This window comes from Micromonospora sp. CNZ295 (assembly GCF_004217535.1).
Map to the genome: position 1 here is coordinate 2571028 of NZ_SHKZ01000001.1, position 57671 is coordinate 2628698.

The window sequence follows — 57671 nt, forward strand, 5'->3', positions numbered from 1 at the left end:
GGCGCACCCGAACGACTGACCGGACGGCAGATCCCGGTGGCCGGCGGCCTGGACGTGACGTTCCACGAGCCGCTCGGCGTCGTCGGGGTGATCGTGCCGTGGAACTTCCCGATGCCGATCGCGGCCTGGGGTTTCGCCCCGGCCCTCGCCGCCGGCAACACGGTGGTGCTCAAGCCCGCCGAGCTGACCCCGCTCACCGCGCTGCGCCTCGCCGAGCTGGGCCGCGCGGCGGGCCTGCCCGACGGCGTGTTCGCCGTGCTGCCGGGGTCGGGCTCGGTGGTGGGGGAGCGGTTCGTCACCCACCCGGCGGTACGCAAGATCTGCTTCACCGGCTCCACGGCGGTCGGCACGCGGATCATGGCCGGCTGCGCCGCCCAGGTGAAGCGGCTTACCCTGGAGCTGGGCGGCAAGTCCGCCAACCTGGTCTTCGCCGACGCCGACCTGGAGCAGGCCGCCGCCAGCGCGCCGTACGCCGTCTTCGACAACGCCGGGCAGGACTGCTGCGCCCGGTCGCGGATCCTGGTCCAGCGGCCGGTCTACGACCGGTTCCTGGAGCTGCTGGAACCGGCCGTGCGCGCCCTGCGGGTGGAGGATCCGGCCGCCGAGAGCGCCGAGATGGGCCCGCTCATCTCGGCGCGGCAGCGCGACCGGGTGGCCGGGTACGTGGCCGGCGCCCGGGTCGCCTTCACCGGCTCCCGGCCGGACGGTCCCGGCTTCTGGTACGCCCCGACCGTGCTGCTGGCCGACTCGCCGGCGGACCGGCACTGGCGGGAGGAGATCTTCGGCCCGGTGGTCTCGGTGCTGCCGTTCGACGACGAGGCCGAGGCGGTCCACCTCGCCAACGACACCGAGTATGGCCTCTCCGGCTCGATCTGGACCCGGGACGTGGGCCGGGCCGTCCGGGTGGCCCGGGCCGTGGAGTCGGGCAACCTCAGCGTCAACTCGCACTCCTCGGTGCGGTACTGGACGCCGTTCGGCGGGATGAAGCGCTCGGGGCTGGGCCGTGAGCTGGGCCCGGACGCGCTGCATGCCTTCACCGACGTCAAGAACGTGTTCATCGCGACGAAGGAGTGACAAGGTGCGGGGTCGGTTGCAGGACCGGGTGGCCGTGGTCACCGGCGCGGGCAGCGGGATCGGGCTGGCCACGGTGCGGCGGTTCGCCGCCGAGGGGGCGCGCGTGGTCTGTGTGGACATCGACCCGGAGGCCGGGAAGCGGGCCGCCGACGAGGTCGGCGGCGAGTTCGTCGCCGCCGACGTGTCCGACGAGGCGGCCGTCCGGGACCTGTTCGACGGCGTGGCCGCCCGGCACGGCCGGGTGGACGTGGCGTTCAACAACGCCGGCATCTCCCCACCCGACGACGACTCCATCCTGGAGACCGGCCTGGACGCCTGGGAACGGGTGCTGCGGGTCAACACGACCAGCGTCTACCTGTGCTGCAGGTATGTGATCCCGCACATGCGGCGGCAGGGCAAGGGGTCGATCATCAACACCGCCTCCTTCGTGGCGCTGATGGGGGCGGCCACCTCGCAGATCGCGTACACGGCCAGCAAGGGCGGGGTGCTGGCGCTGACCCGCGAGCTGGGCGTGCAGTTCGCCCGCGAGGGGATCCGGGTCAACGCGCTCTGCCCGGGACCGATCGCCACGCCGCTGCTGCTCGACCTCTTCGCCGAGGATCCGGAGCGGGCCGCCCGCCGGCTGGTGCACGTGCCGATGGGCCGGTTCGGGCAGCCGGCGGAGATCGCCGCCGCCGTCGCATTCCTGGCCAGCGACGACGCGTCCTTCATGACGGCCGCGCAGTTCGTGGTGGACGGCGGCATCACCGGCGCGTACGTGACACCACTGTGACCCGGCCGGTGATCGGCGTCACCGCCTACGGCGAGCCGGCGAGCTGGGCGGGGTGGCGGGACGTTCCGGCGGTGCTGGTGCCGGCGGCGTACGTGCGGGCGGTGACCGCGGCCGGCGGCCGCGCGGTGGTGCTGCCCCCGGACGACCTCGACCCGGACGTGCTGGGGGTCCTCGACGGGCTGGTGCTGAGCGGCGGGCCGGACGTCGATCCGGCCCGGTACGGGCAGGTGCCCGGCCCGCGCAGCGAGACCCGGCCGGCGCGGGACGCCGCCGAACTGAGCCTGGTCACCGCCGCGCTCGCCGCCGACCTGCCGGTGCTGGGCGTGTGCCGCGGGATGCAACTGCTCGTGGTCGCCGCCGGTGGCACCCTCCACCAGCATCTTCCCGACGTCGTGGGGCACGAGCGGCACCGCCCCGCGCCCGCGACCTACGGGTCGCACCCGGCCCGGTTCGCGCCGGGGAGCCTGGCGGCGGCCGTCATGGCCGGGGTCGACCGCGTCAACTCCTACCACCACCAGGGGGTCGCCGACCCGGGATGGCTCACGCCCAGCGGGTGGGCGGACGACGGCGTCGTCGAGGCGGTGGAGGACCCGGGACGTCCCTTCCTGCTCGGCGTGCAGTGGCACCCGGAGGTGGACGTCGACCCCCGGCCGCTGGCCGCGCTCGTCCGGGCCGCGGAAAGGTAACCAGCGCTCAGCCCCGGCGATGCGTTACGTCGCGGCTCCATCGGGGTACAAGCCGGGGCACGCCGATGGTCATCGGGCCAGGCGCGAACGGCCGGACCGGGAGGCTGCATGAGCTCGGCCCAGGAGGGCGAGGAGGGCGTACGCCCCTCGGGCGGTCCCGTTGACGGGACTATCCCGCCGCTGCTCCAGGCTGCCTTCGACCGGGGCGGCGAGATGGGCGCCCGGCTCCGGGCCCACGACTGGTCCACCAGCCCGGTCGGCCCGCCGCACACCTGGCCGTCCGCGCTCAGCCACGCGATCAGCACGATGCTCGCCTCGCGGTCGCAGCTGGTGCTGTTCTGGGGCGAGGAGAGCCTGGCCTTCTACAACGACGCCTACCGGCCGACGATCGGCACCAAGCACCCGCAGGCCCTCGGGCGGCCGGCCCGCGAGCACTGGGCGGAGACGTGGGACGTCCTCGGGCCGGTGCTGACCGGGGTGCTCCGGACCGGAACGCCGTACTACGGGCAGGACCACCCGTTCCTCATCGACCGGCACGGGTTCCTCGAGACCGTCTACTTCGACGTCTCGTACGACCCGGTCCGGGACGCCGACGGGCGGGTCAGCGGCGTCTTCTGTGTCGTCTCCGAGACCACCGGCCGGGTGCTCGGCGAGCGGCGGCTACGGGCGTTGGCCGAGCTCGGCGCCGCGCTGGCCGAGGTGACCAGCACCGCCGAGCTCGGTCGCAGCGCGGCCCGGGTCCTCGACCGGCACCGGGCGGACGTGCCGTTCGCGCTGATCCACCTGCGGGACGCGTCCGGACGGCTCGCCCTCGCCGGGCACAGCAACCTCGACCCGGCGTCGGTCACCCTGCCGTCCCCGGTGCTCCTCAACGAACTCGCGGCCGGCGACGGCCCGGCCGGAGTGGCGGTCGGCGACCTGATCGGCGGGCCGGTCGGCGCCGAGCGGGCGCTGGTCCTGCCGATCACCGCGACCAACGAGCAGTTCGGCGTGCTGACCCTCGGCGTCTCGCCCCGCTTCGCCTTCTCCGACGAGTACCGGAACTTCTTCGGCCTGCTGGCCGGGCAGATCTCCCGTGCGGTCGACCGGCAGCAGGCGTACGAGCAGGAACGGGCGCGAGCCGCCGAACTGGCCGCGCTCGACCGGGCCAAGACCAACTTCTTCGCCAACGTCAGCCACGAGTTCCGCACGCCGTTGACGCTGGTGCTCGGTCCGCTGGAGGACCTGCTCGCCGACCCGGCGCTGCCCGCGGCGTACGTGGACCGGCTCACCATGACGCACCGCAACGCGCTGCGGCTGCTCAAGCTCGTCAACACGGTCCTCGACTTCTCCCGGCTGGAGTCCGGCCGCCTGGCCGCCCACTACCAGCCGACCGATCTGGCCGGCTACACGGCCCGGCTGGCCAGCACGTTCCGCTCGGTCACCGAGCGGGCCGGGCTGCGGCTGGTGGTCGACTGCCCGCCGCTTCCCGCGCCGGTCCACGTGGACCGGGACATGTGGGAGAAGATCGTCCTGAACCTCGTCTCCAACGCCGTCAAGTTCACCTTCGACGGCGAGATCCGGATCGGGATCCGGGCCGTCGGCGACGCCGCCCGGCTGGAGGTCGCCGACACCGGCGTGGGCATCGTGCCGGAGGAGCTGCCACACGTCTTCGAGCGGTTCCACCGGGTGCCCGGCGTCCGTTCCCGCACCCACGAGGGCACCGGCATCGGGCTGGCGCTGGTCCGCGAGCTGGTCGAGATGCACGGCGGGCGGGTCCAGGTGCGCAGCACCGCCGGCGAGGGCAGCACGTTCACGGTGACGGTCCCGTTCGGCTCGGCGCACCTGCCCGCCGAGCGGGTCGCCGAGGCCGCGGACACCTTCCGCGAAGAACTGGCTCAGGCCGAACTGCACGTGGCGGAGACCGCGCTGTGGGCCGGAACGTCCGGCCGGGTCGACGCCGGCTCGGCGGCGGGCGGGATCACCGCGACGGCCGGCGCCGCCAGCGCGACGGGCCGCATCCTGGTCGCCGACGACAACCCCGACCTGCGTGAGCACGTGACCCGCCTGCTCGCGCCGTCGTGGGAGGTGGTGACGGTCAACGACGGCGTGGAGGCGCTGCGGGCGGCCGTCGAGAGCTCGTTCGACCTGGTGCTGGCCGACGTGATGATGCCCCGGCTGGACGGGTTCGGGCTGGTGGCGGCGCTGCGGGCTGACCCGCGTACCCGGCACCTGCCGATCGTGCTGCTCTCCGCGCGGGCCGGTCCGGCCGAGGCCGTGGCCGGGCTGTCGGTCGGCGCCGACGACTACCTCACGAAGCCCTTCGCCGGCCAGGAGCTGATCGCCCGGGTCCGGGCGAACGTGGAGCTGGGGCAGGTGCGCGGCCAGGTCATCCGCCGGTTGCGGGCGCTGGCCGACGCGGCCGTGGCGGTCAACACCGCCCGCTCGACCCGCGACGTCCTCCAGGTCGCCGCCCGGCACGCGCTCAGCCTCGCCGAGGCCGCCCGCGTCGTGGTCAGCGCCGGCGGCGCCCGCTTCGAGGCCGACGCCGGGGGTCCCACCGCGCTCGACCCGGCACTCGTCCTGCCGCTGACCGGTTCCACCGGGGAGCGGCTCGGCGAGCTGCGGGTCTGGCGGCCGGACGGCGACGGCGCGGAGGCCGAGGAGGCCGCCCTCACCCAACTCGCCCGCCTGGTCGGCGTCCGGCTGGAGAACGCCCAGCTCTACGAGGCCGAGCACCGCATCGCCACCACCCTCCAGCACAGCCTGCTGCCGCGCTCGCTGCCGCAGCTGCCCGGCGCCGTCCTCGCCGGCCGCTACCTTCCCGGGACGACCGACGTCGAGGTCGGCGGCGACTGGTACGACGCACTCGCGCTCGGCGACGGGACGCTCGTGCTGGTCATCGGCGACGTGGTCGGCAAGGGTGTCCGCGCCGCCGCGGCGATGGGCGAGCTCCGCAACGCGCTGCGGGCGTACCTGCTGGAGGGATTCGACCCTGGAGCGTCGCTGACCCGGCTGAACCGGCTCGTGAAGTCCACCGAGGGCCGCTCGTTCGCCACCGTCGCCTGTCTCGCCTTCACCCCCCGCACCGGCGGGCTGCGCTACGCCAGCGCCGGCCATCCGTCCCCGCTGCTGATCCGAGGAGACGACGTGGCCTTCCTGCACGACCGGGCGCTCGGCCCGCCGGTCGGGGCGATCCCCGGCACCGGGTACGGCACGGTCGAGGCGGAGCTGACCCCGGGCAGCCGGCTGCTGCTGTTCACCGACGGCCTCGTCGAGGACCGGGACCAGGGCATCGACGCGGCGCTGGAGCAGCTGTGCCGGGACGCGGCGACGCCGGGCGAGCACGTCGCCGACCTCGTCGACACGGTCGTCGAGCGGGTCGCCGGGCGCCCCCGCCGCGACGACGTCGCGGTCCTCGCGCTCGAGGCCACCGAACCCAACCGGTTCGCGCTGCGGCTGCCCGCGGACCCGACCCGGTTGAGCGTGCTGCGCAAGCGGCTGGAGGACTTCCTCGTCGCGCACGCCGTCGGGGAGACCGACCTGTTCGACCTCACCGTCGCCGTCTCCGAGGCCGCGGCGAACGCCATCGAGCACCCCGTCGACCCGGCCGAGACGACGATCGACGTGGAGGTCACGATCGAGGACCGCACGGTGGTCGCCACGGTCCGCGACAGCGGCCGGTGGCGCGAGTCCACCGGCTCCGGCTTCCGGGGGCGCGGGTTGACGCTGATCCGGGCGTTGGGGGAGCTGTCGGTGCGCCGTACCCCGGACGGGACGGAGGTGACGCTGCGCCGGCGGCTGCGGAGCTGAGCCCCGCGCGCGGCGGGGTGGCCCGGGCGCTCAGGTGGGCCGGAGCCAGGCCTGGTCGCCGAGACCGGAGATCTCCAGCACCCGGGCGACCTGCCGGGACGGCAGCACGGTGAGCGTGCCGGGAAGCTGCTGCGACAGGCGGACCACCGCGTGGATCGCGGCCGAGTCGAAGAAGGTGACCGCGCGCAGGTCGAGCGTGACCCGGTCGGCCGGCTCCCGCAGGGCGGTCTGGAGCATCGTGTCGGCGGTCGCCATGTCGACCTCACCCGTGACCACGACGTGAAGGTGATCATCCTCGATCTCCGCGCTCGCGGAGAACACGGGAGGCGCGCCCTCTTGATCCACGGAGAAACGATGGCACAGCGGACGTGGCGCGGCAACAATCACCCGCCACCGCCCGTGGCGGAGGTCACCGGGAAGCGCGGCGATAGGCTTGCGCCATGACCGTCCGTGCGCCGCTGACCCCAGGCACGCTCTCCCCGTGGCGGCCGGTGCCCGCCCACATCCCACGACCCGAGTACGTGGGCAAGAAGCGTCCCCAGGAGTGGCGTGGCTCGCACGTGCAGACCCCGGAGACCATCGAGAAGATGCGGATCGCCGCGCGGCTGGCGGCCCAGGCCACCCAGCTCGCGGGTGAGCACTGCAAGCCGGGCGTGACCACCGACGAGATCGACAAGGTGGTGCACGAGTTCCTCTGCGACCACGGCGCCTACCCGTCGACGCTGGGCTACAAGGGCTTCCCCAAGTCCTGCTGCACCAGCGTCAACGAGGTGATCTGCCACGGCATCCCCGACTCGACCGTCCTGCAGGACGGCGACATCATCAACGTCGACGTGACCGCGTACATCCACGGGGTGCACGGCGACACCGACGCCACCTTCTGCGTGGGCGAGGTGAGCGAGGAGGCCCGGCTGCTGGTCGAGCGCACCCACGAGGCGATGATGCGGGGCATCCGGGCGGTCGCCCCCGGCCGCCAGATCAACGTCATCGGCCGGGTCATCGAGTCGTACGCGAAGCGCTTCGGTTACGGCGTGGTACGCGACTTCACCGGCCACGGCATCGGCGAGTCCTTCCACAGCGGGCTCTACGTGCCGCACTACGACAGCCCGCGGCCCACCGACCTGATGGAGCCCGGGATGACCTTCACCGTCGAGCCGATGATCACTCTCGGCACCTACCAGTACGACATGTGGGACGACGGCTGGACCGTGGTGACCAAGGACCGGAAGTGGACCGCCCAGTTCGAGCACACGATCGTCGTGACCGAGGACGGCCACGAGATCCTGACGCTGCCATGACGGACACCCCGGCGGCGCTGCGCGAGGCGCACCACGCGGACGTGTCCGGCGGCTGGCTGCGCCCCGCCGTCTTCGGCACGATGGACGGCCTGGTCACCAACATCGCCCTGATCGCGGGCGTCGGCGGCGGCGGGGTCTCGCCCCGCGCCCTCGTGCTCACCGGCACCGCCGGCCTGGTGGCCGGTGCCATCTCAATGGGGCTCGGGGAGTACACCAGCGTCCGGTCGGCCAACGAGCAGGTGGCCGCCGAGGTCGCCAAGGAGCGGCGGGAGCTGGAGCGGCACCCGGAGGCGGAGGCGCGGGAACTGGCCGACGCCTGGGTCGCCCGGGGCCTGCCCCGCGACCTGGCCGTACAGGTCGCCGAGGCGGTGCGCCGCAACCCCGAGGAGGCGCTGCGGGTGCACGTCCGGGAGGAGCTGGGCGTCGACCCCGACGACCAGCCCAGCCCGTGGGCGGCGGCGATCTCGTCGTTCCTGTGCTTCTCGGTCGGCGCCCTGGTGCCCCTGCTGCCCTACCTGGTCGGTCTCACCAGTCTCTGGCTGGCGCTGGGCTTCGGCGGCGTCGGGCTCTTCCTGGCCGGCGCCATCGTCGCCCGGTTCACCAGCCGGCCCTGGTGGTCGAGCGGCCTGCGCCAGCTCCTGCTGGGCGGCCTGGCCGCCGCGGCCACCTACGCCATCGGCGCCCTGATCGGCGTCCAGGGCGGGTGGTGAGGAAAGGCCCGGGGTGGCGCGGGATCCCGGCCGGACATCACGGGCCGCTCAGCAGTTCCGCCACGGTGCCGTCGACCGGGCGGCCCCGGGCCGCCAGCTCGTCGGCCTGCCGGGCGAGCACCGCACCCACCTCGGTCATGTCGGCGCCGGCCAGCCCGGTGCGCCGCACCGCGTCGCCCGGGTCACGGAAGTAGGTGCGGCTGAGCAGGCCGCTCACCGTCGCCGCGGCGAGCCGCGCCTCGGCGAGCATGAGCAGCGCCTGGTCGGTCTCGTACCACTCGGCCAGGCGGGCCGCCCGGGCGTGCGCCGCGCTGCCCCGGTACCACGCCTGCCGGGCGGCGGCGCTGAACTCCGCCGGGCGGGCCAGGGCCAGCCGCCCCAGGTGCTCGTCGCGCAGCGTGCGCAGCCAGCCGGTCGGGTCGTGCAGGGGGCGCGTGGTCACGTACCGGTCGGCGGTGAGCGGCCAGCGCGGGGTGAGCGACCGGGCCTGCTGGAGGTAGTCGTCGGCGGCGACGACGGTCAGGTCCACCAGGACGCCGTCCACCCGGCGGGTGGCTGGGGCCGGCCCGCAGCCGGGCCGGTACGTGACGACCAGCAGCCCGACCTCGCCGTCGCCGCCACCGTCGTCGTCCCCGTGGGCCAGGGGCCCGTGCACCGCCACGGCGAGCACGTCCGCCGGGTACCGCCGGCGGGCCGCGTCGGCCGCCCGCCCGGCGACCGCCCACCGTGGATCGTCCCGGTACGCCTCGCCGCCATCGGAGTGCACGCCGCTCACCTCACGCCCCACCGGACCTGGACGGTCGCCCGCACCGCAGGCTAGTCCCGCCGGGTCGGGTCGGCGGGTGCGGCGCGCCCGTCCGGCACCAGCCGGAAGATGCGGATCTCGCGGCCGCCGGCCCGCCGCACGTACGTGCGGTACGCCGGCCATTCGGTGACCAGCCGCTGCCAGAGCCGTTCCCGCTCGGTGCCCTCGGCCACCTCGGCCCGCACCGCGACCCGGCGGCCCTTGACGTCGACCACGGCGGCGGGGTCGGCGAGCAGGTTCAGCGCCCAGCCGGGCTGGTGCGCCTGGCCCCAGTTCGACCCGATCACCACGTACGCGTCGCCGTCCGGCACGTACAGCAGGGGATTGCTGCGAGGCTTGCCGGAGCGCCGGCCGGTGGTGGTGAGGACCAGCGAGGGGATGAGGCCCAGGGCGACCACGCGCCCCCGGGTGATCCGGCCCACGACGCGGTCGGCGGGGACGAGCAGGCGGGCGACGGCGCCGAACCAGCGGTGGTGACCGACCCGCCGGGTGAGGGTTCCCAGTACGGACACGGGAACAGTCTGCCGGCTCGCGGCCGGCCGGGGCACCCCCTGGGAGGTCTAGTCCAGGCGCCGCTCGACCGGCAGCCGGGACCGGGTGAACAGGCCCGCCCCGAGCATCGCCACCAGCGGCACCACCACCAGCACGGCCAGCGTGGCGCCGGGCACGACCAGCGGGTACGGCTCCGCGACCGGCCAGCTCGTGGCGTACCGGCGGTTGGTCGCCGCCATGATGATGACGACGGAGCCGACCCCGGCGACGAGCCCGAGCGCCGAGCCGAGGACGGCGATGACCCCGGCCTGGCAGAGCGAGAGGATCCGGCGTACCCCCGGCCCGGCGCCGACGGCGGCCAGGGTGGACAGGTCGGCGCGTCCCTCGGCGGCGGCCAGACCGGTCGCGACACCGGCGGCGCCGAGCGTGATCACGCCGGAGGCCGCCGCGAGCAGCAGCAGGACCGGCCTCGTGTCGCTCGCCGGTGGGCCCGGGTCGTGGCTGACCGCGACCGCACCGTGCGGCCACAGCGCGGCGACGAACCGGTCCCGTCGGTCGCGGTCGTCCACCCCGTCCGCGGTGAGGGCCCAACCGAGCGGCCGGGCCGCCAACCCGAGCCGGGCGGTCGCCGCGGGGGAGAGCAGCAGCTGCTCGGTGGCGAGCCGGGTCGGCACGGCATGGCCGGGGACGGTGACGCGGGTGGTGACGGTGTCGTCCGGACCGGCGCGGACGACCAGCTCCAGCCGGCCGTCCACGAGGTAGCGCGGATCGGTGACCACCGCCCCGCCGGCGCGCAGCACCGTCGCGGCGGCCGCGGCGTCGGCCGGTTCGGCGCCGGTGAGCAGCGGCAGCGCCCGGCCGTCGGCCACGACCACCTTGAGGTACGGCCCGGCGCGGTCGTCCGGCCCGCGCCGGCAGCGCTCGTCCGCCCGGGCCTGCCGGAGCTCGGCCTCGGTGAGACTGTCCTGGTACGACCACGGGCAGGCCCGGCCGGGCGGAACCACCGGGGTGACCCGGCACGTGTCGTCGCCCGCCGCTGGGCAGCCGACCTCCGCCAGCGGCGCCAGCGTGCCGGCCCCGAGGTGGGTCCGGGCCGCCGCCGCGACCGCGTCCACGGCCGGGAGCGCCGGGTCGTCCTCGGGGTTCGGCCCGGTGATCCGAGTGGCGATCCAGCCATCCGAGTCGGCCCGGGTGACCAGCATGGTCTCGGCCGGCAGGTCGGGGCGCCACGCGTCGTTGCTGCGCGCCGCGTCGCTGGCGAGCCAGATCCCGAGACCGACGCTGCCGGCGACCGCCGCCATCACCGCGGAGATCGCCGGTGCCGCCGACGACCGGTTCCGGCTGGCGTCGCGCAGTGCGATCCGCGGGGCCAGCGGCAGCACCCGCCCGGCGCGGGCGAGCAACCCGATCAGCGTCGGCGTGGTGAGCACCAGGCCCAGCTCGCCGAGGACGAGGCCGGCGAGGATCACGGTCGGGCTGGTCCACACCGCTCCCGCGGCGGCCAGGACCGCCCCGACCGTCGTGAGCCCGACGCCCGCCACCAGCCAGCGGCGGCGGTACGCCGGCGGTGTCCGCCGGCCGGCCAACCCGGCCACGACGTCCTGCCGGGCCGCCGTCCAAGCCGGCACCAGCGCGGCGAGCACCCCGGCCAGCACGGCGACCGCCGCGATGGCCGCCAGCAGCAGGGGCGGGGTCCGGTAACCGCCGAAGCGCGTGCCGAAGAGGTACTCCTCGGTCAGCGGCCGGGCGGCGACGGCCGCGGCGACGCCCAGCACCAGGCCGACGGCCGCGCCCACCGCCCCGAGGACCACACCGTCGGCCAGGACGATCCGCCGCAGGTGCACGCCGTCACCGCCGGCCACCGCGACCAGCGCGAGGTCCCGGCGCCGCCGCCGGACCCCGACGGCGAAGGCGGGCCCGACCAGCAGCACCACCTCCAGCAGGGCGAGCCCGCCGACGAGCACCGCCCCGCCGGCGTCCGCCATGCTCACCGAAGAGATCCACGGGTACGCGTCGGGCGGGACGCCGTCCGGGGACGGGCCGGGGGTGCGTGCCTGGACCAGCCACCCGTGCGCGTTGAGGTGGCGGAACAGGTCGTGGTCGGCGGCGCCCGGCAGGTCCACCAGCCAGCTTCTCCCGTCGGCCGGACGCCCACCCGGCGGCAGCGTGACCAGGGGGGCCAGGTGGTCGGGGAACTCGACCACACCGACCACGGTCCAGGTCCGGCGGCCGTCCGCGGCGGACAGCGTCCCGCCGATCCGGGTGTCCAGGCGCCGCAGCGCGGCCGGGTTCGCCGCGAGCTCGCCGGGAGCCGCCGGCGCGCGGCCGGCGTGGAACCGGACCAGGCCGCGCCCGAGCGGGTCGGTGAGGTCGACGACCCGGGCGGTCACCGCGTCCTCGACCCGGTCGCCGACCCGGGCCTCGAACGGCGCCCAACGCTGCAGCGGCTGGACCCGCGAGCCGGGCGGGAGCAGGGCGGCGACCTCCGCCGCGGTGGTCCGGCCCGGTGGGGCGGGATCCTCGCCGAGCGTGCCCCAGCCATCGCCCCACGGCTTCTGGCTGATCGGACCGCGAGCCACCGCGGTCAGCTCCGCGTCCGCGACGCCGAGTTGCTGCGCGGCCCGTTCGGGCCGGGTCAGGTCGGACATGTCCCAGGTCGTGGCCGCGAAGGCGAGGACCAGCACGGGCAGCGTGATCATCGCGAGCACCAGCGCCGTGCGTCCCCGCGCCCGCCGCGCCTCCCGGCGCGCGATCCGCAGCGCGACCCACCAAGAGCCGACCGTCGTGGCGAGGCGCGTGCCAGACCGGCCCGGGCTCACCGGTCGCTGCCGGTCAGCAACTGCTCGACGTCCACCAGCGGCGCCGTCGAGTCGACCAGCACCCCGTCGCGCAGGAACACCACCCGGTCGGCCCAACCGGCGTGCCGTGCCTCGTGGGTGACCAGCACACCGGCGGCTCCCGCGTCGACCCGGCGGCGGAGCAGGTGCAGGACCGCCTCGCCGGTCTGCGAGTCGAGCGCGCCGGTGGGCTCGTCGGCCAGGACCAGCCGGCGCTCGCCGACCAGCGCGCGGGCGATCGCCACCCGCTGCTGCTGGCCACCGGAGAGCTGGTCCGGGAAGCGGTCGCCCAGCTCCGGCAGGCCCACCTCGGCCAGCGCCGCCAGCGCCGCGCGGCGGGCCCGGCGCACGCCGGCGCCGTCGAGTTCGAGGGGGAGGGCGACGTTCTCCACCGCGGTCAGGCTGCCGAGCAGGTTCAGGTTCTGGAAGATGTAGCCGATGCGGCGGCGGCGCAACCGGGCGAGGCTCCGCCGGTCCAGCCCGCCGAGCGACTGCCCCTCGACGCGGATCTCGCCGGCCGTCGCGCCGTCCAGCCCGCCGGCCAGGGCGAGCAGCGTGGACTTGCCCGACCCGGACGGGCCCATCACCGCGACCAGTTCGCCGGCGTGCACGGTGAGGCTCACGCCGCGCAGCGCGTGCACCGCGGTCGGCCCGCTGCCGTGGGTGCGGCGCGCGTCGCGGACGTCGAGCACGGGGACCGGGCCGTCGTCCGCGACCGCGCTCACCGGACCACCTTCGTTCGCGACTGCGGGGCTCGCAGGACCGGCTCACTCCTCGCGCTCACCGGACCACCTTCGTTCGCGACTGCGGGGCTCGCCGGACCGACTCACTCCTCGCGCTCACCGTCGGGCCTCCGCGTCGGCGCGCTCCACCGCCCCGGCGTCCGGCGTGGCGCCGCCGTCCGTGGCCGGTCCCGGCGTCCGGTGCCGCACCAGGCTGCTCTCGCAGTGGTCCAGCCAGCGGACCTCCGCCTCGGCCTGGAAGACCATCGCGTCCAGCACGAGCCGCCAGGGCAGGTCCTCCGGCCGGTCGCTGGCGTACTTGAGGCGGGTCAGCTCCTGGAGGGTCCGCATCGTGGCGGCCCGCTGGGTCTGCACCACCGACCGCACGTCCACGCCCGGCGTGGTGAGCGCGAGGGCGAGCTTGATCGCCAGTTCGTCGCGGGGCCGGTCGCTCCGGCTGATCGGCGTGGCGAACCAGAGCGCGAGGTCCGCCCGCCCGGCGTCGGTGATCTCGTACGGACGCTGCCCGGCCTCGCTCTCCGGGAGTGACCGCACCAGCCCGTCCCGCTCGAGGCGGGACAGGGTGGTGTAGACCTGCCCGATGTTCAGCGGCCAGGTCGACCCGGTCGACTCCTCGAAGGCGGAACGCAGCTGGTAGCCGTACATCTGGCCGCGTTCGAGCAGAGCGAGCAGTCCGTGACGGATGGACATGGTCTCGGAGTATGCATACCTGGTATGGCATCGGCAACCGGAGCGGCGCCGGGGTCAGGCCGGCCGCCCCGGGAACGGCACCGTCAGCGGTTGCGTCCCGGCGGTGCGCCGCCAGCGGGTGGCCCGTACCGCGCAATCGACCAACGCGGCCAGCGCCCGCTCCCGCTCGGCTCCGGTCGTGGCGGCCACGGCCGCCCGCCAGAACGCCGCCGTCCGCTCCTCGACCTCGACGGCGAGCCGCAGGGCACTGGCCCGGTCGGTGACGGGGAAGGGCAGGGCGTAGCCGGCGTGGTCGGGCGGGACCTGTCCGCCGCCGGTGCTGAGCTGCAGCACGAGTTGGTCCCGCCGCCGCCGGTGGGCCGCCTCGGCGTCCCGGGCCGCCTTCCGGGCGGCGTCGGCGAGGCGTACCCCGATCGGGCCGTAGGCCCAGATGGCGGCGTACTCGGCGGACAGGGCCGCACCGAGGGCGGCGGTGGGGCCGGCGGACGGGGTGGGCGTGGTCATCGCAACGCCTCCAGGTGGGCGGCCCGGGCGGCGGCGACGGAGGCGAGCAGGGCGGCCCGCTCGGCCGGCGCCTCCACGCAGGCCCGGACGGCCGTGTCACGGGCGGTCGTCTCGCGCTCCCGCAGCCCGGCGAGCGCCGTGTCGGGATCGGCGGCCGGGGCGCCGGAGGACGGGGCCGCGGACGCCGACGGCAGGGTCACCCGGGCGACCCGGGCCAGCTCCGCCGCGTGCGCGGCGTGCGCGTCGGCGATCGGGGTCAGCCGCTCGGCCAGGGCGGGGTGTGCGGAGGCGGTGTCGCGGTACGCCCCGGCGAGCGCGAGCGCCTCGTCCACCAGCGGCGCGAGCGGATCCGGGCCGGGTGGCGGGTCCCCGTCGCGGTCGAACGGATCACAGCCGGCGAGCGGGGCCACGGCGCCACCGAGTGCCAGGAGGGCGCCAGCCCGTAGCACTTTCCGCCGGGAATACCTGATTGTCCCGTCGTGCTGGGTCGTTCTGCCGGTCACCACCGCACAAGTCAACACCATCGTGGCCGCTCGCGCGGTCACCGGCGTCGGTGCGCCGCCCGGGCCAGCGGGCGGACGGCGGGTTACGCTCTGCGCAACCACCGGTGCGTCCGCCCCGGTGGCATATGGCTATGGCGACCGGACGGGCGCCGTCGACAGCAGAAAGGGCGCCAGATGACCCAGCGTGGCCGTGCCACCAGGCAGACCGGGCCGACGGGGCGACCGCGGCGCGCGGTCGGCCAGCGCGGCGCCGATCGGGTCGGCCGCGGCGGTGACCTCGCCGCGCGGCGCGCCCGGCTGCGGGAGGTCGTCGAGCCGGTGGTCACCGACGCCGGGTACGACCTGGAGGACCTGTCGGTGTCCCGGGCGGGCCGGCGCCACGTGGTGCGGGTGATCGTCGACGCCGACGGCGGGATCAGTCTCGACGCCGTCGCCGACGTCTCGCGGGCCGTCTCCGCCGCCCTGGACGCCGCCGAGGAGGCGGGCGGGGACCTCGTCGCCGGGGAGTACCAACTCGAGGTCAGCTCGCCGGGCGTGGACCGCCCGCTCACGCTGCCCCGGCACTGGCGGCGTAACGCCGGTCGCCTGGTCAAGGTGACCGTACGGGGCGGGCCGGCCGGCGGTGACCGCCAGCTCACCGGCCGGGTGATCGATGCCGACGACGAGCGGGTGGTGCTGGAGACCGACGCCGGCCGCGCGGAATGGAGCTACGCCGACCTGGGCCCGGGGCGGGTGCAGGTCGAGTTCAACCGCCTCGACGAGATCGGCGGAGCGGACGAGTTCGACGGCACCGACGAGGTCGGCGACGACACAGACCTCGACGACGACGATGTGGAGGACGAGGAGAGGTGAACATCGACCTCGCGGCGCTGCGCGCACTGGAGCGCGAGCGGGAGATCCCGTTCGACACGATCCTCGCGGCGATCGAGACCGCGCTGCTGACGGCGTACCGGCACACCGAGGGCGCCGAGTCCCACGCGCGGGTGGAGATCGACCGCAAGACGGGCGCGGCCCTCGTGTACGCCCAGGAGGTGGACGCCGACGGCACCGTGGTGCGGGAGTGGGACGACACCCCGCACGACTTCGGCCGGATCGCGGCCATGACCGCCAAGCAGGTGATACTCCAGCGGCTGCGGGAGGCCACCGACGAGGCGCACTTCGGCGAGTACGTGGGTCGCGACGGTGACCTGGTGACCGGTGTGGTGCAGGCGCACGAGGCGCGCGCCGAGAAGGGCATCGTCACCGTGGACCTGGGCAAGCTCGAGGGCGTCCTGCCGCAGTCGGAGCAGGTGCCCGGCGAGCGGTACGCGCACGGCGAGCGGATCCGCTGCGTCGTGGTGCACGTGGCCAAGGGAATGCGCGGCCCGCAGATCACGTTGTCCCGGTCGCACCCGGCGCTGGTGAAGAAGCTGTTCGCGCTCGAGGTGCCGGAGATCGCCGACGGCACCGTCGAGATCAGCGCGATCGCACGTGAGGCAGGTCACCGCACGAAGATCGCGGTGCGCTCCACCGCTGCCGGCGTTAACGCCAAGGGCGCCTGTATCGGCCCGATGGGGCAGCGTGTCCGGGCTGTGATGAGTGAGCTGCACGGGGAGAAGATCGACATCATCGACTGGTCGGAGGACCCGGCGACCTTCGTCGGGAACGCGCTCTCGCCCGCCAAGGCGCTGCGGGTCGAGGTGGTCGACCTGGCGACGCGTACCGCCCGGGTGACGGTGCCGGACTTCCAGCTCTCGCTGGCGATCGGTCGGGAGGGGCAGAATGCCCGGCTTGCCGCCCGGCTGACCGGTTGGCGGATCGACATCCGCTCCGACGCCGAGCAGGCCGGTCCGGCCGGGCCCGGCGGAGCCGATCACGTACCGGAGCCGGGCGGCGCGATCTCCGGGAGCTAGGGGTAGACTTTCTCCAGTGGCACGACGCGCGCTGCCGGAGCGCACCTGTGTGGGTTGCCGGCGTCGGGCGCCGGCCAGTGAACTGCTGCGGATCGTCGCGATCGGTGACGAGGCTGGTCACAGCCTCCGGCCTGATCCGGCCCGCAGGCTGCCGGGTCGGGGAGCGAACATGCACCCGGATCCGGCCTGCTTCGCGCAGGCGTTGCGGCGCCGCGCCTTCGGGCGGGCGCTGCGCCTCACCGGGGTCCTCGACCACGGTGAGCTCGCGGAGCACCTCGATGCGCCAACCACGACGTCCGGTCAACCCGACCGGGCGCGGGTCGCTAGCAAGGTAGGACGACCGACATGAGCACACGATGAAGTCGCAGAAATGACCAGGCTTCAAGTGCACGAGTGAGGTCGCTGCGGGTGCTGCCCGCACGACCTCGGAGTGAGGAGTGCAGTGGCAGGAAAGGCCCGCGTACACGAGCTTGCCAAGGAGCTCGGGGTCGAAAGCAAGACCGTTCTCGCCAAGCTCAAGGAGATGGGCGAGTTCGTGAAGTCCGCGTCCAGCACCGTCGAGGCGCCGGTCGCCCGACGGTTGCGTAGCGCGTTCGTCAACAACGCCGGTTCCCCGGCACCGGCCGCCCCGCCGGCGGCCGCTCCGTCGGCTCCGGCGTCGACCCCGACCCCGTCGGCGGCACCGGGCGCGTCCCGCGTCTCGGCCAAGCCCATGCCGCCCCGGCGGCCGGGCGCGCCGTCGCCGGGTCCGAAGCCCAAGGGACCGGTCCCCGGCCCGCCGCAGACCGCGGCACCGGTGGCCAAGCCGGCGAGCGCCCACGACATCGAGGTGGCGGCCGCCGAGGCGCGCGCCGCCGCGCTGAAGGCCGAGCAGGAGGCCGCGGTCAAGGCCGCGCAGGCTGCCCGGCAGCAGCAGCGGGAGAACGTCCGGCGGGAGCCGCCCACCGAGGGTGGCCCGCGCCCCGGTCCCCGCCCCGGCCCCGGCGCGATGCCGCCCCGGCCGGGCACCACGGCCGGCGGTCGTCCCGGTGGACCCACCCCGGGCCCCGGCGCCCGGCCCGGTGGGCGTCCGCCGGCGCGCGGCGCCGGTAACAACCCGTTCGGCATCCAGGGCGGCCAGCAGCAGCGGCCGCCGGCGGCCGGTGCGGGCGGACCGCGCCCGAGTCCGGCGTCGATGCCGCCGCGGCCGAGCCCGGCCTCGATGCCGCCGCGGCCGAGCCCGGCGTCCATGCCGAGCCAGCGTCCGGGTCGCCCCGGCGGTCCCGGTGCCGGTCGTCCCGGCACGGGCGCCGGTCGTCCGGGTGGTGGCGGCGGTGGTTACCGCGGCGGTCCCGGTGGCGGTGGCGGCGGCGGTGGTTACCGCGGCGGCCCCGGTGGCGGTGGCGGCGGCGGTGGTTACCGCGGCGGCCCCGGTGGCGGTGGCGGTGGCGGCTTCCGCCCCGGCGCGCCGGCCGGTGGCGCCGGCCGTCCCGGTGGCGGCGGTCGCGGTCGCGGCGGCGGTGCCGCCGGCGCCTTCGGGCGTCCGGGTGGCAAGCCGACCCGCGGTCGCAAGTCCAAGAAGCAGCGCAGACAGGAGTTCGACAACCTGTCGGCCCCGACCATGTCCTCGGGCGCGCCCCGGGGCCAGGGTCAGGTCGTCCGGCTGTCCCGTGGCGCCTCGCTCTCGGACTTCGCGGACAAGATCAACGCCAACCCGGGTTCGCTCGTCCAGGAGATGTTCAACCTGGGCGAGATGGTGACCGCGACCCAGTCCTGCTCTGACGACACCCTGCTGCTGTTGGGTGAGCACCTCGGCTTCAACGTGCAGATCGTCAGCCCGGAGGACGAGGACCGCGAGCTGCTCGCGCAGTTCAACATCGACCTGGACGCCGAGGTGGCGGAGGATCGCCTGGTCAGCCGGCCGCCGGTGGTGACCGTCATGGGTCACGTCGACCACGGTAAGACCAAGCTGCTCGACGCGATCCGCAAGGCGAACGTGGTGGCCGGTGAGGCGGGTGGCATCACCCAGCACATCGGCGCCTACCAGGTCCACGTCCCGCACGAGGGCGAGGACCGGGCGATCACGTTCATCGACACCCCGGGTCACGAGGCGTTCACCGCCATGCGTGCCCGTGGTGCCCAGGTCACCGACATCGTGATCCTGGTGGTCGCGGCCGACGACGGCGTCATGCCGCAGACGATCGAGGCGTTGAACCACGCCAAGGCGGCCGACGTGCCGATCGTGGTGGCGGTCAACAAGGTCGACAAGCCGGAGGCCAACCCGGACAAGGTCCGCCAGCAGCTGACCGAGTACGGACTGGTCGCCGAGGAGTACGGCGGCGACACGATGTTCGTCAACGTGGCCGCCAAGCCGGGCATCGGCATCGAGGACCTGCTCGAGGCCGTCCTGCTGACGGCGGACGCGTCGCTGGAGCTGACCGCTCCGATCGACGGTCCGGCGCAGGGTGTGGCCATCGAGGCGCACCTGGACAAGGGCCGCGGTGCGGTGGCGACGGTGCTGGTGCAGAAGGGCACCCTGCGGGCGGGCGACTCGATCGTCGCCGGCGGGGCGCACGGCCGGGTCCGCGCGATGCTCGACGAGAACGGCAACCAGGTCGCCGAGGCGGGCCCGGCCCGTCCGGTGCTGGTGCTGGGTCTGACCGCGGTGCCGGGGGCGGGCGACACGTTCCTGGCCGCCGAGGACGACCGCACCGTGCGGCAGATCGCCGAGCAGCGGCAGGCGCGGCGGCGGGCGGCGGCGTTCGCCAACTCCCGTGGCCGGGCCACCCTCGAGACGCTCATGGAGCAGCTCAAGGAGGGCGAGAAGACCTCGCTCAACCTGGTGCTCAAGGGCGACGTGTCCGGTTCCGTGGAGGCGCTCGAGGACGCGCTGTTCAACCTCGACATCCCCGAGGAGGTCCAGCTCAGGATCATCCACCGGGGCGTCGGCGCGATCACCGAGAGCGACGTCATGCTGGCGAGCGCCTCGTCCGAGGCGGTCACGATCATCGGCTACAACGTGCGGGCTGCCAACAAGGTCCGCGAGATGGCCGACCGCGAGGGCGTGGAGATCCGGTACTACACGGTCATCTACCAGGCCATCGAGGAGATCGAGGCGGCGCTCAAGGGCCTGCTCAAGCCGGAGTACGAGGAGGTCGAGCTGGGCACCGCGGAGGTCCGCGAGGTCTTCCGCTCGTCCAAGATCGGCAACATCTCCGGTTGCATCGTCCGGTCGGGGCTCATCCGGCGCAACGCCAAGGCGCGCCTGCTGCGCGACGGCACGGTGGTGGCGGACAACCTCACCATCAGCTCGCTCAAGCGCTTCAAGGACGACGCGACCGAGGTGCGGGAGGGCTTCGAGTGCGGTCTGACCCTGGGTGGTTACAACAACGTCCAGGTCGGCGATGTGATCGAGACCTTCGAGATGCGGGAGAAGGCACGCGCCTGATCCGGTAGGACACCGATCGAGGGGTTTACGCCACGCCCGGCGTAAACCCCTTGATCATGTCTGGGGCGGTCCGTAACGTCCGGGGCGATGTACACCGGAACCGCGGTATTCGACCTGCTGCTGCCGACCGACTCCCGGTCGCTGAAGGCCAAGAGGTCCTACGTACGGCCGATCGTGGCGGCACTGCGCCGCTTCGAGGTGTCGGCCGCCGAGGTGGGGGCGCTCGACCTGCACGGTCGGGCGAAGGTCGGGGTCGCCGTGGTGGCCGCCGAGGCCGCCCACGTGCGTGCGGTGCTGGACTCGTGCGAGCGCCTCGTCGCCGCCCGCCCCGAGATCGAGTTGCTGTCGGTGCGCCGCCGGCTGCACGGCGAGGACGACTGACCGCTGGTCAGCGGCCAGCGGGAGGAGCGAGCTTGCCAGCCCGCGGGCGCGAACCAAGGGTGGGCAACAGCCACCGCCGGCGGCGTACGCCCGGGAGGGTGGCGCGGGTAGTGTTCGAGGTGTTGGCCGGCCGGCCCGGGTGACGTTCCGCGTCCCCGACGGCGGCCGGGAGCGGGACGCCGTGGAGGTGGCGAGATGTCGGATCCGGCCAAGGTACGCCGGCACGCGGAGCGGGTGCGTGAGCTGGTCGCGTCGGTGGTGCGCAGCCAGATCAAGGACCCCCGGCTCGGCATGATCACCATCACCGACGCCCGGATCACCGCCGACCTGCGGGACGCCACGGTCTTCTACACCGTGCTCGGCGACGCGGCCGCCCAGTCGGGCACCGCCGCCGCGCTGGAGAGCGCCAAGGGCATGCTGCGCAGCACCGTGGGCAAGGCGCTCGGGCTGCGCCACTCGCCGACGCTGACCTTCGTCCTGGACGACGTGCAGGACCAGGTCAAGCACATCGACGACCTGCTCGCCCAGGCCCGCCACGCGGACGCCGAGGTGCAGCGCCTCGCCGCCAGGGCCAAGTACGCGGGCGAAGCCCAGCCGTACCGACTGGACGACGAGACCGACGACGAGGCGGAGGACGCCGGGGACGAGGTCCCGCCCGGGGGCGGGGACGGCCGGTGACCGATCCCGTCGGGCCGGCCGAGACCGACTGGGCGGCGGCCGTCGCCGCCGTACGGGGGCTGCCGGCCGAGGGGCGGGTGCTGCTGATCTGCCACGTCAACCCCGACGGCGACGCGCTCGGCAGCATGCTCGGCTTCGCCCTCGCCCTGCGGCGGCTCGGGGTGGCGCGGCTGCAGGCCACCTTCCCCGGTCCGCCCGAGGTGCCGGAGACGCTCCGTGGGCTGCCGGGTGAGGAGCTGCTGGTGCCGGCCACGGCGGCGTACGCCGATCCGGACCTGGTGGTCTGCTTCGACGCGGCCAGCGAGTCCCGGCTGGGGGAGCTGGTCGACCGCCTGACGACCGCCGGCACCACCGTGGTGCTCGACCATCACGCGTCGAACACCCGCTTCGGGGCGGTCAACCTGGTCGACCCGCACGCGGCGGCCACCTCGGTGGTCGTCGACGGGTTGCTGACCCGTCTCGGGGTGCCGCTGGACGCGGCGATCGCGGAGTGCCTGTACGTGGCGCTCAGCACCGACACCGGCTCGTTCCGGTTCGAGGCCACCACACCCGAGGTGCACCGGTTCGCGGCCCGGCTGCTGGCCACCGGTATCCGCCCCGGCGACATCTCCCGTCGGATCTTCGACACCCGTCCGTTCGGGGCCGTGCGGCTCCTCGGCGAGGTGGTCGGCCGGGCCCGGCTGGAGCCGGAGGCGGCCGGCGGCCGGGGTCTGGTGTGGACCTGGGCGACGCTGGACGACCTGGCCCGGTACGGGCAGCGCCCGTACGTGCTGGAGGCGCTCATCGACTCCGTCCGGTGTACGGCGGAGGCGGACGTGAGCTGCGTGGTGAAGCAGACGGCACCCGGCGACTGGGCGGTCTCGCTGCGCAGCAAGGGGGCGGTCGACGTGAGCCGGGTGGCGGTGGCGCTGGGTGGCGGTGGGCATCGCTTCGCCGCCGGCTTCACCGGGCGGGGCAGCGCCGACCAGGTGGTCGACGCGATCCGCCGGGAGCTGCACGGGGCGCTGCTCGACGGCGCCCGCGGCTGACCCGCCCGGGTGAAGATCAGGGTCGGCTCGGGGAGTGTCCACCTTTCCGCCGTCGGTGATCATGGGCAGAATTGCGGGATGGAGCAGCCCCACGACCTCACCGTCGAGGCGCCCCGCGCCTGGGACCGTCCCGCCGTCGCCGTGCCGGTGCTCGTCTGCCTGTCGCTGGTCGGTGGTCGGTTCCCGTCCTTCTCGGTCGAGGCGAACCTCTGGACGCTCGGCACCGGCGGCGTGCTGATCTGGCTCGGCCTGAGCAACCGGGTGCCCCGGCGGCCGGCCCCGCCCCGGTTGGGCCCCGGGGCGGTGTGGTGGGCGCTCCCGGTGACCGTGTTCGTGGTGTTCGAGGGGGCCACGTTCGTGGCCGCGGCGGGCGACGACTTCCCGACCTTCTCCCGGCTGGCCGATCCCCTGCTGGAGGACCGGCTGGTCCGGTCCGCGACCTGGCTGGCCTGGCTGTCCGCGTTCTGGGGGCTGGTGCGGCGATGATGCGGGCGCTCGCGATCGGCGGCTTTCTGGCCGCGTTGGCGCTGTTCGCCGTCGTGGAGTGGGCGGCGCGCCGGGAGGGCTCCCGGATCCCCACCCTCGGCGAGGTCTGCGCGTACGTGATGCGCTACGAGGTGGGGTCGGTGCCGGTGGGCCGGATCGGTGTCTTCGGCTTCTGGTGGTGGCTGGGCTGGCACTTCCTGGCCCGTTGAGGCACCGCGTCGGGGCCGCCCAGATGGTGGGAACCCCCGGCAGCATGCGGACCTGAACGATAGCTTGGGAATTGACCGGTGCCAGCGGATGGCACGGGTCGTGGGGGTGGGGCCGCACCCGGCGCCGTCCCCCTCCAGGGTCGGACCGACCCGGGCACGCCGCCCCGCGTGCCGCTCCGGTGACCCCGGACCGCCGCGGGCGCAGACACCGCCCGTGAGTTCCACCGCCGTGTCGGTGGCTCGCGCCCTGGAAGGGATTCACCACCATGTCGAAGAAGCCCAAGCCGGACACCACCGACGAGGCCCGCGAGCAGCTGCGCCGCGCCCTGCAGACGTCGATGGACACCCGCCAGTGACCCTCGTTCCGATCGGTTGACGCTCGGCCGCGGCGCTCGCGTGTCGCCTGCCGAGCGTCGACCACCCCCGGACGGTCCGACCGTCCGGTAAGTGACGGCCGCGGTTGCAGCCCTTACCCCGCGCGTGCCAGGATCGGCGGCGATGAGCCAGTCCGTCGCCACCGCGCCCCGTTCCGCGTCGCCGCGCCGGATCGCGGCCCTCGCCCTGCCCGCCCTCGTGGTGCTGGCCGCCGAGCCGCTCTACGTGCTGGTCGACACCGCGGTCGTGGGGCACCTCGGCCGGATCCCGCTCGCCGCGCTCGCGATCGGTGGCACCGTGCTGACCCTCATCGCGTGGATCGGCACCGTCGTCGCGTACGGCACCACCGGCCGGTCCGCCCGGCGGTTCGGGGCCGGCGACCGCTCGGCCGCCGTCGCCGAGGGAGTCCAGGCGTCCTGGCTGGCCCTCGCGGCGGGCGTGTCGGTCGCGGTCGGCATGCAGATCGGCGGCGGGGCGCTCGCCCGTACCCTCGCCGGAGCCGACGGCGACGTCGCCGACGCCGCCGCGCAGTGGCTCCGCATCGCGGCGCTCGGCGCGCCGGGCCTGCTGCTCGCCGCGGCCGGCAACGGCTGGCTGCGTGGGATCCAGGACACCCGCCGGCCGCTGTGGTTCGTGCTCGGCCCCAACCTGCTCTCCGCGCTGCTCTGCCCGCTGCTGGTCTACCCGGCCGGTCTGGGCCTGCCCGGGTCCGCGGTCGCCAACGTGGTCGCCCAGACGATCTCCGGCGCGCTATTCGCGGGCGCGCTGGTCGCCGAGCGGGTGGCCCTGCGGCCACAGCCGCGGGTCATCGTGCAGCAGCTCGTGCTCAGCCGGGACCTGCTGATCCGTGGCGTCGCGTTCCAGGCCAGCTTCCTGTCCGCCACCGCGGTGGCCGCCCGGTTCGGCGCGGCGGCGGTCGGTGCCCACCAGATCGCCCTGCAGCTGTGGTTCTTCACCGCGCTGGTGCTCGACGCGCTCGCCATCGCCGCCCAGGCCCTCGTCGGCGCGGCGCTGGGTGCCGGCGACGCCGCGGGGGCCAAGGGGCTGGCCCGCCGGATCGGGCTGTTCGGCGGGGTCTGCGGCGTGGCGTTCGCCGTGCTCATCGCCGCCGGCGCGGGCGTGGTCCCCGGCTGGTTCAGCTCCGATCCGCAGGTACGCGACCAGGCGCTGGTGGCCTGGCCGTGGTTCGTGGCGATGCTGCCGCTGGCCGGCGTCGTCTTCGCCCTGGACGGGGTGCTGATCGGTGCCGGGGATGTGCGCTACCTGCGCAATCTCACCATCGTGGCGGCGCTGGGCGGGTTCCTGCCGGCGATCTGGCTGGCGTACGGGCTCGAGCTGGGGCTCGGCGGGATCTGGGCCGGGCTCACGCTGTTCGTGGTGCTGCGGTTGGTCGCCCTGCTGCTGCGCCTGCGCTCCGGTGGCTGGGCGGTGGTCGGCGCCGTGCGCGCCTGACCCGCCGACCGCCCCGGCGGCCGACCGACCGGCTCAGGACATCCCGTAGAGGGCGTTGGCGGCCAGCACCAGAGCCAGGGCCAGGAAGAAGCAGAGGAAGAAGGTCGCCACCTTCATCGCGACCGGGAAGCGCTGGTGCAGCCGGCGCCGCCGCTGCCAGGCCCACCAGCGGCGGCGTAGCGGCATGGCGCCCGGCAGCGACCAGGCCGTCGCGGCCACCCGGTCGCCGACGGTGCGGCGGGGTGCCGGCGGGTCGAGCATCCAGTCCGGCAGGGTCGGAGCCTCGCGCGGCGTGCGCAGGAAGCCGCGGCCGGCGGCGTTCTCGGTTCGATCGTCGTGTTGCGTGCCCATCGATGTCTCCCCGTGGTCCGGACGCCCCCGTTCCCACCGGGGCGTCGTTGCGGACATTGTGGCAGGAAGGGGCGAACATCACAGTCCCGTTTTCGGGGGCGGCGTCCCGTTGCCGTTCCCGGCGGCGGTGTCTGGCAGGCTTGGCGGCCGTGAGCGCAGACGGACTGATCGTGGTCGACAAGCCCGGCGGCATGACGTCGCACGACGTGGTGGCACGGGTGCGGCGGCTGGCCCGGACCCGGCGGGTCGGGCACGGCGGCACGCTCGACCCGATGGCCACCGGGGTCCTGGTGATCGGCGTGGGCCGGGCCACCCGCCTGCTGACGTACGTGATCGGGGCCGGGAAGAGCTACACCGCGACGATCCGGCTCGGGCAGGCGACCGTCACCGACGACGCCGAGGGCGACGTGATCGCCAGCACGCCGGCCGGGCAGGTGACCGACGACGCGGTCCGGGCCGCTCTCGCGGCTCTCACCGGCGAGATCGACCAGGTGCCCAGCGCGGTCAGCGCCATCAAGATCGACGGGCAGCGGGCGTACAAGCGGGTTCGGGAGGGGGAGAGCGTCGAGCTGCCCGCCCGGCGGGTCACCGTCTCCCGCCTGGACGTGCGGGCGATCCGGCGGGACGAGCCCGACGTGCTCGACGTGGACGTCGACATCACCTGCTCGTCCGGTACGTACGTGCGGGCGATCGCCCGCGACGCGGGCCTGGCGCTGGGCGTGGGTGGCCACCTCACCGCCTTGCGGCGTACCGCCGTGGGCGGCTTCACCCTCGCGGAGGCCGCCACCCTCGACGACCTGGAGGGCCGCGCCCCCGAGGTGGTCACGCTGCCGCTCGCCGCGGCGGCCGACCGGTTCTTCCCACGCCGGGACGCGACGGCCGACGAGGAGCGGGTCCTCTCCCACGGCGGTCCGCTGGACCCGGTCGGGATCGACGGCCCGTACGCGGTGTTCGGCCCGGCGGGCGGGCTGATCGCTATCGTCAGCGAGCGGGACGGTCGGGCCCGCGCGGAGATCGTGCTCGCGCCGGCCTGACGGCGGCGGTCGCGGCAGGGGAGGAGCAGCATGCAGCGGTGGCGGGGGTACGACGCGGCGCCCGGTGGCTGGGGGCGGTCCGTCGTCACCATCGGCGTCTTCGATGGCGTGCACAAGGGGCACCAGGCGACGATCGGGCACGCCGTCGCCCGGTCCCGGGAGCTGGGCGTCAAGTCGGTGGTGGTCACGTTCGACCCGCACCCGGCCGAGGTGGTGCGCCCGGGCTCGCACCCGGCGGTGCTCACCGAGCCGGCCCGCAAGGCCGAGTTGATCGAGGCGCTGGGGGCGGACGTGCTCTGCGTGGTGCCGTTCACCCCGGAGTTCTCCCGGCTGCCGGCGGAGGCGTTCGTGCACGACGTCCTGGTCGAGCACCTGCACGCCGCGCTGGTGGTGGTGGGGGACAACTTCCGGTTCGGGCACCGGGCGGCCGGGGACGTGCCGCTGCTGGAACGGCTCGGCCGCACGTTCGGCTTCGCCGTCGAGGGCGCGCCCCTGGTCGCCGAGGCGGGGACGGTGTTCTCCTCCACGTACATCCGCTCGTGCGTCGACGCCGGCGACGTGGCGGCCGCCGCCAGCGCGCTGGGCCGGCCGCACCGGCTGGAGGGCGTCGTGGTGCGCGGCGACCAGCGCGGTCGGGAGCTCGGCTTCCCCACCGCCAACCTGCTCTGCCACCGGTACGCGGCGGTCCCCGCCGACGGCATCTACGCCGCCCGGCTGGTGCGGCGGGGGCAGCGTGAGCCGCTGAAGGCGGCCGTGTCCATCGGCACGAACCCGACCTTCTCCGGCCGGGAACGGCGGGTCGAGGCGTACGTGCTGGACTTCGACGGCGACCTGTACGGCGAGCGGCTCGCCCTGGACTTCGTGGCGCACCTGCGCGGGCAGGTCCGCTACGACTCGATCGAGCCGCTGGTGGCCCAGATCGCCGAGGACGTCGAGCGCACCCGACGGGCCCTGGGCTGAGCGCGGCGGCGGGTTCCGGCGGAGCGTCGCCGCGGGTCCGGCAGCCCCGCCGGGCGGCGCGTGGCGGCCCTTGACCGGCCCGCCCGTCCACATGCTGGTAGGCTGGCGGGGACGTCGGCTGACCGACGTGGGGCCTCGCGTGCCTGCACGACGCCGCGGGTGCGAGGACCGTCCGCTCTTCGGGCAACGACCCGGCCACTCGGGTGGGACCGATACGGCGGGCACCACCGAACAACCCACCGAAACAGGGAGAAAATGGCGCTCGACAAGGAAGCCAAGGCCCAGATCCGCGCGGAGTACGCGACCGCCGAGGGCGACACCGGTTCGCCGGAGGTGCAGGTCGCGGTCCTCACCAAGCGGATCTCGGACCTGACCGAGCACCTCAAGGTGCACAAGCACGACCACCACAGCCGCCGTGGGCTGCTGCTGCTGGTCGGCCGCCGCCGTCGGCTGCTCAACTACGTGCAGAAGAAGGACATCAACCGCTACCGGTCGCTCATCGAGCGACTCGGTCTGCGCCGGTGACGTGACGGGGGAGTGGCCGACCTGGCCGCTCCCCCGGTCCGCTTCACCGGCACCCGAACAACCAGGGCCGCGCGACCACCCGACACATCCGGGAGCCGGTCAGCGTACCGGTCTCCGGTAGTGGCCCCCGGGCATCCGGCACGACGCCGACCCGCCCGGGCGCTTCGATCGAAGACCGGCCGTCTGAGCAGCTCCGCGTCGCGGGTCCGCTACGCGAAGGAGCACTACCGCAGATGACCGAGAGCAACCTCGGCACCGAGTCCCGCACCGCCGTGATCGAGAACGGGGCCTTCGGCACCCGGGAGATCACCTTCTCCACCGGCCGCCTGGCCCGCCAGGCCGCCGGCTCCGTCATCGCCAAGCTCGGCGAGACGGTCGTCCTCTCCGCCACCACCGCGGGCAAGCAGCCGAAGGAGCAGTTCGACTTCTTCCCGCTGACCGTCGACGTGGAGGAGCGGATGTACGCCGCGGGCCGGATCCCCGGCTCGTTCTTCCGCCGCGAGGGCCGGCCCAGCGAGGACGCGATCCTCACCTGCCGGCTGATCGACCGGCCGCTGCGCCCGTCGTTCGTCAAGGGCCTGCGCAACGAGGTCCAGGTCGTCGAGACCGTCCTGGCCCTCGACCCGCAGCACCCGTACGACGTGGTGGCGATCAACGCCGCCTCGATGTCGACCAAGCTCTCCGGCCTGCCGTTCTCCGGCCCGATCGGGGCCACCCGGATGGCCCACGTGGACGGCCAGTGGGTTGCCTTCCCGACCCACGAGGAGCTCGCCCGCGCCACCTTCGACATGGTGGTCGCCGGTCGGGCCCTGCCGGACGGCGACGTCGCGATCATGATGGTCGAGGCCGAGGCCACCGAGCACACCGTGAAGCTGGTCGCCGGCGGCGCGCCCGCGCCCACCGAGGAGGTCGTGGCGAGCGGCCTGGAGGCCGCCAAGCCCGCGATCCGCGAGCTGTGCCGGGCGCAGAGCGAGCTGGCCGAGGTGGCCGCCAAGCCGGTCGCCGAGTTCCCGGTGTTCCTCGACTACCAGGACGACGTGTACGAGGCGGTGGCCGAGGTGGCCCGTGCCGACGTCGCGGAGGCCCTGAAGATCGCCGGCAAGGCCGACCGCGAGGAGGCCCTGGACCGGATCAAGGCGAAGATGGCCGAGGAACTCGGCCCGCGCTTCGAGGGCCGGGAGAAGGAGCTGTCCGCCGCGCTCCGGTCGCTCACCAAGTCCGAGGTGCGCAGCCGGGTGCTCCGCGAGCAGGTCCGCATCGACGGTCGCGGCCCCCGGGACATCCGTCCGCTGACCGCGGAGGTCGGCGTGCTGCCGCGGGTGCACGGCTCGGCGCTCTTCGAGCGTGGCGAGACCCAGATCCTGGGCGTCACCACGCTGAACATGCTCCGCATGGAGCAGGCGCTGGACACGCTCTCCCCGGAGAAGTCCAAGCGCTACATGCACAACTACAACTTCCCGCCGTACTCGACCGGTGAGACCGGCCGGGTCGGCTCGCCGAAGCGGCGGGAGATCGGCCACGGCGCGCTCGCCGAGCGGGCCCTGATCCCGGTGCTGCCCTCGCGCGAGGAGTTCCCGTACGCCATCCGGCAGGTCTCCGAGGCGCTCGGCTCCAACGGCTCCACCTCGATGGGCTCGGTCTGCGCGTCCACGCTCGGCCTGCTGTCCGCCGGCGTGCCGCTGAAGGCGCCGGTCGCCGGCATCGCCATGGGCCTGATCTCCGACGAGGTCGACGGCAAGACCCAGTACGTGACGCTGACCGACATCCTCGGCGCCGAGGACGCCTTCGGCGACATGGACTTCAAGGTCGCCGGCACCCGGGACTTCGTCACCGCGCTCCAGCTCGACACCAAGCTCGACGGCATCCCGTCCGACGTGCTGGCCGCCGCGCTCCAGCAGGCGCACGAGGCCCGGCAGACGATCCTCGACGTGATGCAGGCGGCCATCGAGGGTCCGGCCGCGATGAGCGACTACGCGCCGCGGGTCACCACCGTCAAGATCCCGGTGGACAAGATCGGCATGGTGATCGGCCCGAAGGGCCAGACCATCAACGCCATCCAGGACGAGACCGGCGCCGAGATCTCCATCGAGGACGACGGCACCATCTACGTCGGTGCGACCAACGGCCCGTCGGCGCAGGCGGCGGTCGAGCGGATCAACGCCATCGCGAACCCGACGCTGCCCAAGGTGGGCGACCGGTTCCTCGGCACCGTCGTCAAGACCGCCGCGTTCGGCGCGTTCGTCTCGCTGCTGCCCGGCCGCGACGGCCTGCTGCACATCTCCAAGGTGGGCGACGGCAAGCGGGTCGAGAAGGTCGAGGACTTCCTCAACGTCGGGGACAAGGTCGAGGTGGAGATCGCCGACATCGACCAGCGCGGCAAGATCTACCTGGACAAGGTGCGTCCCGAGGGCGCCGAGGCTCCGGCCGAGGCCGCCGACCGGCCGGCCGGCCGGGACCGGGGCGACCGGGGCCCGCGCGACCGCGGTGACCGCGAGCGCGGCGGCGAGCGTGGCGGCCGGGGTCCGGACCGCGGCGACCGTGGCGAGGGCGGCGAGGGCGGCGGCGAGTCGCGTCCGCGCCGTCGCACCCGGCACAGCTGACGCTTGACCAACGCACCACCCACCCCTCGTCGAACCGGGAGCAACTCGTGAGTCGGGCAGCCGCTGCACCGTTTCCGCCGGGCCGACGGGGGGTGGCGGCGTTCCGGGGTAGGTCCGGGGGCGGTGCCGCCCGCGCCGTGACCCGGACGCTCAGCGACGATCCCCTGGGCGGCACGGTGCGACGTACCGTGCTGCCCAGCGGGCTGCGCGTACTCACCGAGGCGATCCCGGCGATGCGCAGCGTGTCGTTCGGAATCTGGGTCTCGGTGGGCTCCCGGGACGAGACCGGCCCGCAGTCCGGTGCCGCCCACTTCCTGGAGCACCTGCTGTTCAAGGGCACCAACAAGCGGGGCGCGCTGGAGATCTCCTCGGCGATCGAGGCGGTCGGCGGGGAGACCAACGCCTTCACCACCAAGGAGTACACCTGCTACTACGCGCGGGTGCTCGACGAGGACCTGCCGCTCGCCATCGAGGTGATGTGCGACCTGGTCGCCGACTCGGTGCTCACCCCGGCCGACGTCGAGACCGAGCGGGGCGTGATCCTCGAGGAGATCGCCATGCACGACGACGAGCCCGGCGACGAGGTGCACGACCTGTTCGCCCGGGCCGTCTACGGCGAGCACCCGCTCGGCCGGCTCATCTCGGGGACCGAGGAGACGGTCACCCCGATGTCCCGCCGCCAGATCCAGGGCTTCTACCGGCGGCACTACACCGCGCCGCGGATCGTCATCGCCGCCGCCGGCAACCTCGACCACGCCGCCGTGGTCAAGCTGGTCCGGCAGGCGCTGCGCGGCACCCCGCTGGACACCGACCCGGCCGTGCCGGCAGCGCACCGGGCCGCCACCCCGGCGGTACGCACGAAGCCCGCCGCCAACGTCGTCGAGCCCAAGGAGACCGAGCAGGCGCACGTCGTGCTCGGCTGCCCCGGCATCGACCGGCTGGACGACCGGCGGTTCGCCCTCGGTGTGCTGAACAACGTCCTGGGCGGCGGCATGTCCAGCCGGCTGTTCCAGGAGATCCGTGAGCAGCGGGGTCTCGCGTACTCGGTCTACTCCTACGCCAGCCAGTACGCCGACAGCGGCCTGTTCGCGGTCTACGCCGGCTGCGCGCCGGGCAAGGTCGACGAGGTGCTGGACCTGACCCGTACCGAGCTGGCCCGGGTGGCCACCGACGGGCTCACCGAGGCCGAGGTGGCCCGGGGCAAGGGCATGAGCAAGGGCTCCTTCGTGCTCGGCCTCGAGGACACCGGCTCCCGGATGAGCCGGCTGGCCAAGGGGGAGCTGCTGTACGGCGACCTGATGCCGGTCGACGAGCTGCTCGCCCGCGTCGACGCGGTCACCGTCGACGACGTCAACTCGCTCGCTGCGGAGCTGCTGAACCGCCCGATGTCCCTCGCGGTGGTCGGCCCGTTCGGAGAGTCCGACTTCCGCGCCTGAGCGCCGTTTCCTTCACCGACCCGAGGGGCCGGGGGGCGATCCACTCCGGGTGCGGTAGGTCGGGGTGTCGCGGCCGCTGGATACCTCGAGACGCGGCAACCCGGGCGATCACCGAGTCGGACGGGCCCTGGTGACGATCGCGAGCCCGACCCCGGAGGTGTCCGCGTCCCGATTGGGATAGGTTGTGGCCCGTGACTGACGAGCAGGACAAGAGCGCGGACGAGCCGATCCGGGTCGGCGTACTCGGCGCCCGGGGCCGGATGGGCGTCGAGGTGTGCCGGGCCGTGGACGCGGCGCCGGACATGGACCTGGTGGCCATGGTCGACCAGGGCGACTGGCTGTTCAACGCGTCCGACGCCGGGGCCGAGGTGGTCGTCGACTTCACCACCCCCGACGTCGTCATGGACAACCTGCACTGGTGCATCGACCAGGGCATCAGCGCCGTGGTGGGCACGACGGGCTTCACCGAGTCCCGGCTCGAGCGGGTGCGCGGCTGGCTGGCCCGCAAGCCGGGGGTGGGCGTGGTCATCGCCCCGAACTTCGGCATCGGTGCGGTGCTGATGATGCAGTTCGCCGCCCGGGCCGCCCGGCACTTCGAGTCGGTCGAGATCATCGAGCAGCACCACCCCCGCAAGCTCGACGCGCCGAGTGGCACCGCCACGCACACCGCGCGCCTCATCGCGGCCGCCCGGGCCGAGGCCGGCATGGGGCCCACGCCGGACGCCACCAAGGACGAGGTGGCCGGTGCCCGCGGCGCCGACATCGACGGGGTACGCGTGCACGCGGTCCGCGCCACCGGCCTGGTCGCCCACCAGGAGGTGCTCTTCGGCACCACCGGTGAGACGCTGACGATCCGGCACGACTCGTACGACCGGGCGTCGTTCATGCCCGGCGTGCTGCTGGCGGTGCGTGAGGTACGCCGGCGGCCCGGTCTCACCGTCGGCCTGGACGCCCTGCTCGACTGAACCCGGTCGCCGATCCGCCCGGGCCGCCCTAGGCTGCCCGGGTGATCCTTGCGGACCAGCACGACCGGATCGGCCGTCGCGTGACCCTGCGCCCGGTTGACGACCACAACTGGCGGGCGGTGGCGGATGTCGCCCCCCGGGACGACCAGCGCGAATGGGTGCCCGCCCTCGCCGCTCGCTATCTGCTGCTGACGGAGCGGTCCGACGTCTGGACCTCGCTCGCCGTGTACGCGGACGAGACCGTCGTCGGCCATGTGATGTGGGGCGTCGACGACGACGGGTCCCGGTGGATCGGCGGCATGCTCGTCGACGCCGCCGAGCAGGACCAGGGTGTGGGCCGGGCCGCGGTGGTGACCCTGGCGCGGTGGCTGGCCCGGGAGGGCGGCGGGAAGCCGGTACGCCTGTCGTACCACCCGGACAACACCACGGCCGCGCGCCTGTACGCCAGCCTCGGCTTCGTCCCCACCGGAGCCATCGAGGACGACGAGGTCGTCATGGAGCTCACGGTCCCCGGCTGACGGCCCGGCGTCGCCTCGGTTCCGCCCGGTCAGCCGGGCTGGTGTGCCGCCCGGGTGGGTGCGGGTCGTGGGGCGGGAACCGCCGCGGCCCCGGTCAGGCGCAGGCCGGCCGGCAGGCCGGCGAGCGAGGCGACGCCGGTCCGGTCGACCGTGACGGTGACCGGCGTGCCCGCGATCCGCAGGCCGGAGACCGCGACTCCGCCGAGGTCGGGGCCGGCGAGCGGGGCTAGGTGCACGGTGCCGGCGGGCACGTCGGGGTAGAGGCCGCTGGCCACCTGGAGCAGCAGCACGGCCGCTGCCGCCGACCACGCCTGCGGGTGGCAGGCGGCCGGGTACGGCACCGGGCGGCCGAGCAGCGTCCGGTCGTCGCCGCCGTACAGCTCGGGAAGCCGGTAGTCGAACGCCTCGGCCGCCGCGAGCAGGCCGTCGGCGAGGCCGAGCGCGGCCCGGTGGAAGCCGGCCCGGGCCAGCCCGGCGAGCACGATCGCGGTGTCATGGGTCCAGATCGAGCCGCAGTGGTACGACAGCGGACTGAACCCGGCGTCGTCGGTGGACATGGTGCGCAGCCCGAAGCCGCCGGTCATCGCCTCGGTGGTGAGCAGCCGGGCCACCTGCGCCTCCTCCTCGGCGGTGAGTATCCCGGTGCCGAGCAGGTGACCGATGTTGCTGGTCAGCGAGTCGACGGGGCGCTTGTCCCGGTCCAGGGCGAGGGCGGGCTGTGGCCCGTACCGGCCGTCCACCCAGAAGGCGGCGCGGAACCGGTCGGCGAGCCGGCCGGCGTACGTCCGCCACCGGTCGGCGCCAGGGCGGTCGAACGCCTCCAGCAGGGCCGCCCCGTTCACCGCGGCCTCGTACGCGTACCCCTGCACCTCGGCCAGGACGATGGGCGCGGCGGCGATCCGGCCGTCGCGGAACCGCACGGCGTCGCCGGAGTCCTTCCAGCCCTGGTTGGCCAGGCCGTGGCCGGTGCCGTCGACGTACTCGACGAGTCCGTCGCCGTCGGCGTCGGCGTGCTCGGCCAACCAGCCGAGTGCGGCCTCCAGGTGGGGCAGCAGCGGCTCGACCTGGTCGCCGGGCAGGCCCCACCGCCACGCGTCGTGCAGCAGGTTGATCCAGAGCATGGTGGCGTCGACGGTGCCGTAGTACGCCGGCGGTAGCCGCAGCCCGTTGCCGGCCAGGGCGAACTCGTGCCGCCGTAGCTCGTGCAGGATCTTGCCGGGTGCCTCGCCGGTGCCGGGGTCGACCCGGGTGCCCTGCCGGCGGGCCAGCACCCGCAGCGTCCCGGCGGCGAGGTCGGTGCCGAGCGGCAGCATCATCCGGGCCGCCCACAGGCTGTCCCGGCCGAACAGGGTGAGGAACCACGGCACGCCCGCGCCGAGGAAGACGTCGTGCGGGGCCCGCGGGTCGGCCAGGCGCAGCCCGCGCAGGTCGGCGAGGGACCGGTCGAGCAGCCGGACCAGCCGGCGGTCGTCGGCCCGGGTGCGGGGATCGGACCAGGACGTCCCGGCGGGCGGGGTGACGACGGCGGCGCGCGGGTCGGTGACGGTGAGCTGCCAGCGCAGCGTGGTGGCGCCGCGGGGCGGCAGCTCGACCGGCCAGCGCAGGCGCGGCGCGTCGGCCCGGTCGGCGCGTACTTCGGCGCCGTCGGCGTTGACCCGGACCGTGACTCCGTCGCCGGACCAATCGAGACCGCCGCCGGCGGGGGGCACCGCAGCCGGTACGGGAGGGGTCGATCCCCCGGACTTGACCAGCTCGATCGGTGCCAGGTCGCAGGCGAGGTCGACGTCGACGGTGGCCCGTACGGGCACCGACGCGGTGGAGACGATCCGTACCTCCTCGGTCAGCCCGCCGGCGCGCACCTGGCGGGTGCGCTCGACGCGTACCGTCGGGTCGGGGCCCGGGTCGCCCAGCCAGCGGGCGAGGCCGACGAACCGGGCGCCGTGCGGGCCCGCCGCCCCCCGCGCCACCGGTTCCGGTTCCCGGCCGTCCACGCGCAGCTCGGCCCGGCTCAGCACGCGGGTGTCGGCGTGGAAGACGCCCTGGACGCCGGCCTGGCGGATCTGCCCGGCCGCGTCCCCCAGCGCGCTGGTGGGGGCGAGCACCACCCCCACCAGGTCGTGCAGCAGGGGTTGCAGGTGGGGTTCGGTCACGGTGCGGCTCCAGATCCTCTCGGCGGCGAACGGATGTCTTGACAGACCGTCCGCGGGCGGTGCAGAGTGCGAAACATTCCAGCACTTGAACGATCCAATCCTGCCCTATTCAATTTGGATCGTTCAAGACGGCGAGAGGGGCTAAGTGGCCGAAAAGGTGACCATCGCGACGGTGGCCCGGCACGCCCGAGTCAGCCGCCAGACCGTGTCCAACGTGCTCAACGCGCCGCACATCGTGCGTGAGGAGACCCGGCTGCGGGTGCAGGAGGCGATCGCCGCGCTGGGCTACCGGGCCAACCAGGCGGCCCGCCAGATGCGCACCGGCCGCTCCCGCCTGATCGCGGTGCGGATCGAGCCCACCCGCGACGGGGTCAACGGCTCCGTGCTCGACCGGTTCCTGCACGGCCTCACCGAGACCGCCGAGGCCGCCGGCTACCGCGTCATGCTCTACACCGCGCACGACACCGAGCGGGAGATCGCGACGTACGACGACCTGCTGGGGTCGTACGACCTCGACGCCTTCGTGCTCACCGGCACCGACCACGGCGATCCCCGGACGGCGTGGCTCGCGCAGCGGGGGGTGCCGTTCGTGACCTTCGGCCGGCCGTGGGACGCCCCGGACGCGCACCCGTGGGTGGACGTCGACGGCGCGGCCGGCACCGCGGAGGCCACCACCCACCTCCTCGCCGCCGGCCACCGCCGGATCGGGTTCATCGGCTGGCCGGCCGGCTCCGGGGTCGGCGACGACCGGCGCTCCGGCTGGCGGCGCACCCTGGCCGCGGCCGGCGTGGATCCGGCCGGGCTGGACCGGGCGACCGTGGACGGCATCCCCGAGGGGGAGCACGCCGCCCGTCGGCTGCTCGCCGAGGCGGCGGCGCCGACCGCGCTGCTGTGCGCCAGCGACTCGCTCGCCCTGGGTGCCCTCCAGGCCGTCCGCGCCGAGGCCCCGGACGTGGCGGTGATCGGTTTCGACGACACGCCGGTCGCGGCCGCGGTCGGCCTCACCAGCGTCAGCCAGCCGCTCGGCGAGGCGGCGGCCCGCTGCGTCGACCTGCTCACCGCCGTCCTCGACGGCCGCCACACCACCGACCACGTGCTGCTCCAGCCCGCGCTGGTGCGGCGCCACACCGCATGACCCCCGTCCCCAACAGGAGAATCGCGATGACACCTCGCTCCCTCACCCGGGTGGCGCTGGCCGGCCTCACCGCCGCCGCGCTGCTCGGCTCCGCCGCCTGCGGCAGCGGCTTCGACGACAATTCGGGCGACACCCCCCAGTCCAGCGGCCCGGCCAACCTCCAGATCCTGATCGGCTCCTCCGGGGAGGCCGAGACGAAGGCGGTCCAGGACGCGGCCGCGAAGTGGGCGTCCGCCTCCGGCAACCAGGCCACCGTCACCCCGGCGCAGGACCTCACCCAGCAGCTCGGGCAGGCGCTCGCGGGCGGCACGCCGCCGGACGTCTTCTACGTCGACGCCGCCCGGTTCGCCGACTACGCCAGCGTCGGCGCCCTCGAGCCGTACGGCGACAAGATCAGCAACACCGACGACTTCTACGAGAGCCTGCGCACCACGTTCACCTACGACGGCAAGCTCTACTGCGCGCCGAAGGACTTCTCCACCCTCGCCCTCCAGATCAACACCGACCTGTGGACGAAGGCCGGCCTCACCGACGCCGACGTGCCGACCACCTGGGACCAGCTGACCGCGACCGCCCGCAAGATCAAGGCGAAGGGGATGGTGCCGCTCGCCCTCGGCGACACGCGGGACCGGATCGGCGCCTTCCTCGTGCAGAACGGCGGCTGGCTGATGAGCGACGACGGCAAGCAGCCCAGCGCGGACACCCCGGACAACGTGGCCGCCCTGACCTACGTGAAGGCGCTGATCACCGAGGGCCTGGCGCGCTTCCCGAAGCAGCTCGACGCGGGCTGGTCGGGCGAGGCGTTCGGCAAGGGCGCCGCGGTGATGACCATCGAGGGCAACTGGATCAAGGGCGCGCTGCAGAACGACTTCCCGAACGTGAAGTACAAGGTGGTGGAGCTGCCGGCGGGTCCGAAGGGCAAGGGCACGCTCTCCTTCACCCAGTGCTGGGGCATCGCGGCGAAGTCGAAGCACAAGGAGGCGGCGATCAAGTTCGTCGAGGCGATGACCGCGGGCGAGCAGCAGATGGCCTTCGCCAACGCGTTCGGCGTGATGCCGTCCCGCCAGTCGGTACGCGAGCAGTACACCGCCGCCTTCCCGGCGGACAAGCCGTTCATCGACGGCGCCGCGTACGCCCAGGGCCCGGTCAACGCGCCGAAGATGGACAGCGTCCTGCGCGACCTGGAGGCCAGTCTGCAGGGCCTGGCCAGCGGCGACCCGAAGACGATCCTGTCGACCTTCGACAAGAACGCCAAGGCGGCACTCGGCGGCTGAGGTGAGCGGAGGGGCCCCGCACCGGGGCCCCTCGGCCACCTCCGACCCGGAGGGAGGGGAGATGGCAGTCGACGCCACGGTGGCGGCGGCCACCGCGACCGGCCGGCCGCCGCGCCGTTCCGGCCACGGGGTACGGGGCAACGAGGCCGTCGCCGGGTGGCTCTTCGTCGCTCCGGTGATCGTCATCCTCGGGCTGTTCCTGCTGCTGCCGATCCTGATGGCGCTCTGGGTGAGCCTCACCGACTGGAACGGCCAGGGCAGCCCGTTCACGTCGCAGGTGCCCTTCGTCGGCGCCGAGAACTACACCCGGCTCTTCACCGAGGACGGGCTGGACCGGCGTGACTTCATGACCAGCATCCGGAACAACCTCTACTACGTGGCCATCGTGGTGCCGGCGCAGACCGTGCTGGCGCTCGGCCTCGCACTGATCGTCAACAACCGCCTGCTCCGTGGGAAGAGCTTCTTCCGCAGTGCGTTCTACTTCCCGTCGGTGACCAGCTCGGTCGCGATCAGCGTGGTGTTCCTGTTCCTCTTCGCCAACTCCGGCGCGGTCAACAACCTGCTGGCCGCCTTCGGGATCGACGGGCCGCAGTGGTTCGCGGACTCCCGCGGTGTCCTGCACCTGCTGCTCGGCGCGGTGGGGGTGGACACCCCGCCCGCAGCGCTGGCCGACGGCGGCCCGTTCGGGCTCAGCTGGTGGGAGTGGCTGTCCGGGCCGAGCGTCGCGATGACGTCGATCATCGCGCTGGTCGTGTGGACCACGTCCGGGACCTTCATGCTGATGTTCCTCGCGGCCCTGCAGAACGTCCCGGTCGTCCTGGACGAGGCGAGCAGCCTCGACGGCGCCACCCGCTGGCAGCGGTTCCGGCACGTCACCCTGCCGCTGATCAAGCCGACCACGTTCCTGGTGCTCACCCTCGGCCTGATCGGGTCCTGGCAGGTCTTCGACCAGGTGTACGTGATGAGCCAGGGCGACCCGGCGAAGACCACCCTCACCCCGGCGTACCTGTCGTACCGCACCGCCTTCCGGGACTTCGACTACGGCTCCGGCGCGGCGATCTCGTTCGTGCTGTTCCTGATCATCATCGTGTTCACCCTGGTCCAGCGCCGGGTGCTGGCGGACCGGGACGCCGGCCGGGGGCGCGGGCCCGGGCGCCGGCTCGCCCGGCGAGGAGGCCGGCCGTGACCACCCTGACCAACCGACCCGCGACCCCCGCGCCGGCCGGGCGCCGCCAGGCCCGGGACGGCCGGGCCCTCGCCAGCCGCATCCTCGGGTACGCGGTCCTGATCTTCTTCGGGCTGGTCTTCCTCTACCCGTTCGTGATCCAGATGGGCAACTCGTTCAAGACCGAGCCGGACGCGGCGGCCAACCCCCTCTCGCCGATCCCGGACCCGGTGACGCTGGCCGGCTTCGAGCGGATCTTCGCCGGCACCAACTTCCCGCTCTGGGTCGGCAACTCCCTGCTGGTCACCGTGCTGGTCACGCTCGGCCGGGTCTTCTTCGACTCCCTCGCCGGGTACGCCCTGGCCCGGCTACGGTTCTCCGGACGGCGCTGGCTCTTCGCGGCCGTCGTCGGTGTGATGGCGGTGCCGCCGGTGGTCCTGCTGATCCCGAAGTTCCTGGTGCTGAACCAGTTGGGCATCTACAACAGCTACCCCGGGCTCGTCGTGCCGCTGCTCGCCGACGCGGCCGGCATCTTCATCATGAAGCAGTTCTTCGAATCCGTCCCGGTGAGCCTGGAGGAGGCCGCCCGCATCGACGGGGCCGGCGTCTTCCGCACCTTCTGGTCGGTGGTGCTGCCGATGGCGAAACCGGCGCTGATCACCCTGACCATCCTGTCGTTCCAGGGTTCCTGGAACGAGTTCCCGCACAGCCTGGTGTCGGTGCAGGACCCGGACCTGTTCACCCTGCCGCGCGGCCTGGCCGACCTGGTCAGCGGCTCGCTCGGCAAGGGCACCCAGTATCCGCTCAAGCTGGGTGCGGCGCTGCTCGCCACCATCCCGGTGGCGGTGATCTTCGTGATCTTCCAGCGCTACTTCGTGCGGGACGAGGCCGCGGGAGCGGACAAGGGCTGACCCCGCCGCGGGAGCCGACCGGGGCTGGCCGGCCGGCGGTCAGGGCAACCGGGTGGGCACCCCGAAGAGCGGGAACAGCCGGGGCTCCAGGAAGGTCGTGATGCGGCTGACCCGACCCTCGGCGTCCGTCTCGAGGAGATGGATGCCGAAGGCCCGGTGCCCGCCGGCCGGGTCGGGCCGGTGCTGCGCGAAGGCGGGCCCGCCGCAGGCCTCGACGGGCGTCACCCGGGAGCCCCGGCACTCCGCCCCCGGCCCGGTGAACCAGGCGGCGATGTCGGCCCGGCCGCGCAGCCACAGCGCGTACGGCGGCATGCACTGCACCGCGTCGTCGCGCAGCAGGTTGACGAGCGCCTCGATGTCGTACCGCTCGAACAGCGCCACGTAACGCTCCAGGAGCGCACGGTGGGACCGGTCCAGATCCGGAGCCGGGGCGACGGCCCCGCGGGTGGCCAGCGTGGCGCGGGCCCGTTGCAGGGCGCTGTTGACCGAGGCGACCGTGCCGTCGAGCAGACCGGCCACCTCGTCGGCGCGCCAGCGCAGCACGTCGCGCAGGATCAGCACGGCGCGCTGCCGGGGCGGCAGGTGCTGCAACGCGGCGACGAACGCGAGCCGGACCGACTCGCGGGCGACGGCCACCTCCGCCGGGTCGCCGGCGCTCGGGAGGACCGCCGCGTCCGGCGCCGGCTCGACCCAGCCCGCCTCGGGCGCACCGAGGGACGCCAGCACCGGCGGGGAGGGCTCGCCGAGGTCCACCGGAAGCGCCCGCCGGGCCCGCCCCCGCAGCAGGTCCAGGCAGACGTTGGTGGCGATGCGGTAGAGCCAGGTGCGCACCGACGCCCGGCCGGCGAAGTCGTCCCGGGCCCGCCAGGCCCGCAGCAGCGTCTCCTGGACCGCGTCCTCGGCGTCGAAGATCGACCCGAGCATCCGGTAGCAGTAGCCGGTCAGCTCGACCCGGTGCGACTCCAGGTCGTCGGGAGTCGTCCGGGCGCCGTCCGCCGTCGGTACGGTCATCAGCCCACCGTAGGCGACACCACCGACAGCGCGCGCGGTCAGTCCGCCGGCGCCGGGCCCGACGGGATCGTGACGTGCAGGCGCAGCTGGGGGACCAGCATGTCGTCGACGTCCAGGGCGCGGGCCGCCCCGTCCGGCTCCCAGCCGGTGCCGGTCAGGAACTTCCGGGTCGCCGCGTCCGCGTCGAACGCCCACGCCACCGCCCGGCCGAACCCGTCGTCGCGCCAGTGGTCCACGCACGCCGCGAGCAGCCGGCTGCCGTGCCCCCGGCGGCCCCAGCGCGGTTCCACCAGCAGGTCGGTGACCGCGACGACGTCGTTGCCCAGCGCCTCGGCGGGCTCGCCGGGAGCCAGCGCCTCGGCGTCGGCCGGACCGGAGGCGGCGAACCCCACCAGATACGATTGCTCGGCCTGTTCGACGGCGACCAGCACCCGGTGCGCGGCGGAGGGCGGTTCCTGCACCGCCGCGGTCCACCGCCGGGCCAGCCACGCCTCGTCCAGGTTGTCGAGCACGTGCCGGGGCAGGATCCGGCGGTACGCGACCCGCCAGGTCGTGAGCTGGATGCGCGCGATCTCGCCGGCGTCCTCCGGACGCGCCGGGCGGACGTACCCGAGAGCCATGGAACGGAAGCCTACGCAGGGTGGAGGAGGGGGCGGTGGCGCAGGGTGCCGGACGGACGCTCGGGCGGGTCGCCAGCGTCGTCGGGCTCGCCGTCGGGGTGGCCCTCTTCCTCTCGGTCGCGGCCGTCCGGCACGGCTTCTTCGACCTCCAGGTCTACTACGGCGCGCTGCGCCACTGGGTGCACGACGGCGGGGAGATCTACGACTACCTGCGCCCGTTCACCCAGTACGGCTTCACCTACCCGCCGTTCGCCGCACTGGTCATGCTGCCGATGGCGTACCTGCCGTGGAACGCGGCGATCGTGGTGAGCGTGACGGCGAGCGTGGTGGTCACCGCCGTCCTGTTCTGGTGGCTGGTCGACCCGATCTCCCGCCGGGCGGGCTGGAGCCGGTGGTACGCCCTCGCGGTGGCGCTCTGCCTGGCCGCCGCGTACGAGCCGATGCGCGAGACGGTCAACTTCGGCCAGGTCAACATGCTGTTGCTGTTCCTGGTGGCGGTCGACCTGCTGCGGCTGCTGCCGGCGGGCAGCCGGTGGGCCGGCACCGCCGTCGGCCTGGCGACCGCGATCAAGCTGACCCCGGGCATCTTCGTCGTCTACCTGCTGGTCACCGGGCGCTGGCGGGCCGCGGTGACCGCGATCGGCACCGCCGCGGGCGCGACCGTGCTCGCCGCCGCGCTCTTCCCGGACGCCTCCCGGGAGTTCTGGACCGAGGCGCTGTGGAACACCAACCGGGTGGGCGAGCTGGCGTTCGTCTCCAACCAGTCGCTGCGCGGCGTGGTGGCCCGGCTCAACCCGGCGGAACCGAGCACGCTCGCCTGGCTCGTGCTGGTGGCGGCCACGCTGGCGCTCTGGGTGTGGCGGTCCCGCGCCGCCGCGGCGGCCGGCGACGAGGCGGCCGGGCTGGCGCTGACCGGCGCCGTGATGTGCCTGGTCAGCCCGGTCACCTGGGTGCACCACCTGGTCTGGCTGCTGCCGGCGCTCATCCTGCTGGTCGACAACGCCATGGCGGCGCCGGCCGGCAGCCGCCGGCGTCGCGTCCTGCTGGCCGCCGCGACCGTCGCGTACGCCTTCCTGATCAGCCGGATCGTGTGGGCCTGGGAGCGGGACTTCACCGGCGTGGACGGGTTCCTCGGCAGCAACACGTACGTCTGGATCAGCCTGGCGCTGCTCGCCTTCCTGCCGGTGCGGTCCTCGTCGGGGCCGGCCCGGTCAGCCGTCGAGGCGGCCGACGTAGCGCAGCTCGACGAGGCCGACCGGCGGGCGCCCGCCGGAGAGCGGCACCGGATAGGTCGACCGCTCACCGTCCGCTGAGAGCCCGGCCCGCTCGTAGAACCGGCGGGCCCGGTGGTTCTCCGCCAGCACCCAGAGCCGGTACTCCGTCCAGCCCCGGGCGAGCAGGCCGGTGCGGGCGGCGGCCAGCAGCGCCGGGGCGGTGCCGTCGCCCCAGTGCCGGGGCTCCACGTACATCCCGACGATCTCGCCGTACGCCGGGTCCAGGTCACCGCGGTCCTGGTTGTTCCGGTACGGCCCGAAGGTCACGAAGCCGGCCACCGCCCCGTCGTGCTCGGCCAGCAGCGTGGTGAACGGGTGCTCCGGATCGGCGGTGCCGAGGCCGCGACGGCGCTGCGCCCAGGCCGTCACGTTCAGCCGGTCGAGCACCTCGTCCGGCATGATGCCGGCGTAGCCGCTCTGCCAGCCGTGGACGTGGACGCGGGCCACGGCCTCGGCGTCGTCGGGCTCCTCGCGCCGGATGGTGAGCATGCGTCCGTTCTAGGCCAGGAGCGGGGACGGGTCCAGTCTCCGCTCCGGAGTCGTACCCGGGCACTAGGGTGCCGGGCGATGGCCACACCGGAATCGCTCTCGCTCGCCCAGGCCCGGCGCGTCGCGCTGGCCGCCCAGGGCTTCACCGACCCCGCGCCGGCGGGCGTACCGACCCGCCGGCACCTGCGCCGCGTGCTCGACCGGGTCGGGTTGATCCAGATGGACTCGGTCAACGTGCTTCAGCGGGCGCACTACCTGCCGCTCTACAGCCGGCTCGGGCCCTACCCGACCGCGCTGCTCGACACGGCCGCCTACCGCCGGCCCCGCGCTCTCTTCGAGTACTGGGGGCACGAGGCGTCGCTGGTACCGGTCGCGCTGCATCCGGCGCTGCGCTGGCGGATGGCCCGGGCCCGCACGGCGGCGTGGGGCGGCATGCGCCGCATCGCGGAGGAGCAGCCCGCGCTGGTGGCGTGGGTCCGTGACGAGGTGGCGGCCCGGGGCCCGCTCACCGCCGCCGAGATCGAGCACGACGCCCCCCGGGAGACCGGCAACTGGGGGTGGAACTGGTCGGCCGTGAAGCGCGCGCTGGAGTTCCTGTTCTGGTCCGGCGAGGTGGTCGCCGCCGAGCGCACCACCTCCTTCGCGCGCCGCTACGACCTGCCGGAACGGGTGCTGCCGGCCGCCGTGCTGGACGCGCCGACGCCGACCGACGCCGAGGCGTACCGGATGCTGGTCGGCATCGCCGCGCGGTCGCTCGGGGTGGCCGCCGAGCCGGAGCTGCGGGACTACTTCCGCCTGCCGGTGGCCGGGGCGCGGGCGGCGATCGCCGAGCTGGTGGAGGCGGGTGAGCTGCGGCCCGTGGCGGTGCAGGGCTGGCGGCAGCCGGCCTGGCTGCACGCGTCGGCCCGGTTGCCGCGCTGGGTGCGGGGCAACCGCCTGGTCAGCCCGTTCGACCCGCTGGTCTGGGAGCGGGGCCGCGCCGAGCGGCTGTTCGACTTCAGCTACCGCATCGAGATCTACGTGCCGGCGCCGCAGCGGGTGTACGGCTACTACGTGCTGCCGTTCCTGCAGGGCGACCGGTTCACCGCGCGGGTCGACCTGAAGGCCGACCGGAAGAACGGCGTGCTCCTCGTCCCGGCGGCGTGGCTCGAGCCCGGCGCCGACCCGGGGGAGACGGCGGTCGCGCTCGCGGCCGAGCTGTACCGGCTCGCCGGGTGGCTCGGGCTCGACGCCGTGGCGCCCCCGGCGGCCGGCGACCTGGCGGCGCCGCTGGCCGCCGCGCTGGCGGGCGTGGCCGGTGTACCGTGATCGGCGTGACGAGCGTTGACGGGCCGCGGGGCGACGCCGCACCGCAGGCGGGCGTGACCGGGCCGCCGGCGGCCGGCGGGCCGGGCGTGCAGGTCGATCCGCACGGCGGGTGGCCGGCCGGGCACGTCCCGCCCTACCCGATGCCCGAGCCGGACCGGCTGACCCGGTTCGTGACCCGGCTCCACGCGCGTTCGCCGCGCTGGGCGGTGCCGCTGGCCGCCCTCGGCTGCGTCGCCGCCGGGATCGGTTACACGCTGCTCAGCGACCCGACCCGGTCCGCGCCGGACGCGGCGCCCACCTGCCTGCTCAAGTTGACCACCGGGCTGGACTGCCCGGGCTGCGGCGGCACCCGCGCCCTGTGGTACGTGCTGCACGCCGACCTGCCGGCGGCGGCCCGGCACCACTTCCTCTTCGTGTTCGCGCTGCCCTTCCTGGCCTACCTGTTCGTGGCCTGGGCGGGGAAGCAGGCGTTCGGCTGGCGACTGCCCGAGCTGCGCGTCGACACCAAGGTGATCGGCGTCTTCCTGGCGGCGTGGTTCGCCTTCTCGGTGGTGCGCAACCTGCCCTGGGCGCCGTTCACCGCGCTCTACGTCTGACCCGGCCCGACTTCCGGCGCGGATGGCCCGTCGGCCCCGGCCGGACCCGGCCGTCGCGAGCGTGAGCCGGCCAACTGCCCGCGAGCCCGCTTTCCGGCAGGCCTGACCGGCCACTACAGTCCCAGGAATGCCGGACATGGTGCAGCCCCAGGTCAAGCTCATCGCGTGGACCCACTTCCAGGCCCCGGACGACGTGCCGTGGTCGACCGACGCCGACGGCGGCCAGGCGCTCGCGGAGTTCGCGGGTCGGGCCTGTTACCAGAGCTGGAAGAAGCCGAACCCGGCGACGGCGACGAACGCCGGCTACCTGGCCCACATCCTGGACGTCGGTCACCTCAGCGTGCTGGAGCACGGCTCGGTGAGCTTCTACTTCACCGGCGTGTCCCGCTCGTTCACGCACGAGCTGATCCGCCACCGGCACTTCTCGTACTCGCAGCTGTCCCAGCGGTACGTGCCGGAGCGGGACGCCGCGATGGTCGAGCCGACCGTGATCGCCGACGACCCGGAGCTGCACAAGAAGTTCGTCGAGGCCGCCGAGGCGAGCGTGCGGGCGTACACCGAGCTGCTGGAGGGGCTGGAGCAGCGGTTCGCCGACGAACCCAACCCCACGCTGCGGCGCAAGCGCGCCCGGCAGGCGGCCCGGGCGGTGCTGCCGAACGCCACCGAGACCCGGATCGTGGTCACCGGCAACTACCGGGCGTGGCGGCACTTCATCGCGATGCGGGCCACCGAGCACGCCGACGTGGAGATCCGCGAGCTGGCCGTGGAGTGCCTGCGCCAGCTCCAGGGGGTCGCCCCGAACGTGTTCAACGACTTCGTGATCTCGACCCTGCCCGACGGCACCGAGGTGGCGGCCAGCCCGCACGCCGAGGTGTCCTGAGCCCTTCCCCGGCAAGGCCTCGGCGGTCGTCCGCTAGGTTGGAGCCATGACGCACGACCACCCTGACACCCCAACCCGGGCGGCGTCCCGGCCGTTCGGACGGGTGCTCACGGCCATGGTGACGCCGTTCACCGACGACGGTTCGCTCGATCTGGACGGCGCGGCACGGCTGGCGACCCACCTGGTCGACGAGCAGGGCAACGACGCCTTGGTGATCAACGGCACCACCGGCGAGTCGCCGACCACGACCGACGCGGAGAAGGAACAGCTCATCCGCACGGTCGTGGCGGCCATCGGTGACCGCGCGAAGGTGGTGGCGGGCGTCGGCACCAACGACACCCGGCACACGATCGAGCTGGCCGCCGGCGCCGAGAAGGCCGGCGCGCACGGCCTGCTGGTGGTGACGCCGTACTACAACAAGCCGCCGCAGGCCGGCCTGCTGCGGCACTTCACCGCGGTGGCGGACGCCAGCGGCCTGCCGGTGATGCTCTACGACATCCCGCACCGCTCGGGCGTGCCGATCGAGACCGAGACGCTCGTCCGCCTCGCCGAGCACGGCCGGATCGTCGCGGTGAAGGACGCCAAGGGCGACCTGACCGCCACCAGCTGGGTGACCAGCCGGACCAACCTCGCCTTCTACAGCGGTGAGGACGCGCTCACCCTGCCCGCGCTGGCCGTGGGCGCGGTCGGCGTGGTCGGCACCTCGACGCACTTCACCGGGGTGCCGACGCAGGAGATGATCAAGGCGTACGACGCGGGGGACAACGCCACCGCGCTCGCCATGCACCGGCGGCTGCTGCCGCTCTACACCGGCATCTTCCGCACCCAGGGCACGATCCTGGTCAAGGCGGGCCTGGCGGCCAAGGGCCTGCCGGCCGGCCCGGTCCGCCCGCCCCTGGTGGACGCCACCGCCGACCAGCTCGCCCAGCTCCGCGCCGATTGCGCGGCGGCGGGCGTGGACCTTCCCGAATGATCGAACGACACGACGGACGCCGGGTGACGGCGTCGCAGAATGAGGTGAACGCGTGACCGAGGCGCACATCGAGGCGGAAGTGCCGCCGCCGCTGCCGGAGGGCGGACTGCGGATCATCCCGCTCGGCGGGCTCGGCGCCATCGGTCGGAACATGACCGTCTTCGAGTACGACGGCAAACTGCTGATCGTCGACTGCGGTGTGCTCTTCCCCGACGTGGAGCAGCCCGGCGTCGACCTGATCCTGCCGGACTTCGGCCCGATCCTGGATCGGCTCGACGACGTGCAGGCGATCGTGCTCACCCACGGTCACGAGGACCACATCGGCGCGGTTCCGTACCTGCTCGCCCACAAGCCGGACATCCCCCTGGTCGGTTCGCAGTTCACCCTCGCCCTGGTCGAGGCGAAGCTCGCCGAGCGGCGGATCCAGCCGTACACGCTGACCGTGCGGGAGGGCGGCCGGGAGCGGCTCGGCCCGTTCGAGTGCGAGTTCTTCGCGGTCAACCACTCGATCCCGGACGCGCTCGCCGTGGCCATCCGCACCCCGGCCGGCCTGGTGCTGCACACCGGCGACTTCAAGATGGACCAGCTTCCGCTGGACGGCCGGATCACCGACCTGGCCGGGTTCGCGCGGCTCGGCGCGGAGGGCGTCGACCTGCTCCTGTCGGACTCCACCAACGCCGAGATCCCCGGCTTCGTCACGCCGGAGCGGGAGATCGGGCCGGTGCTCGACTCGATCTTCGCCAAGGCGCGCGGCCGGATCATCGTCGCGTCGTTCGCCTCGCACGTGCACCGGGTGCAGCAGGTCTTCGACTCCGCCGTCGAGCACGGCCGCAAGGTCGCCCTGATCGGCCGCTCCATGGTCCGCAACATGGGCATCGCCCGCGACCTGGGCCTGCTGAACATCCCGCCGGGTCTGGTCGTGGGCATCGAGGAGGCCACCGCGATGCCGCCGGACCAGATCGTGCTCATGTCCACCGGCAGCCAGGGCGAGCCGATGAGCGCCCTGGGCCGGATGGCCAGCGGCGACCACCGGCACATCACCATCGCGCCGGGCGACACCGTGGTGCTGGCGTCCTCACTGGTCCCCGGCAACGAGACCAGCGTCTACCGGGTGATCAACCGCCTGGCCCGGGCCGGGGCGGTCGTCGTGCACAAGGACGTGGCGAAGGTGCACGTCTCCGGGCACGCCCCCGCCGGCGAGCTGCTCTACCTGCTCAACGTCGTCCGGCCGAGCAACCTCATGCCGGTGCACGGCGAGTGGCGGCACCTGCGCGCCCACGCCCGGCTCGGCATCGAGTCCGGCGTCGCGGCCGACCGGGTGGTGCTCTGCGAGGACGGCGACGTGGTCGACCTGGTCGAGGGCCGGGCCAGCCTGGTCGGTCACGTCAAGAGCCGGTACGTCTACGTCGACGGCCTCGCCGTCGGTGACGTGTCCGAGTCCCTGCTCACCGAGCGGCGGATCCTCGGCGACGGCGGGTTCATCGCCGCGACGGTCGTGGTCGACTCGGTCACCGGGAAGGTGGTCGGCGGCCCGACGGTCTCGGCCAAGGGCTTCTCCGAGGACCCGGAGGCGTTCAGCCCGGTGGTGCCGCTGATCACCGAGGCGCTCAACCGGGCCGCGTCGGACGGCATCACCGACCCGCACCAGCTCCAGCAGATCGTCCGGCGGACGGTGGGGCGCTGGGTCAACGACGCGTACCGCCGCCGGCCGATGATCGTCCCGACCGTCGTCGAGGTCTGATCCCCCGTAACGCAGCGACGCCCGCCGGTCACTCTCCGGCGGGCGTCGCCATAGTTTTCCGTCGATCCTTCAACCGTCACCGGGCCGCTCCCGTACTCCGACGTGGCAGGCGTGACCGCGCCGGCCGGGAGGAGCGTGACGGATGGACCGCAGACGGTGGACAGCCATCGGTGTGATGGTGGCGACGGTGGGCACGGTGGCGGCGGTGACGCTGCCGTCCTTCGCCGGGGAGGAGGGCACGCCCCGACCCGGTACGGCACCGGCGGCCGACGGCGTCGCTCCGGAGGTGGCCGACGCGATGCGGCGCGACCTGTCGCTCACCCCGGACCAGGTCACGGCGCGGATCCGGACCGAGCGCTGGGCGACCGGTGTGGTCGGGGAGCTGCGGAGCGACCTCGGCGCCGACTACGGCGGCAGCTGGCTCGGCGCCGACGGCCGGACCCTGAACGTCGCGGTCACCGATTCGGCCGGGGCCGAGCGGGTACGCGCCGCCGGCGCGGTGCCGAGGATGGTCGCCCGGGGCGTCCGGCAGCTCGACACGTTCAAGACCCGGCTCGACCGCGCCGGTGGGTCCGCTTCCGAGGCCGTCGCCGGCTGGTACGTGGACGTCGCCGACAACTCGCTCGTCGTGCTCGCCCGCCCCGGCGCGGAGCAGGCCGCCTGGCGGCTGGTCGACCGGACCCGCGTACCCCGCCAGGCGGTCCGGGTGGACGCCTCGGCGGAGGCGCCCCGGCTGCTCTTCGACGTACGCGGTGGCGACCCGTTCATCATCGGCGGCGCCGGCCGCTGCTCGGTCGGCTTCTCCGTGGTCGGGGGCTTCGTCACCGCCGGGCACTGCGGCCGGGTGGGCTCCCGGACCACGGGCGGGAACGGCGTCGCCCAGGGCGTCTTCCGGGCGTCGTCGTTCCCCGGTGACGACTGGGCGTTCGTCCAGGTCAACAACGCGTGGACGCCGCGGCCCGTGGTCAACGACTTCAACGGCGGGACGGTGCCGGTGGCCGGCGCCCAGGAGGTGCCGGTCGGCGCCTCCATCTGCCGCTCCGGCTCCACCACCGGCGCCCGCTGCGGCATCGTCCAGGCCCGCAACGCCACCGTCCGCTATCCGGAGGGGACGGTGACCGGTCTGGTCCGGACGAACGTGTGCGCCGAGCCGGGCGACTCCGGCGGATCCTGGATCTCCGGCGACCAGGCGCAGGGCGTCACCTCGGGCGGCTCGGGCGACTGCCGGCGCGGTGGCGTCACCTTCTTCCAGCCACTGCGCGAGATCCTCGAGGTCAACCGACTGACCCTGGTCACCACGCGCTGAGGCCGGGACGCCGGCGGGCCGCGTCGACGGCCCGCCGGCGTTCACGCCGACAGCGCGTTCAGCTCCGGGTAGGGGAGCGGGTCGGCGAGCGGGGTGTACGACCCCGCGCCGAGCGCCTCCGTGGTGGCCCGACGGACGAGACCGTACGCCGCCTGGGCGAGGGAGGAACCGAGGCTCACCCGGGCCACCCCGAGCTTCGCCAGCGCGGGGACCGCGGGCGAGCCCGGACCGGCGAGCACGTTCACCGGCCCGTCGATGCCGGCCACCAGGGCCTCGATGGTCGCCGGGTCCGCGACACCGGGTACGAAGATCCCGTCCGCGCCGGCGGTCCGGTACGCCGCCGCCCGCCGCAGCGTCTCCGCCAACCGGTCCGCCGGGTCACCCACCGCCCGCAGGTAGGTGTCGGTGCGGGCGTTGATGAACAAGCGGATCCCGGCCGCGTCAGCCGCCTCCCGGGCCGCCCGGATCCGGGCGCACTGGTCGTCGACCGGCCGCAGCGGATCCGTGCCGGTCGCCGGTGCGTCCTCGATGTTGACGCCCACCGCGCCGGCCGCCAGCACGCCCTCGACCGTGCGGGCGACGCCGGCCGGATCGGCCGCGTACCCGCTCTCGATGTCGGCGGTCACCGGCACGGTCACCGCGGCGGCGATCCGGGCCACGGCCGCGAGCACCACCTCCCGGTCCAGCTGGTCGCCGTCCGGCCGGCCCAGACTCCAGGCGACCCCGGCGCTGGTGGTGGCGACCGCCGCCGCGCCGCAGGCGGCGACGATCCGGGCGCTCGCGACGTCCCAGGCGTTGGGAAGCACGAGCGGCGAGCCGGGGCGGTGCAGGTCGTGAAGGAGCAGGGCGTTGTCCTGGTGCTGCGTAGTCATGCCGGAAGTCCATCAGCTCGACGCCGCCCGGTCGCGCGGGTTCCGGACCTGACCGTCCGTCACCCAGGGCGGGTCACGGCAGGGCGGCCACCGCGTCGGCGTACGCGGCGCCGGTGCGTACCGCCGCCTCCAGCAGCACGTCCAGCTGGATCGGCGCGACTCCGTGCGACAGGTCGGTGCTCACGTCGCCGGCGAGCACCAGCTCGGCCCCGGAGTCGTGCACGTACGCCGTCGGTAGCAGCCGGTCCTGGTTCCAGGAGTTGCAGAACGCGTACGCCTCGGCCCGCCGATCGGCCGGGAGCCGGCGGCTGGCGACGGTGCGCACGTGCAGGATCTCGCCGCGCTCCCCGGCCCGCCGCACCTGGATGAGCGCCTCACCCCAGCGCCCGACCACGGTGTCCGCCGCGTCCACCACGTACCGGTCGCCGCGCCGGTCCAGCGCCGCGGTGATCAGGGCCAGGTCGAGCGGGACGGGCACGTCGTCCGGCGGGTCGTCGTCCGGCCCCTCGTCGGCGGGCCCGTCGCCGTCGGGCGCCTCGAACGGCAGCGGAACGGGGTCGGCCAGGGCCTTCTCCGCGAGCCCCCGCTCGGCCAGCCAGGACGCGATCCGCCCGGACTGGTGACCGGTGCCGTTGCGGGCGTCGAAACTGCCGGCCAGCCCGGTGGCCAGGTCGAGCAGCACGGCGCCGAGGGCCGCCACGTCGAGCTCCGCCGCCGGCCGCGACCCGTACCCGGGCCGGTGCACCGTCCGCCCGCCGAGCCCCGCGTCCACCGCGGCGGCGCAGACCAGCGCGCCTGCGGCGGCGAACTCCATCGCGGACAGTTCGTCGTCGGCGTGGTCGAGCCGCGGCAGCTGCGCGGCCAGGACGTCCAGCCCGCGCACCGGGTTACCGCTGAGCGCGCAGAAACGCAGGTGGGCCGCGAGGTACGGGAACGCGACCCGCTCGTGCCGGTGCCGCCGGTACGCGCGCACGTGCGCCGCCGCGGCCCGCTCCGGCTCGCCGGCGCGCAGCCGGGGAAGCATCGCGGCGGCGAGGCCCCGCTCGGGCGCCTCGGTGCAGTCGCCCGGCCCGACGCCGGCCAGCGCGTCCAGCGCGGCCCGCCAGTCGCCCCAGCCGGCGAGCAGCTCCGCCCGCCGTACGGCGGCGCACTCGGGGCACCCGTCCGCCGGCTCCGGCGTGGCGGCCGACCACCGCTCGTACCAGGACCGGGCGGCCGGCTCGTCGCCGAGGTGGTCGGCGATCCGGCAGCGCAGCTCGGCGACCGTCGCGCCGCCGTCGGCGTCGAGGTCGTCGAGCAGGGCGCGGGCCTGGTCCAGCCCGACCCGGGAGCTGCCGAGCAGGGCCTCGACGGCGTACCGCTGGTACCGCGACAGCAGCTCGCGGCCGCCGGCCGGCAGCAGGTCGGGGCGGCGGCCGACGGCGGCGCGGCAGCGGCGGACCGGTTCGACCAGGCGCCACCGCTCGCCGTGCAGCAGGTACGTCTCGATCAGCGCGAGCCGGGCACCCAGCGCCGACCGGTCGTCGCCGGTGGCGTCGGCGCGGGCGGCGATCCGCTCCAGCTCGGCGGTGCGCGCCTCGCCGTCCGGGGAGTCCCGGGCGTCGGCCAGGTCCTCGGCGAGCGCGCGGGCCTCCCCGGCGGGCCGCCGCCGGCGGGGCGGCCAGCCCGGCCACCCGAACTCGTCCGGCCACCGGCCGCCGTGCTGCCCCGTCACGGCAGCACCCCGCCGGGCAGGCGGGCCACCTCGGCGGCCAACTGGCAGCCGGTGGCGATGCCGCAGTCGAGGAGCCGGTCGAGCTGGTGCGGGGTCACACCGTGCTCCAGGTCGGTGATGACCTCGCCGCAGATCCGCGCCCGCCCGTCGTCCTCGACGTGCACGAACGCCTTCGGCCAGAGCCGGTCGTGGTTCCAGGCGTTGCAGAACGCGTGCAGCGCGGGCACGTACTCGATGGCGAACGTCGGCGCCGCCACCGTGCGCACCTGGAGCAGCTCACCGGCGGCGCCCGGACGGAGAAACCAGATCAGGCTGTCCGCCCACCGGCCGACCAGGTCGCCCGCCGGGTCGGTCTCCACCGCGTACCCGCGACCGGCGAGCACGGTGGCGATGAGCTCGCCGGTCAACGGGCGCAGGGCACCCGGGTAGCCACCCAGAGCGCGGTCCGGGCCGTCCGCGGTCGGCGACGCCATGCGGCATCCCTTCTGAGGCGGATATCACGACCGGCAGCGGAAACGCGCTACGACGCGCGGACACGACCCGGAAAAGCGGCGATCTGCCGGGTGCCGCCGTTAAGTTGATGCTATGGCGGGCCGTACCTCTCAGGCGAGCCGGCGGCGCGGCGCGTCGCCGCGTGGCACCACGAACAGCCGTGCCCGCCAGCCGGCGAAGAAGACCCGCACCCCGGCCCGGCGGCGCACCGCGGCCCGTCCCGGCCCGGCCGCCTACGTCGGCCGCGCCGTCGGGGCACTGTGGATGGGCCTCGCCCACGGTGTGGGCTGGGCGGTGCGTGCCGCGGGCCGGCAGGCCGCCTCGGCCCGCGACCTCGATCCGGAGCACCGGCGCGACGGCGCTGGCCTGCTGGTGCTCGGCCTCGCCCTGCTCAGCTCGGTCGGCATCTGGTTCTCCGGGGCCGGGCCGGTCGGCGAGCGGCTGGCCGACAGCGTACGGCTCTTCCTCGGCGCGATCGCGATCGTGGTGCCGGTGCTGCTGATGATCGGCGCCTGGCGGCTGATGCGGCAGCCCGGCGACCCGGAGCACCGCGGGCGGGGCCTGGTCGGCTGGGGGTCGATGCTGGTCGCCACCGCCGCGCTGCTCCACATCGGGCAGAACCCGGTCGACCCGGTCCAGCGGGACTACGCCGGCGGCCTGGTCGGCGCGGGCGTCGGGAGCCTGCTCGAGCGGGCGGTGACCGCCTGGGTTGCCGTCCCGCTGCTGATCCTGCTGCTGGTCTTCGGGCTGCTGGTGGTCACCGCGACGCCGATCAACAAGATCCCCGAGCGGCTGGGCCTGCTGGCCGGCGCGGTGACCGGCGGCCCACCCGCCGAGGAGGCGGAGGAGGAGAGCGCCGACAAGCCGGCCCGCAAGCGCCCGGCGAAGCGGATGCCGCCCCCGGTGGACCCGGACGACTTCGACGACGACCTGGCCGGCGCGGACCTCCAGGAGACGCTCGTCCTGCCCCGTAAGCCGCCCGCCAAGGTGCCGGCCAGCCGCAAGCCGGCCGAGCCGCCCGAGCACTCGCCGCTGCCCACCCGCGCCGAGCAGCTCGCGCTGACCGGCCTGGCCGGCGACTACACGCTGCCGCCGGCGAACCTGCTGAGCAGCGGCGCCGCGCCCAAGAAGCGCAGCAAGGCCAACGACGAGGTGATCGCCGCGTTGACCGGCGTCTTCGAGCAGTTCGACGTGGACGCCGCGGTCACCGGCTTCACCCGGGGCCCGACCGTGACCCGGTACGAGGTCGAGCTGGGTCCGGGCGTCAAGGTCGAGCGGATCACCCAGCTCTCCCGCAACATCGCGTACGCGGTGAAGTCGCCGGACGTGCGCATCCTCAGCCCGATCCCGGGCAAGAGCGCGGTCGGCGTGGAGATCCCGAACACCGACCCGGAGAACGTCTCGCTCGGCGACGTGCTGCGGTCCCGGGCGGCCACCAGCGACCACCACCCGATGGTGGTCGCGCTCGGCAAGGACATCGAGGGCGGCTACGTGGTGGCCAACCTCGCGAAGATGCCGCACATCCTGATCGCGGGGGCCACTGGTGCCGGGAAGTCGAGTTGCCTTAATTCGCTACTTGTGTCCATTCTGACCCGAGCGACTCCGGACGAGGTGCGCCTTCTGCTCATCGACCCGAAGCGGGTCGAGATGACCGGCTACGAGGGCATTCCACACCTGGTCACGCCGATCGTGACCAACGCCAAGAAGGCGGCCGACTCGCTGGAGTGGGTCGTCCGTGAGATGGACATGCGGTACGACGACCTCGCCGCCAACGGGGTCAGACACATCGACGACTTCAACCGCAAGGTCCGCACCGGCGAGATCAAGGCGCCGCCGGGCAGCGAGCGGGAGCTGCGGCCGTACCCGTACCTCCTGGTCATCGTCGACGAGCTGGCCGACCTCATGATGGTCGCGCCGCGCGACGTGGAGGACTCGATCGTCCGCATCACGCAGCTCGCCCGGGCCGCCGGCATCCACCTGGTGCTCGCCACCCAGCGCCCCTCGGTCGACGTGGTGACCGGTCTGATCAAGGCGAACGTGCCGTCCCGGCTCGCCTTCGCCACCTCCTCGCTGGCCGACTCGCGGGTCATCCTCGACCAGCCCGGCGCGGAGAAGCTGCTCGGCCGCGGTGACGGCCTCTTCCTGCCGATGGGCGCCTCGAAGCCGATCCGGATCCAGGGCGCGTGGGTGACCGAGCGCGAGATCGCCGACGTGGTCAAGTTCTGCAAGGACCAGCGCGAGCCGGAGTTCCGGCCGGACGTGCTCACGGTCGCCCAGGAGGGCAAGAAGAAGATCGACGAGGACATCGGCGACGACCTCGACCTGCTGGTGCAGGCGGTCGAGCTGGTGGTGACCTCGCAGTTCGGCTCGACGTCGATGCTCCAGCGCAAGCTGCGGGTCGGCTTCGCCAAGGCCGGCCGGCTGATGGACCTGATGGAGACGCGCGGCGTGGTCGGCCCGTCCGAGGGCTCCAAGGCCCGCGACGTGCTGGTCAAGCCGGACGAGCTGGAGGAGGTCCTGGCCGGCCTGCGCGGTGGCGATGAGTGACGAACCGGCGGCGTCGCAGCGGGCGGCGCGGGCACAGGAGCTGTTCCCGATCCTCACCGCCGCTGACCTGTCGGCTTCGCTGCGCTTCTACCGGGATCTCCTCGGCGGGGAGGTCACCTACCGCTTCCCGGCGACGGGTGACCCGGCGTACGTCGGGCTGCGCTTCGGCATCGCGGAGCTGGGGATCGGGCAGCGGGAGGAGCCCGGTCCGACGGCGAACGATCGGGTATCGGTGTGGGTTTATGTCGGCGACTGCGCCGCCGCCGTGGCGGAGCTCCGCGCGGCCGGGGTGACCGTGGTGGCCGAGCCGGCGGCGCAGCCGTGGGGAGAGCGGACGGCCGTCGTCCTCGACCCGGACGCCAACCGGGTCATCGTCGCCGACCGGGGCTGACCCGCAGCGATGAGTTCCCGCCCGCTCGCCCTCGTCGAGGCGGCCGTCCAGGACGGGCGGCACGACGAGGCCCTGCGCCACCTCGCGGCCGTGCCGGCGGACGTTCCGTTGCCGGCGGCGTTGGCCTGGCGCCTCGGCGTGGTGCTGCACCAGCGGGGGCAGTTCGACGCCGCCGACGCCTGCTACGAGCGCGCGGCCTTCGACGTCGGGGACCAGCAGCGGGCATCGACGCTGGCCGAGCAGGCCCAGGTGCTCGCCGGCTGGGCCGCCACGCGGTGGGCGAAGGGTGACTCGGCGCGGGGCCGGCGGCTCGCCGAGGACGCCGTCCGGGTCGCCGAGCAGAGCGGGGACGACTCCGCGCTGGCGGCGGCGTACGTGGCGCGGGCCCTGGCCGCGTTCAGCGACGGCGACCGGGCGGGCAACGAGCACGCGTACGCCCGCGCGCTCGCGGCGGCCGAACGAGCCGGCGACGTCGGCCAGCAGTTGCGGATCCGGTGCAACATCGGCTCGCGGCTGGTGGAGGAGGGGCGGTACCGGACGGCCGTGGCGGAACTCGACGCGGCGGTCCGGCTCGGCGAGGCGGTCGGGCATCCGACGCTGCTCGCGCTGGCGCTGCACAACCGGGCGGAGGCCTGGTTGGGGCTGGGTGAGTTGCGCCGCGCGCGCGGCGACGCGGATGAGGCGCTCGCGCTGTGGCAGCGGGCCGGGTCGCCGCTGGCGGCCTTCGGATTGACGCTCACCGCCCGGGTGCACCGGGTGCGCGGCGCGGCCCGCCAGGCGGTGGCCGCCTACGAGGCGGCGGTGGCCATGGGCGAGCCGGACGGGAATGCCCAGGTGCTGGTGGAGGCGTGCGCGGGGCTCGCGCGGCTCAGCTACGCCGACGACCCGGCGACCGCGGCCCGGTACGCCGAGCGGGGGCGGTCACTGCCCAGCGCCGCCGGACCCACCGTGGCCGAACTCGCCGCCGGTTGGGTAGCCCTCTGCTCCGGTGATCCACAGGCCGCTCTCCGGCACGGCGAGCACGCCCGGGCCGAGGCCGGTCGTCGTCGGGACGCCGCCGCCCTGGCCGAAGCCTTGGAACTCGCCGCCCTCGCCGCCCACCGGGCCGGCCCGGAGGTGCCCGCCGTCCCGCCGCGACGCCGCCTGGCCGGTCTGGCCGAGGCGGCGGCCATCTGGGCCGAGCTGGGCAACGAGTTCGCGCTCGCCACCAACGCCCTGCTGCAGGGGCGTCTCACCGGTGACCGGGTGGCGGAGGACATCGCCCGGGACCGGCTGGGCCAGATCGGCGTACTGGAGGGCGCCTGGCACATCGCCGGCCCGCTGGCGGCGCTCGGCCCGCCGCCGGTACCCGAGGTCGAGGTGCAGCTGCTGGGCCACTTCGCCGTCAGGCTGGGCGGGACACCGGTGCCGGTGGGCAACTGGCAGTCCCGCAGGGCGCGGGACCTGCTCAAGATGGTGGCCGCGCAACTCGGGAAGCCGGTCGCCCGCGAGGCCCTGGCGGCCGTGCTGTGGCCGGAGGCCCGCACGTCGGTGGCGTTGCGGCGGCTCTCGGTGCTGATCTCGACGGTGCGGGGCGTTCTGGACCCGGAACGGAAGCAT

The 57671-nt window shown here is 74.4% G+C and carries 53 protein-coding genes (2 of these 53 only partly in view); 37 read left to right on the forward strand and 16 right to left on the reverse strand.

The window, feature by feature from the left end:
- The 4 genes from EV376_RS12225 to EV376_RS12240 all read left to right on the forward strand — a co-directional run.
- Positions 1-1074 carry the 3' portion of an aldehyde dehydrogenase family protein gene (locus tag EV376_RS12225; RefSeq protein ID WP_130322770.1) on the forward strand. It extends 282 nt beyond the left edge of the window, so the window shows 1074 of its 1356 coding nt (coding positions 283-1356); the start codon falls outside the window, past its left edge; it ends in the stop codon at positions 1072-1074.
- A 4-nt stretch (positions 1075-1078) separates the two neighbouring features.
- Positions 1079-1846 carry a 3-oxoacyl-ACP reductase gene (locus EV376_RS12230; protein WP_130322771.1) on the forward strand — a complete coding sequence of 256 codons (768 nt, stop codon included), beginning with the start codon at positions 1079-1081 and terminating at the stop codon, positions 1844-1846.
- A complete protein-coding gene (locus EV376_RS12235) occupies positions 1843-2532 on the forward strand; it encodes a gamma-glutamyl-gamma-aminobutyrate hydrolase family protein (protein WP_130322773.1) in 690 nt (229 codons plus the stop codon). Before EV376_RS12230 ends, EV376_RS12235 begins: the two co-directional genes overlap by 4 nt.
- A 108-nt stretch (positions 2533-2640) precedes the next feature.
- The gene (locus EV376_RS12240; RefSeq protein ID WP_130322775.1) at positions 2641-6324 is read left to right on the forward strand and encodes a SpoIIE family protein phosphatase; all 3684 of its coding nucleotides are present in this window, start codon (positions 2641-2643) and stop codon (positions 6322-6324) included.
- A gap of 30 nt (positions 6325-6354) precedes the next feature.
- Here the strand turns inward: EV376_RS12240 and EV376_RS12245 are convergent, their stop codons facing one another.
- Positions 6355-6669 carry an STAS domain-containing protein gene (locus EV376_RS12245; protein ID WP_130322777.1) on the reverse strand — a complete coding sequence of 105 codons (315 nt, stop codon included), beginning with the start codon at positions 6667-6669 and terminating at the stop codon, positions 6355-6357.
- Positions 6670-6764: 95 nt separating this feature from the next.
- Here EV376_RS12245 and map point away from each other — a divergent pair, with 95 nt between their 5' ends.
- Both map and EV376_RS12255 read left to right on the forward strand, forming a co-directional pair.
- Positions 6765-7622 carry a type I methionyl aminopeptidase gene (gene map, locus EV376_RS12250; protein WP_130322779.1) on the forward strand — a complete coding sequence of 286 codons (858 nt, stop codon included), beginning with the start codon at positions 6765-6767 and terminating at the stop codon, positions 7620-7622.
- Positions 7619-8332, forward strand: coding sequence for a VIT1/CCC1 transporter family protein (locus EV376_RS12255; protein WP_130322781.1), 714 nt, complete (start codon positions 7619-7621; stop codon positions 8330-8332). The genes map and EV376_RS12255 overlap by 4 nt, the downstream gene beginning before the upstream one ends.
- Positions 8333-8369: 37 nt before the next feature.
- On the opposite strand, the gene EV376_RS12260 is transcribed toward EV376_RS12255, so the two are convergent.
- The 7 genes from EV376_RS12260 to EV376_RS12290 all read right to left on the reverse strand — a co-directional run bounded on the left by EV376_RS12260 (position 8370) and on the right by EV376_RS12290 (position 14813).
- Complete coding sequence (locus EV376_RS12260) at positions 8370-9098, reverse strand: nucleotidyltransferase domain-containing protein (protein WP_130322783.1); 729 nt, start codon at positions 9096-9098, stop codon at positions 8370-8372.
- Positions 9099-9148: 50 nt separating this feature from the next.
- Positions 9149-9649 (reverse strand): nitroreductase/quinone reductase family protein, encoded by a 501-nt coding sequence (locus EV376_RS12265; RefSeq protein ID WP_130322785.1) that lies wholly within the window; start codon positions 9647-9649, stop codon positions 9149-9151.
- A 48-nt stretch (positions 9650-9697) separates the two neighbouring features.
- Entirely contained in the window at positions 9698-12328 is a 2631-nt protein-coding gene (locus EV376_RS12270; protein WP_486482604.1) for an FtsX-like permease family protein, read from the reverse strand.
- Between the two features lie 116 nt (positions 12329-12444).
- Positions 12445-13191, reverse strand: a complete 747-nt coding sequence (locus EV376_RS12275) for an ABC transporter ATP-binding protein (protein WP_130322789.1) — start codon at positions 13189-13191, stop codon at positions 12445-12447.
- Positions 13192-13305: 114 nt separating this feature from the next.
- Positions 13306-13899, reverse strand: coding sequence for a PadR family transcriptional regulator (locus tag EV376_RS12280; RefSeq protein WP_130322791.1), 594 nt, complete (start codon positions 13897-13899; stop codon positions 13306-13308).
- Between the two features lie 54 nt (positions 13900-13953).
- Positions 13954-14403, reverse strand: a complete 450-nt coding sequence (locus EV376_RS12285; protein WP_130322793.1) for a ferritin-like domain-containing protein — start codon at positions 14401-14403, stop codon at positions 13954-13956.
- Positions 14400-14813: a hypothetical protein gene (locus tag EV376_RS12290; protein WP_130322795.1), complete on the reverse strand. Its 414-nt coding sequence runs from the start codon at positions 14811-14813 to the stop codon at positions 14400-14402. The genes EV376_RS12285 and EV376_RS12290 overlap by 4 nt, the downstream gene beginning before the upstream one ends.
- Before the next feature lie 267 nt (positions 14814-15080).
- Between EV376_RS12290 and rimP the strand changes: the two genes are divergently transcribed.
- From rimP to EV376_RS12340, 10 genes are all read left to right on the forward strand, one after another.
- The gene (gene rimP, locus EV376_RS12295; RefSeq protein WP_130322797.1) at positions 15081-15758 is read left to right on the forward strand and encodes a ribosome maturation factor RimP; all 678 of its coding nucleotides are present in this window, start codon (positions 15081-15083) and stop codon (positions 15756-15758) included.
- Entirely contained in the window at positions 15755-16798 is a 1044-nt protein-coding gene (gene nusA, locus EV376_RS12300; protein ID WP_130322799.1) for a transcription termination factor NusA, read from the forward strand. The genes rimP and nusA overlap by 4 nt, the downstream gene beginning before the upstream one ends.
- 16 nt (positions 16799-16814) lie before the next feature.
- Positions 16815-17147, forward strand: a complete 333-nt coding sequence (locus EV376_RS12305) for a YlxR family protein (protein ID WP_130322801.1) — start codon at positions 16815-16817, stop codon at positions 17145-17147.
- 93 nt (positions 17148-17240) lie between these two features.
- Positions 17241-20225: a translation initiation factor IF-2 gene (infB, locus tag EV376_RS12310; protein WP_130322803.1), complete on the forward strand. Its 2985-nt coding sequence runs from the start codon at positions 17241-17243 to the stop codon at positions 20223-20225.
- An 87-nt stretch (positions 20226-20312) separates the two neighbouring features.
- Complete coding sequence (locus tag EV376_RS12315; RefSeq protein WP_130322805.1) at positions 20313-20606, forward strand: DUF503 domain-containing protein; 294 nt, start codon at positions 20313-20315, stop codon at positions 20604-20606.
- A gap of 195 nt (positions 20607-20801) precedes the next feature.
- A complete protein-coding gene (gene rbfA / locus EV376_RS12320; protein WP_130322807.1) occupies positions 20802-21284 on the forward strand; it encodes a 30S ribosome-binding factor RbfA in 483 nt (160 codons plus the stop codon).
- Positions 21281-22312 carry a DHH family phosphoesterase gene (locus tag EV376_RS12325; RefSeq protein ID WP_130322809.1) on the forward strand — a complete coding sequence of 344 codons (1032 nt, stop codon included), beginning with the start codon at positions 21281-21283 and terminating at the stop codon, positions 22310-22312. Before rbfA ends, EV376_RS12325 begins: the two co-directional genes overlap by 4 nt.
- A 78-nt stretch (positions 22313-22390) precedes the next feature.
- Entirely contained in the window at positions 22391-22798 is a 408-nt protein-coding gene (locus EV376_RS12330) for a hypothetical protein (protein WP_130322811.1), read from the forward strand.
- Positions 22798-23007 (forward strand): DUF6186 family protein, encoded by a 210-nt coding sequence (locus tag EV376_RS12335; RefSeq protein WP_207228541.1) that lies wholly within the window; start codon positions 22798-22800, stop codon positions 23005-23007. The genes EV376_RS12330 and EV376_RS12335 overlap by 1 nt, the downstream gene beginning before the upstream one ends.
- 498 nt (positions 23008-23505) lie before the next feature.
- Positions 23506-24834 carry an MATE family efflux transporter gene (locus EV376_RS12340; protein ID WP_130322815.1) on the forward strand — a complete coding sequence of 443 codons (1329 nt, stop codon included), beginning with the start codon at positions 23506-23508 and terminating at the stop codon, positions 24832-24834.
- A 33-nt stretch (positions 24835-24867) separates the two neighbouring features.
- Here the strand turns inward: EV376_RS12340 and EV376_RS12345 are convergent, their stop codons facing one another.
- Positions 24868-25185: a hypothetical protein gene (locus EV376_RS12345; protein ID WP_130322817.1), complete on the reverse strand. Its 318-nt coding sequence runs from the start codon at positions 25183-25185 to the stop codon at positions 24868-24870.
- Positions 25186-25316: 131 nt separating this feature from the next.
- Between EV376_RS12345 and truB the strand changes: the two genes are divergently transcribed.
- The 7 genes from truB to EV376_RS12380 all read left to right on the forward strand — a co-directional run bounded on the left by truB (position 25317) and on the right by EV376_RS12380 (position 33223).
- Positions 25317-26219, forward strand: coding sequence for a tRNA pseudouridine(55) synthase TruB (gene truB, locus EV376_RS12350; RefSeq protein ID WP_130328629.1), 903 nt, complete (start codon positions 25317-25319; stop codon positions 26217-26219).
- Positions 26220-26249: 30 nt separating this feature from the next.
- Positions 26250-27179: a bifunctional riboflavin kinase/FAD synthetase gene (locus tag EV376_RS12355; protein ID WP_130322819.1), complete on the forward strand. Its 930-nt coding sequence runs from the start codon at positions 26250-26252 to the stop codon at positions 27177-27179.
- A 255-nt stretch (positions 27180-27434) separates the two neighbouring features.
- Positions 27435-27704: a 30S ribosomal protein S15 gene (rpsO, locus tag EV376_RS12360; RefSeq protein ID WP_130322821.1), complete on the forward strand. Its 270-nt coding sequence runs from the start codon at positions 27435-27437 to the stop codon at positions 27702-27704.
- Between the two features lie 233 nt (positions 27705-27937).
- On the forward strand, positions 27938-30304 hold the full coding sequence (locus tag EV376_RS12365; RefSeq protein WP_130322823.1) for a polyribonucleotide nucleotidyltransferase: 2367 nt from the start codon (positions 27938-27940) through the stop codon (positions 30302-30304).
- A 47-nt stretch (positions 30305-30351) separates the two neighbouring features.
- Positions 30352-31740: a M16 family metallopeptidase gene (locus tag EV376_RS12370; RefSeq protein ID WP_130322825.1), complete on the forward strand. Its 1389-nt coding sequence runs from the start codon at positions 30352-30354 to the stop codon at positions 31738-31740.
- 191 nt (positions 31741-31931) lie between these two features.
- A complete protein-coding gene (gene dapB, locus EV376_RS12375) occupies positions 31932-32705 on the forward strand; it encodes a 4-hydroxy-tetrahydrodipicolinate reductase (RefSeq protein WP_130322827.1) in 774 nt (257 codons plus the stop codon).
- A gap of 41 nt (positions 32706-32746) precedes the next feature.
- Positions 32747-33223 carry a GNAT family N-acetyltransferase gene (locus EV376_RS12380; RefSeq protein ID WP_130322829.1) on the forward strand — a complete coding sequence of 159 codons (477 nt, stop codon included), beginning with the start codon at positions 32747-32749 and terminating at the stop codon, positions 33221-33223.
- Between the two features lie 29 nt (positions 33224-33252).
- On the opposite strand, the gene EV376_RS12385 is transcribed toward EV376_RS12380, so the two are convergent.
- Positions 33253-35373 carry a glycogen debranching N-terminal domain-containing protein gene (locus EV376_RS12385; protein ID WP_130322831.1) on the reverse strand — a complete coding sequence of 707 codons (2121 nt, stop codon included), beginning with the start codon at positions 35371-35373 and terminating at the stop codon, positions 33253-33255.
- 145 nt (positions 35374-35518) lie between these two features.
- Between EV376_RS12385 and EV376_RS12390 the strand changes: the two genes are divergently transcribed.
- From EV376_RS12390 to EV376_RS12405, 4 genes are all read left to right on the forward strand, one after another.
- The gene (locus EV376_RS12390) at positions 35519-36508 is read left to right on the forward strand and encodes a LacI family DNA-binding transcriptional regulator (RefSeq protein ID WP_130322833.1); all 990 of its coding nucleotides are present in this window, start codon (positions 35519-35521) and stop codon (positions 36506-36508) included.
- 26 nt (positions 36509-36534) lie between these two features.
- Positions 36535-37782 (forward strand): extracellular solute-binding protein, encoded by a 1248-nt coding sequence (locus EV376_RS12395; protein ID WP_130322835.1) that lies wholly within the window; start codon positions 36535-36537, stop codon positions 37780-37782.
- A gap of 61 nt (positions 37783-37843) precedes the next feature.
- A complete protein-coding gene (locus EV376_RS12400; protein ID WP_130322837.1) occupies positions 37844-38968 on the forward strand; it encodes a carbohydrate ABC transporter permease in 1125 nt (374 codons plus the stop codon).
- On the forward strand, positions 38965-39858 hold the full coding sequence (locus tag EV376_RS12405; protein ID WP_130322839.1) for a carbohydrate ABC transporter permease: 894 nt from the start codon (positions 38965-38967) through the stop codon (positions 39856-39858). Before EV376_RS12400 ends, EV376_RS12405 begins: the two co-directional genes overlap by 4 nt.
- Positions 39859-39897: 39 nt before the next feature.
- Here EV376_RS12405 and EV376_RS12410 read toward each other — a convergent pair whose 3' ends face one another.
- Together EV376_RS12410 and EV376_RS12415 are read right to left on the reverse strand one after the other, a co-directional pair.
- Complete coding sequence (locus EV376_RS12410; protein ID WP_130322841.1) at positions 39898-40869, reverse strand: sigma-70 family RNA polymerase sigma factor; 972 nt, start codon at positions 40867-40869, stop codon at positions 39898-39900.
- Positions 40870-40907: 38 nt separating this feature from the next.
- A complete protein-coding gene (locus EV376_RS12415) occupies positions 40908-41489 on the reverse strand; it encodes a GNAT family N-acetyltransferase (RefSeq protein ID WP_130322843.1) in 582 nt (193 codons plus the stop codon).
- 35 nt (positions 41490-41524) lie between these two features.
- Here EV376_RS12415 and EV376_RS12420 point away from each other — a divergent pair, with 35 nt between their 5' ends.
- The gene (locus tag EV376_RS12420) at positions 41525-42802 is read left to right on the forward strand and encodes a glycosyltransferase 87 family protein (protein ID WP_130322845.1); all 1278 of its coding nucleotides are present in this window, start codon (positions 41525-41527) and stop codon (positions 42800-42802) included.
- Here EV376_RS12420 and EV376_RS12425 read toward each other — a convergent pair.
- On the reverse strand, positions 42701-43252 hold the full coding sequence (locus EV376_RS12425) for a GNAT family N-acetyltransferase (RefSeq protein WP_130322847.1): 552 nt from the start codon (positions 43250-43252) through the stop codon (positions 42701-42703). The genes EV376_RS12420 and EV376_RS12425 overlap by 102 nt on opposite strands.
- Positions 43253-43330: 78 nt before the next feature.
- Between EV376_RS12425 and EV376_RS12430 the strand changes: the two genes are divergently transcribed.
- From EV376_RS12430 to EV376_RS12455, 6 genes are all read left to right on the forward strand, one after another.
- Positions 43331-44560, forward strand: coding sequence for a DNA glycosylase AlkZ-like family protein (locus tag EV376_RS12430; RefSeq protein ID WP_130322849.1), 1230 nt, complete (start codon positions 43331-43333; stop codon positions 44558-44560).
- Positions 44557-45156 carry a DUF2752 domain-containing protein gene (locus EV376_RS12435; RefSeq protein ID WP_130322851.1) on the forward strand — a complete coding sequence of 200 codons (600 nt, stop codon included), beginning with the start codon at positions 44557-44559 and terminating at the stop codon, positions 45154-45156. The genes EV376_RS12430 and EV376_RS12435 overlap by 4 nt, the downstream gene beginning before the upstream one ends.
- Positions 45157-45292: 136 nt before the next feature.
- On the forward strand, positions 45293-46036 hold the full coding sequence (thyX, locus tag EV376_RS12440; RefSeq protein WP_130328630.1) for an FAD-dependent thymidylate synthase: 744 nt from the start codon (positions 45293-45295) through the stop codon (positions 46034-46036).
- A gap of 46 nt (positions 46037-46082) precedes the next feature.
- Positions 46083-47009, forward strand: a complete 927-nt coding sequence (dapA, locus tag EV376_RS12445; protein ID WP_130322853.1) for a 4-hydroxy-tetrahydrodipicolinate synthase — start codon at positions 46083-46085, stop codon at positions 47007-47009.
- Between the two features lie 52 nt (positions 47010-47061).
- Positions 47062-48750, forward strand: coding sequence for a ribonuclease J (locus tag EV376_RS12450; protein WP_130322855.1), 1689 nt, complete (start codon positions 47062-47064; stop codon positions 48748-48750).
- A gap of 142 nt (positions 48751-48892) precedes the next feature.
- Entirely contained in the window at positions 48893-50056 is a 1164-nt protein-coding gene (locus tag EV376_RS12455; protein WP_130322857.1) for an alpha-lytic protease prodomain-containing protein, read from the forward strand.
- Between the two features lie 41 nt (positions 50057-50097).
- On the opposite strand, the gene EV376_RS12460 is transcribed toward EV376_RS12455, so the two are convergent.
- From EV376_RS12460 to EV376_RS12470, 3 genes are all read right to left on the reverse strand, one after another.
- A complete protein-coding gene (locus tag EV376_RS12460; protein ID WP_130322859.1) occupies positions 50098-50928 on the reverse strand; it encodes an isocitrate lyase/PEP mutase family protein in 831 nt (276 codons plus the stop codon).
- A 73-nt stretch (positions 50929-51001) separates the two neighbouring features.
- Positions 51002-52642 (reverse strand): type III secretion system chaperone family protein, encoded by a 1641-nt coding sequence (locus EV376_RS12465; protein ID WP_130322861.1) that lies wholly within the window; start codon positions 52640-52642, stop codon positions 51002-51004.
- Positions 52639-53115: a type III secretion system chaperone family protein gene (locus EV376_RS12470; protein WP_130322863.1), complete on the reverse strand. Its 477-nt coding sequence runs from the start codon at positions 53113-53115 to the stop codon at positions 52639-52641. Before EV376_RS12470 ends, EV376_RS12465 begins: the two co-directional genes overlap by 4 nt.
- A 112-nt stretch (positions 53116-53227) precedes the next feature.
- Here EV376_RS12470 and EV376_RS12475 point away from each other — a divergent pair, with 112 nt between their 5' ends.
- The 3 genes in view from EV376_RS12475 to EV376_RS12485 are tightly spaced (at most 9 nt apart) and all read left to right on the forward strand, a layout consistent with a single transcriptional unit that may run on beyond the window.
- Entirely contained in the window at positions 53228-55681 is a 2454-nt protein-coding gene (locus EV376_RS12475) for a DNA translocase FtsK (RefSeq protein WP_130322865.1), read from the forward strand.
- Entirely contained in the window at positions 55674-56072 is a 399-nt protein-coding gene (locus EV376_RS12480) for a VOC family protein (protein ID WP_130322867.1), read from the forward strand. Before EV376_RS12475 ends, EV376_RS12480 begins: the two co-directional genes overlap by 8 nt.
- 9 nt (positions 56073-56081) lie before the next feature.
- On the forward strand, positions 56082-57671 hold the 5' portion of the coding sequence (locus EV376_RS12485) for a BTAD domain-containing putative transcriptional regulator (protein WP_130322869.1). The gene runs 558 nt beyond the window's last position; 1590 of the gene's 2148 nt are visible here — the first part of the coding sequence; the start codon lies at positions 56082-56084; its stop codon lies beyond the right edge, outside the window.

Coding starts and splice junctions, on each gene's coding strand:
- EV376_RS12455 (WP_130322857.1), top strand. CDS start 48,893: ATGGACCGCAGACGGTGGACAGCCATCGGTGTGATGGTGGCGACGGTG.
- EV376_RS12315 (WP_130322805.1), top strand. CDS start 20,313: ATGTACACCGGAACCGCGGTATTCGACCTGCTGCTGCCGACCGACTCC.
- EV376_RS12395 (WP_130322835.1), top strand. CDS start 36,535: ATGACACCTCGCTCCCTCACCCGGGTGGCGCTGGCCGGCCTCACCGCC.
- rimP (WP_130322797.1), top strand. CDS start 15,081: ATGACCCAGCGTGGCCGTGCCACCAGGCAGACCGGGCCGACGGGGCGA.
- EV376_RS12280 (WP_130322791.1), bottom strand. CDS start 13,899: ATGTCCATCCGTCACGGACTGCTCGCTCTGCTCGAACGCGGCCAGATG.
- EV376_RS12270 (WP_486482604.1), bottom strand. CDS start 12,328: ATGATCACGCTGCCCGTGCTGGTCCTCGCCTTCGCGGCCACGACCTGG.
- dapA (WP_130322853.1), top strand. CDS start 46,083: ATGACGCACGACCACCCTGACACCCCAACCCGGGCGGCGTCCCGGCCG.
- rpsO (WP_130322821.1), top strand. CDS start 27,435: ATGGCGCTCGACAAGGAAGCCAAGGCCCAGATCCGCGCGGAGTACGCG.
- EV376_RS12460 (WP_130322859.1), bottom strand. CDS start 50,928: ATGACTACGCAGCACCAGGACAACGCCCTGCTCCTTCACGACCTGCAC.
- EV376_RS12240 (WP_130322775.1), top strand. CDS start 2,641: ATGAGCTCGGCCCAGGAGGGCGAGGAGGGCGTACGCCCCTCGGGCGGT.
- EV376_RS12355 (WP_130322819.1), top strand. CDS start 26,250: ATGCAGCGGTGGCGGGGGTACGACGCGGCGCCCGGTGGCTGGGGGCGG.
- EV376_RS12475 (WP_130322865.1), top strand. CDS start 53,228: ATGGCGGGCCGTACCTCTCAGGCGAGCCGGCGGCGCGGCGCGTCGCCG.
- EV376_RS12400 (WP_130322837.1), top strand. CDS start 37,844: ATGGCAGTCGACGCCACGGTGGCGGCGGCCACCGCGACCGGCCGGCCG.
- EV376_RS12425 (WP_130322847.1), bottom strand. CDS start 43,252: ATGCTCACCATCCGGCGCGAGGAGCCCGACGACGCCGAGGCCGTGGCC.
- EV376_RS12430 (WP_130322849.1), top strand. CDS start 43,331: ATGGCCACACCGGAATCGCTCTCGCTCGCCCAGGCCCGGCGCGTCGCG.
- EV376_RS12285 (WP_130322793.1), bottom strand. CDS start 14,403: ATGACCACGCCCACCCCGTCCGCCGGCCCCACCGCCGCCCTCGGTGCG.
- map (WP_130322779.1), top strand. CDS start 6,765: ATGACCGTCCGTGCGCCGCTGACCCCAGGCACGCTCTCCCCGTGGCGG.
- rbfA (WP_130322807.1), top strand. CDS start 20,802: ATGTCGGATCCGGCCAAGGTACGCCGGCACGCGGAGCGGGTGCGTGAG.
- EV376_RS12480 (WP_130322867.1), top strand. CDS start 55,674: ATGAGTGACGAACCGGCGGCGTCGCAGCGGGCGGCGCGGGCACAGGAG.
- EV376_RS12365 (WP_130322823.1), top strand. CDS start 27,938: ATGACCGAGAGCAACCTCGGCACCGAGTCCCGCACCGCCGTGATCGAG.
- EV376_RS12470 (WP_130322863.1), bottom strand. CDS start 53,115: ATGGCGTCGCCGACCGCGGACGGCCCGGACCGCGCTCTGGGTGGCTAC.
- EV376_RS12340 (WP_130322815.1), top strand. CDS start 23,506: ATGAGCCAGTCCGTCGCCACCGCGCCCCGTTCCGCGTCGCCGCGCCGG.
- EV376_RS12415 (WP_130322843.1), bottom strand. CDS start 41,489: ATGGCTCTCGGGTACGTCCGCCCGGCGCGTCCGGAGGACGCCGGCGAG.
- EV376_RS12345 (WP_130322817.1), bottom strand. CDS start 25,185: ATGGGCACGCAACACGACGATCGAACCGAGAACGCCGCCGGCCGCGGC.
- EV376_RS12335 (WP_207228541.1), top strand. CDS start 22,798: ATGCGGGCGCTCGCGATCGGCGGCTTTCTGGCCGCGTTGGCGCTGTTC.
- EV376_RS12330 (WP_130322811.1), top strand. CDS start 22,391: ATGGAGCAGCCCCACGACCTCACCGTCGAGGCGCCCCGCGCCTGGGAC.
- thyX (WP_130328630.1), top strand. CDS start 45,293: ATGGTGCAGCCCCAGGTCAAGCTCATCGCGTGGACCCACTTCCAGGCC.
- EV376_RS12410 (WP_130322841.1), bottom strand. CDS start 40,869: ATGACCGTACCGACGGCGGACGGCGCCCGGACGACTCCCGACGACCTG.
- EV376_RS12255 (WP_130322781.1), top strand. CDS start 7,619: ATGACGGACACCCCGGCGGCGCTGCGCGAGGCGCACCACGCGGACGTG.